The 57,671-nt window shown below is 30.7% G+C and carries 55 protein-coding genes and 2 pseudogenes (2 of these 57 cut by a window edge); 22 read left to right on the top strand and 35 right to left on the bottom strand.

From position 1 onward, the window contains the following. The 6 genes and pseudogenes from dnaA to NOVO_08240 form a co-directional block, all read right to left on the bottom strand. Positions 1-134 carry the beginning of a Chromosomal replication initiator protein DnaA gene (gene dnaA, locus NOVO_08270; GenBank protein ID AIL65980.1) on the bottom strand. The gene continues 1,267 nt to the left of window position 1, outside the view, so 134 of the gene's 1,401 nt are visible here — the first part of the coding sequence; its start codon is at positions 132-134; its stop codon lies beyond the left edge, outside the window. 2 nt (positions 135-136) lie between these two features. Then, complete coding sequence (locus NOVO_08265) at positions 137-586, bottom strand: Rhodanese-related sulfurtransferase (protein AIL65979.1); 450 nt, start codon at positions 584-586, stop codon at positions 137-139. Positions 587-1,092: 506 nt separating this feature from the next. Next, positions 1,093-1,967: pseudogene (locus NOVO_08260) on the bottom strand (Transposase_31; disrupted). An 82-nt stretch (positions 1,968-2,049) separates the two neighbouring features. Then, positions 2,050-2,949, bottom strand: a complete 900-nt coding sequence (murB, locus tag NOVO_08250; protein ID AIL65978.1) for a UDP-N-acetylenolpyruvoylglucosamine reductase — start codon at positions 2,947-2,949, stop codon at positions 2,050-2,052. Further along, complete coding sequence (ftsI, locus tag NOVO_08245) at positions 2,949-4,766, bottom strand: Peptidoglycan synthase FtsI precursor (GenBank protein ID AIL65977.1); 1,818 nt, start codon at positions 4,764-4,766, stop codon at positions 2,949-2,951. The genes murB and ftsI overlap by 1 nt, the downstream gene beginning before the upstream one ends. Further along, positions 4,759-5,271: a hypothetical protein gene (locus tag NOVO_08240; protein ID AIL65976.1), complete on the bottom strand. Its 513-nt coding sequence runs from the start codon at positions 5,269-5,271 to the stop codon at positions 4,759-4,761. Before NOVO_08240 ends, ftsI begins: the two co-directional genes overlap by 8 nt. Before the next feature lie 390 nt (positions 5,272-5,661). Here NOVO_08240 and flgI point away from each other — a divergent pair, with 390 nt between their 5' ends. From flgI to NOVO_08210, 6 genes are read left to right on the top strand one after another with little or no spacing between them, the layout of a single operon-like run. Beyond that, on the top strand, positions 5,662-6,771 hold the full coding sequence (flgI, locus tag NOVO_08235) for a Flagellar P-ring protein precursor (protein AIL65975.1): 1,110 nt from the start codon (positions 5,662-5,664) through the stop codon (positions 6,769-6,771). A gap of 52 nt (positions 6,772-6,823) precedes the next feature. Beyond that, positions 6,824-7,150 carry a Rod binding protein gene (locus NOVO_08230; protein ID AIL65974.1) on the top strand — a complete coding sequence of 109 codons (327 nt, stop codon included), beginning with the start codon at positions 6,824-6,826 and terminating at the stop codon, positions 7,148-7,150. Then, positions 7,143-7,601, top strand: coding sequence for a hypothetical protein (locus NOVO_08225; protein ID AIL65973.1), 459 nt, complete (start codon positions 7,143-7,145; stop codon positions 7,599-7,601). Before NOVO_08230 ends, NOVO_08225 begins: the two co-directional genes overlap by 8 nt. A gap of 8 nt (positions 7,602-7,609) precedes the next feature. Continuing rightward, complete coding sequence (flgK, locus tag NOVO_08220; GenBank protein AIL65972.1) at positions 7,610-10,459, top strand: Flagellar hook-associated protein 1; 2,850 nt, start codon at positions 7,610-7,612, stop codon at positions 10,457-10,459. Positions 10,460-10,491: 32 nt separating this feature from the next. Next, entirely contained in the window at positions 10,492-11,406 is a 915-nt protein-coding gene (locus NOVO_08215) for a flagellar hook-associated protein FlgL (protein AIL65971.1), read from the top strand. A 38-nt stretch (positions 11,407-11,444) separates the two neighbouring features. Further along, a complete protein-coding gene (locus tag NOVO_08210) occupies positions 11,445-11,948 on the top strand; it encodes a flagellar assembly protein FliW (GenBank protein AIL65970.1) in 504 nt (167 codons plus the stop codon). Positions 11,949-11,961: 13 nt separating this feature from the next. Here NOVO_08210 and NOVO_08205 read toward each other — a convergent pair whose 3' ends face one another. Then, positions 11,962-12,624 carry a hypothetical protein gene (locus tag NOVO_08205; GenBank protein ID AIL65969.1) on the bottom strand — a complete coding sequence of 221 codons (663 nt, stop codon included), beginning with the start codon at positions 12,622-12,624 and terminating at the stop codon, positions 11,962-11,964. A gap of 772 nt (positions 12,625-13,396) precedes the next feature. Between NOVO_08205 and groES the strand changes: the two genes are divergently transcribed. Continuing rightward, on the top strand, positions 13,397-13,696 hold the full coding sequence (groES, locus tag NOVO_08200; protein AIL65968.1) for a molecular chaperone GroES: 300 nt from the start codon (positions 13,397-13,399) through the stop codon (positions 13,694-13,696). A 29-nt stretch (positions 13,697-13,725) separates the two neighbouring features. Beyond that, positions 13,726-15,375 carry a molecular chaperone GroEL gene (gene groEL / locus NOVO_08195; GenBank protein ID AIL65967.1) on the top strand — a complete coding sequence of 550 codons (1,650 nt, stop codon included), beginning with the start codon at positions 13,726-13,728 and terminating at the stop codon, positions 15,373-15,375. Between the two features lie 181 nt (positions 15,376-15,556). Here the strand turns inward: groEL and NOVO_08190 are convergent, their stop codons facing one another. Continuing rightward, entirely contained in the window at positions 15,557-15,688 is a 132-nt protein-coding gene (locus NOVO_08190) for a hypothetical protein (GenBank protein ID AIL65966.1), read from the bottom strand. A 166-nt stretch (positions 15,689-15,854) separates the two neighbouring features. Here NOVO_08190 and NOVO_08185 point away from each other — a divergent pair, with 166 nt between their 5' ends. Then, positions 15,855-16,937 carry a hypothetical protein gene (locus NOVO_08185; GenBank protein ID AIL65965.1) on the top strand — a complete coding sequence of 361 codons (1,083 nt, stop codon included), beginning with the start codon at positions 15,855-15,857 and terminating at the stop codon, positions 16,935-16,937. A 90-nt stretch (positions 16,938-17,027) separates the two neighbouring features. Here NOVO_08185 and NOVO_08180 read toward each other — a convergent pair. From NOVO_08180 to ndhC, 23 genes and pseudogenes are all read right to left on the bottom strand, one after another. Beyond that, positions 17,028-17,935: pseudogene (locus NOVO_08180) on the bottom strand (Transposase IS116/IS110/IS902 family protein; disrupted). A gap of 861 nt (positions 17,936-18,796) precedes the next feature. Continuing rightward, positions 18,797-19,192: a preprotein translocase subunit YajC gene (locus NOVO_08170; protein AIL65964.1), complete on the bottom strand. Its 396-nt coding sequence runs from the start codon at positions 19,190-19,192 to the stop codon at positions 18,797-18,799. 64 nt (positions 19,193-19,256) lie between these two features. Beyond that, positions 19,257-19,526 (bottom strand): Flavinator of succinate dehydrogenase, encoded by a 270-nt coding sequence (locus NOVO_08165; protein AIL65963.2) that lies wholly within the window; start codon positions 19,524-19,526, stop codon positions 19,257-19,259. Beyond that, a complete protein-coding gene (gene rpsT, locus NOVO_08160; GenBank protein ID AIL65962.1) occupies positions 19,526-19,789 on the bottom strand; it encodes a Ribosomal protein S20 in 264 nt (87 codons plus the stop codon). The genes NOVO_08165 and rpsT overlap by 1 nt, the downstream gene beginning before the upstream one ends. A 100-nt stretch (positions 19,790-19,889) precedes the next feature. Next, on the bottom strand, positions 19,890-22,190 hold the full coding sequence (gene tme / locus NOVO_08155; protein ID AIL65961.1) for an NADP-dependent malic enzyme: 2,301 nt from the start codon (positions 22,188-22,190) through the stop codon (positions 19,890-19,892). Positions 22,191-22,302: 112 nt separating this feature from the next. Beyond that, positions 22,303-24,000: a Ribonuclease J 1 gene (locus NOVO_08150; GenBank protein AIL65960.1), complete on the bottom strand. Its 1,698-nt coding sequence runs from the start codon at positions 23,998-24,000 to the stop codon at positions 22,303-22,305. Between the two features lie 3 nt (positions 24,001-24,003). After that, on the bottom strand, positions 24,004-24,777 hold the full coding sequence (gene coaX / locus NOVO_08145; protein ID AIL65959.1) for a Type III pantothenate kinase: 774 nt from the start codon (positions 24,775-24,777) through the stop codon (positions 24,004-24,006). Between the two features lie 18 nt (positions 24,778-24,795). Continuing rightward, positions 24,796-25,581, bottom strand: coding sequence for a Bifunctional protein BirA (gene birA / locus NOVO_08140; protein ID AIL65958.1), 786 nt, complete (start codon positions 25,579-25,581; stop codon positions 24,796-24,798). Further along, a complete protein-coding gene (gene nuoN / locus NOVO_08135) occupies positions 25,578-27,050 on the bottom strand; it encodes an NADH-quinone oxidoreductase subunit N (GenBank protein ID AIL65957.1) in 1,473 nt (490 codons plus the stop codon). The genes birA and nuoN overlap by 4 nt, the downstream gene beginning before the upstream one ends. Before the next feature lie 11 nt (positions 27,051-27,061). Further along, positions 27,062-28,528, bottom strand: coding sequence for an NADH-quinone oxidoreductase subunit M (gene nuoM / locus NOVO_08130; GenBank protein ID AIL65956.1), 1,467 nt, complete (start codon positions 28,526-28,528; stop codon positions 27,062-27,064). 7 nt (positions 28,529-28,535) lie between these two features. Next, entirely contained in the window at positions 28,536-30,464 is a 1,929-nt protein-coding gene (nuoL, locus tag NOVO_08125; GenBank protein AIL65955.1) for an NADH-quinone oxidoreductase subunit L, read from the bottom strand. A gap of 3 nt (positions 30,465-30,467) precedes the next feature. Then, entirely contained in the window at positions 30,468-30,815 is a 348-nt protein-coding gene (gene nuoK / locus NOVO_08120; GenBank protein ID AIL65954.1) for an NADH-quinone oxidoreductase subunit K, read from the bottom strand. After that, a complete protein-coding gene (gene nuoJ, locus NOVO_08115) occupies positions 30,796-31,440 on the bottom strand; it encodes an NADH-quinone oxidoreductase subunit J (protein ID AIL65953.1) in 645 nt (214 codons plus the stop codon). The genes nuoK and nuoJ overlap by 20 nt, the downstream gene beginning before the upstream one ends. A gap of 64 nt (positions 31,441-31,504) precedes the next feature. Continuing rightward, entirely contained in the window at positions 31,505-31,993 is a 489-nt protein-coding gene (nuoI, locus tag NOVO_08110; GenBank protein AIL65952.1) for an NADH-quinone oxidoreductase subunit I, read from the bottom strand. 21 nt (positions 31,994-32,014) lie between these two features. Beyond that, positions 32,015-33,016, bottom strand: a complete 1,002-nt coding sequence (nuoH, locus tag NOVO_08105; GenBank protein ID AIL65951.1) for an NADH-quinone oxidoreductase subunit H — start codon at positions 33,014-33,016, stop codon at positions 32,015-32,017. Then, a complete protein-coding gene (nqo3, locus tag NOVO_08100; GenBank protein ID AIL65950.1) occupies positions 33,016-35,061 on the bottom strand; it encodes an NADH-quinone oxidoreductase chain 3 in 2,046 nt (681 codons plus the stop codon). Before nqo3 ends, nuoH begins: the two co-directional genes overlap by 1 nt. Then, positions 35,049-36,311, bottom strand: coding sequence for an NADH-quinone oxidoreductase subunit F (nqo1, locus tag NOVO_08095; protein ID AIL65949.1), 1,263 nt, complete (start codon positions 36,309-36,311; stop codon positions 35,049-35,051). Before nqo1 ends, nqo3 begins: the two co-directional genes overlap by 13 nt. Then, a complete protein-coding gene (locus NOVO_08090; GenBank protein ID AIL65948.1) occupies positions 36,298-37,104 on the bottom strand; it encodes a hypothetical protein in 807 nt (268 codons plus the stop codon). Before NOVO_08090 ends, nqo1 begins: the two co-directional genes overlap by 14 nt. Then, positions 37,076-37,675, bottom strand: a complete 600-nt coding sequence (nqo2, locus tag NOVO_08085; protein ID AIL65947.1) for an NADH-quinone oxidoreductase chain 2 — start codon at positions 37,673-37,675, stop codon at positions 37,076-37,078. The genes NOVO_08090 and nqo2 overlap by 29 nt, the downstream gene beginning before the upstream one ends. A 38-nt stretch (positions 37,676-37,713) precedes the next feature. After that, a complete protein-coding gene (gene nuoD / locus NOVO_08080) occupies positions 37,714-38,892 on the bottom strand; it encodes an NADH-quinone oxidoreductase subunit D (protein ID AIL65946.1) in 1,179 nt (392 codons plus the stop codon). Positions 38,893-38,924: 32 nt separating this feature from the next. Beyond that, positions 38,925-39,524, bottom strand: coding sequence for an NADH-quinone oxidoreductase subunit C 1 (gene nqo5, locus NOVO_08075; GenBank protein ID AIL65945.1), 600 nt, complete (start codon positions 39,522-39,524; stop codon positions 38,925-38,927). 5 nt (positions 39,525-39,529) lie between these two features. Continuing rightward, a complete protein-coding gene (nuoB, locus tag NOVO_08070; GenBank protein AIL65944.1) occupies positions 39,530-40,069 on the bottom strand; it encodes an NADH-quinone oxidoreductase subunit B in 540 nt (179 codons plus the stop codon). Further along, positions 40,060-40,449: an NAD(P)H-quinone oxidoreductase subunit 3 gene (gene ndhC / locus NOVO_08065; GenBank protein AIL65943.1), complete on the bottom strand. Its 390-nt coding sequence runs from the start codon at positions 40,447-40,449 to the stop codon at positions 40,060-40,062. Before ndhC ends, nuoB begins: the two co-directional genes overlap by 10 nt. An 82-nt stretch (positions 40,450-40,531) precedes the next feature. Here ndhC and lpxB point away from each other — a divergent pair, with 82 nt between their 5' ends. From lpxB to NOVO_08045, 4 genes are all read left to right on the top strand, one after another. After that, the gene (lpxB, locus tag NOVO_08060; GenBank protein AIL65942.1) at positions 40,532-41,701 is read left to right on the top strand and encodes a Lipid-A-disaccharide synthase; all 1,170 of its coding nucleotides are present in this window, start codon (positions 40,532-40,534) and stop codon (positions 41,699-41,701) included. 81 nt (positions 41,702-41,782) lie between these two features. Continuing rightward, positions 41,783-42,601 carry a hypothetical protein gene (locus tag NOVO_08055; GenBank protein AIL65941.1) on the top strand — a complete coding sequence of 273 codons (819 nt, stop codon included), beginning with the start codon at positions 41,783-41,785 and terminating at the stop codon, positions 42,599-42,601. Positions 42,602-42,768: 167 nt separating this feature from the next. Continuing rightward, positions 42,769-42,993, top strand: coding sequence for a Cold shock protein (gene cspE, locus NOVO_08050; GenBank protein ID AIL65940.1), 225 nt, complete (start codon positions 42,769-42,771; stop codon positions 42,991-42,993). A gap of 264 nt (positions 42,994-43,257) precedes the next feature. Continuing rightward, positions 43,258-45,879, top strand: coding sequence for a hypothetical protein (locus NOVO_08045; protein AIL65939.2), 2,622 nt, complete (start codon positions 43,258-43,260; stop codon positions 45,877-45,879). Between the two features lie 330 nt (positions 45,880-46,209). Here NOVO_08045 and ctaG read toward each other — a convergent pair whose 3' ends face one another. The 3 genes from ctaG to ccmE all read right to left on the bottom strand — a co-directional run bounded on the left by ctaG (position 46,210) and on the right by ccmE (position 48,471). Further along, on the bottom strand, positions 46,210-46,725 hold the full coding sequence (gene ctaG, locus NOVO_08040) for a Cytochrome C oxidase assembly protein CtaG (GenBank protein AIL65938.1): 516 nt from the start codon (positions 46,723-46,725) through the stop codon (positions 46,210-46,212). A 263-nt stretch (positions 46,726-46,988) separates the two neighbouring features. Further along, complete coding sequence (gene ctaB / locus NOVO_08035; protein ID AIL65937.1) at positions 46,989-47,930, bottom strand: Protoheme IX farnesyltransferase; 942 nt, start codon at positions 47,928-47,930, stop codon at positions 46,989-46,991. Between the two features lie 121 nt (positions 47,931-48,051). Next, on the bottom strand, positions 48,052-48,471 hold the full coding sequence (ccmE, locus tag NOVO_08030) for a Cytochrome C biogenesis protein CcmE (GenBank protein ID AIL65936.1): 420 nt from the start codon (positions 48,469-48,471) through the stop codon (positions 48,052-48,054). Between the two features lie 277 nt (positions 48,472-48,748). Between ccmE and qorA the strand changes: the two genes are divergently transcribed. The 8 genes from qorA (at position 48,749) to NOVO_07985 (ending at position 56,621) form a co-directional block, all read left to right on the top strand. Further along, positions 48,749-49,720, top strand: coding sequence for a Quinone oxidoreductase 1 (gene qorA / locus NOVO_08020; protein ID AIL65935.1), 972 nt, complete (start codon positions 48,749-48,751; stop codon positions 49,718-49,720). Positions 49,721-49,746: 26 nt separating this feature from the next. Further along, positions 49,747-51,816 carry a Methyl-accepting chemotaxis protein gene (gene mcpB / locus NOVO_08015; protein ID AIL65934.1) on the top strand — a complete coding sequence of 690 codons (2,070 nt, stop codon included), beginning with the start codon at positions 49,747-49,749 and terminating at the stop codon, positions 51,814-51,816. A gap of 537 nt (positions 51,817-52,353) precedes the next feature. Continuing rightward, a complete protein-coding gene (gene ribD / locus NOVO_08010; protein AIL65933.1) occupies positions 52,354-53,454 on the top strand; it encodes a Riboflavin biosynthesis protein RibD in 1,101 nt (366 codons plus the stop codon). A gap of 9 nt (positions 53,455-53,463) precedes the next feature. Continuing rightward, positions 53,464-54,072, top strand: coding sequence for a Riboflavin synthase alpha chain (gene ribE / locus NOVO_08005; GenBank protein ID AIL65932.1), 609 nt, complete (start codon positions 53,464-53,466; stop codon positions 54,070-54,072). After that, the gene (gene ribBA / locus NOVO_08000) at positions 54,065-55,285 is read left to right on the top strand and encodes a Riboflavin biosynthesis protein ribBA (protein AIL65931.1); all 1,221 of its coding nucleotides are present in this window, start codon (positions 54,065-54,067) and stop codon (positions 55,283-55,285) included. Before ribE ends, ribBA begins: the two co-directional genes overlap by 8 nt. Then, on the top strand, positions 55,275-55,715 hold the full coding sequence (gene ribH / locus NOVO_07995; GenBank protein AIL65930.1) for a 6,7-dimethyl-8-ribityllumazine synthase: 441 nt from the start codon (positions 55,275-55,277) through the stop codon (positions 55,713-55,715). The genes ribBA and ribH overlap by 11 nt, the downstream gene beginning before the upstream one ends. Positions 55,716-55,719: 4 nt before the next feature. Then, entirely contained in the window at positions 55,720-56,121 is a 402-nt protein-coding gene (locus NOVO_07990) for a Riboflavin kinase (protein AIL65929.1), read from the top strand. 80 nt (positions 56,122-56,201) lie between these two features. Further along, complete coding sequence (locus NOVO_07985) at positions 56,202-56,621, top strand: hypothetical protein (protein AIL65928.1); 420 nt, start codon at positions 56,202-56,204, stop codon at positions 56,619-56,621. A 1-nt stretch (position 56,622) separates the two neighbouring features. Here NOVO_07985 and NOVO_07980 read toward each other — a convergent pair whose 3' ends face one another. Further along, positions 56,623-56,937 (bottom strand): hypothetical protein, encoded by a 315-nt coding sequence (locus tag NOVO_07980; protein AIL65927.1) that lies wholly within the window; start codon positions 56,935-56,937, stop codon positions 56,623-56,625. Positions 56,938-57,192: 255 nt separating this feature from the next. Here NOVO_07980 and pyrE point away from each other — a divergent pair, with 255 nt between their 5' ends. After that, positions 57,193-57,671, top strand: partial view of an Orotate phosphoribosyltransferase gene (pyrE, locus tag NOVO_07975; protein AIL65926.1) — the 5' portion only. 109 nt of this gene lie beyond the right edge of the window; 479 of the gene's 588 nt are visible here — the first part of the coding sequence; the start codon lies at positions 57,193-57,195; its stop codon lies off the right edge, out of view.

Below are 57,671 nucleotides of genomic sequence, written 5' to 3'. Positions count from 1 at the left end.
AAATCTAGCTTGCCTAACCAGCTTTTAAAAATAGCTTCTCCATATTTTGACTTTAAATTATCACGTATAGCAAACCATGTATCTATTGCATTCGCCGATTCTGTATTATATATAACCGCACTGGCAGTTTTCATTACTAGCTCCGTTTCCATGGTAATTGTTGTTCTTTCCATCCTTGAATATTATTATCTCCTGCCTTCTCTATACCTTCAAATCCACCAAGAATGTTATAACATTTCTTATAGCCAAAAGACATAGCAGCAACAGCGGCCTCTAATGATCTTCCCCCAGATTTACATATAAATATAATAGGCGTATTATAATCACTATCCAAGCATTGTAATTCTTTTATAAAATTTTCATTACATTTCATACTTGGAGCAATTCTCCACGAAATTTTATATGTTTCTTTATCTAAAGAGCTTAACTCAGGGTACCCTATTATGTCCCATTCCAATTTCGTTCTGACGTCTATTAATATAGATTTTTTTTCTTTACGCAACATATTCCATGCAAAAATAGAAGATATATTATGCACTTCCGAATCATTACAAGTTTTGTTATCAGAACAAATATGACTAGACATAAAATAATTTTTTTAAAATAGAAAATATTAGTACTCTAATAAAATGCATCAATATTGATAGAGAGTAAACTATCTTTTTTATTATATATGTCGAATAAATTAGTTGACATAATTATCATGTAATTATCACCTTATACTCCAATAGTTATTACTTATTGTTAAATAAAATGATTTATACTTGAATTAAACTAAATTAATAGGAAAAAATAAAATATTTCATCTTTGACTGTCACATAAATTACCTATTAAATGTTATAGCAAATTATATCCTTTAAATTGGGAATCAATTAATTTAAGCGGAAAATTACATAAAAAAGCACTATGAGACTGTTCACAAAGTATTTACACTGGGAAATAGTCCTTTAGTTTAATATATTTTCTGATTTGATGATGCAGTCCTTCGATAATATTAATGGTATATGGTAAATTAATAACCTATTATTTTTTTATTTTAACCTACTTCTTGCAACGCTACCATTATATACATCATTTTCTTTGCTTTCTTATTATATCTTATTGTACAAAGAACTAAGTTCCTCAAGAGAAAGACCTGTTACTTTAGAGATAAGGTTTCTATCAACTTTTTCTTTCAGCATATTAAGAGCAACCAAGTGCATACCCTGTTCTATACCCTGTTGGAACCAAGTTTCCGCTAAACTAGCCATTCTTTTCTCCTTATCTTCTGGAAATGTTTCTTCTATAAAATCTCTAACTACTTTCTGTTCCTCTACTACCATACTAACATATATTAATAATTTTTGCAAGTTACTACTCTCTTCTTGATCAAGCAGTATTGCTTCTTCTCTTATGTTTTTGAGCATGCGTACAGGATCGTATATATTCTTTAAAGCATATTCTAAAAGGCCAGTATTGATAAACTTCTTAAGCTCACTATCACTGGCTTTTGTTAAATCTATAATATTACAAGGGTTCAGCAACATCTCCTTTGCTAATTCTAAATCTTCTTTGTTAAATAGTTCTATAAGTGTTTTAGGAGCTCTATAAGACCTTCGACCGTGATAGATAACCAAAGGATAAATAACTGGTAAAGTATTATGGCTCTCAAGATGATCCTCCATAATCCTAACTAGGATTTTAACATTCTAAAAGGCATATGCTTATCTATCGAGGATTGATGCTCGAGTAATAGATATATATAACCTGCCCTATCTCCAAAATCAGCTTGATACAGAGTATCTAGTTGATATTTTTTCATATCTTCATCTATATAAGTCTCTTTACAAGCTTTTAAACTATTTAGATTCACTATTTGCTTAATATGCTCAGGCAGTCTTCTACTAAGAAGACCTTTAGCATTATTAATATTAGCCATCATAGAACGGAAATAATAATCGTGAGGTTGATTGTTATTATCTAACATAGAGATATCCTATACTCATTTACCGTACAGCTTTACACTATCTTAAGAGTCAAGCACAAAATTTAGATTAAAAGAAGGAGTGTTATTTTTCATACCTACCAATAACTTTTACCTCCCATTCTAAATCTATATTAGTTATATTTTTTACTCTCTGCTTAACTTCATTACCAAGATTTTCTATATCTAGGGCTGTAGCATTATTATCGTTTATAATAAAATTACAATGCTTATCAGATACCACTGCACCACCAACACGTAAGTTACGGCACCCCGCCTGATCAATTAACTCCCAAGCCTTCAAAGGCAAAGGATTGACAAAAGTACTTCCAGAAGTTTTATTACGAATTGGCTGAGTTTCTGCTCTGTTTTTACTAATATTATCCATGTCACTAGCTATTTCTTGTTTATCACCTTTAATTATTTTAAAAATAGCTTTAGTAAATATCCAGTTTTTAGGTACGCTATTTCCTCTATATATAAATCCTATATCTTTATTAGATAAGGTATGTTCTATACCATTTACATCAACAGCTTCTGCTTTTTCTAACATCATAGATATATCCCTTCCATACGCGCCAGCATTCATAGCAATAGCACCACCAATAGTACCAGGTATACCTATTAAAAATTCAAGCCCAGCTAACCCTTCTTCTCTACAAAAAAGTGCTACATTATAATCTAGTGCGCCAGCACCCACGTGTAATTGACTATTTTCTATACTAATATTCGCAAAATTTCTTCCTAATTTTATTACAACACCTTCAATACCACCATCACGTATTAGAAGATTTGAGGCAAGTCCAAGCACTGTTATAGGTATAGATTGAGGCTTATGTTTTAAAAAATGTTTTAAATCATCTATATCTTCTGGTTTAAAAAATATATCGCAAGCACCTCCAACACCAAACCACGTGCTCTTACCTAAAACAAAATTTTCTCTATATATTCCTCGCACTTCTGGTAAGACATCTATTAATTTCATTATGTTATTTTACCTATATCATATAAATTTTGTACTGCGAGTAATATATCTTTTACTACTGGCGCAGCTGCGCGTGCTCCCCCTCCCCCATGCTCAACTAATACTGCACAAGCATATTTAGGTTGTTCTATAGGAGCATATCCAGCAAATAAACCATGATTTCTATTGAACCATGCTACATTTAATTTACTTAAATCATCATTAGCATATCTTTTGGATATTACCTGAGACGTACCAGTTTTCCCAGCCATTCTTTGATTCTCATTTAAAATACGATGCGAATACGCAACACCTATCGGAAAATTTACTACCGCCTCCATACCTTTACGTACTATTGTTAAATTTTTTGGATCAATATCTAAATTACCAAATGAATTAGGTATTACTTCCTGATTATTTATATTATTAATCAAATAGGGCCTAACTTCCTTGCCACTAGCAATACGAGCTACCATTACAGCTAATTGTAATATGGTAGTTGAAACAAATCCCTGCCCTACTGCACTATTTAATGTATCTCCTAGCTGCCAATCTTTTTTGTATTTCTTTTTCTTCCATTTACGATTAGGAATAATCCCTACAAATTCATTGGGTAATTCTATACCAGTTTTTGTGCCTAGTCCAAGCTTATAAGCCATCTGAGAAATTTTTTCAATCCCTATACGCCTAGCTATAGCCCAAAAATAACAGTTACATGACCCAGCTATTGCACTCAGCATATTTACATCACCATGTCCGCCATCTTTCCAGCAATGAAATTTTCTTTCCCCAAGCATGGTATAACCAGGACAATTAACAAACATCTCTGAAGATATACCCTCTTCTAAAGCAGCCAAAGCTACTACTAATTTAAATATAGATCCAGGTGGATATTGTACAGATATAGCTTTATTAATTAATGGAAAATAAGGATCATTAATTAATCCATCCCAATAATTAGAGGATAGTCCTTGAGTAAAATGATTTGGATCAAAACTAGGGGTAGAAGCCATAGCTAATATTCCTCCTGTATTAATATCCATCAAGACAGCTATTGCACCTTTAGAATCTAACTTACTAGCTACAATTTCTTGCAACCTTACATCTATTGTCAAATTAATGTCTTGACCAGATTTAGATTCTTCTCTAGAAAGTTCACGTATTCTAACACCATATGCATTCACCTCCATACGTTTTACACCAAGTTCCCCCGAAAGTTCAGAATTCATAGTTAACTCTATGCCTGTCTTACCAACTTTAATATCTGGATGATTAAGCAGCGCATTAACCGCAACTTCTTTTTCTGATGGAGCACCAGTATAACCTACCAAGTGCGCAAATAGAGATTTATAATTATAAAAACGTACTGTACCTACATCTACATACACATTTGGTAATTCAATTGCATGTACTTCAAGCTTAACCACTTCTTCCCAAGTAAGTAGATTTTGTAATAATATCGGAGTATTATTTCTCGCCTGTTTAATTTTTTTTAACAATTGTTCGTAACCACTGCGATCAATTTTTAATATATCACTTATTTTTTGTACAATTGAGATATAGTCAACCCCATATTCTTTATCTAAAATAACCCTATAATGATTTTTGTTCACCGCAATTGGCACACCAAAACTATCAAGAATATTACCACGCAGTGCGGGTATCAAAAAAAATTTAATACGATTACTTTCAGATAAAGTCTTATATTGGTCATTTTTTATTACTTGTAAATAATACAACCTACCAGCAAGTAAAGAAAAGAGCCCAGCCCCGCCTATCCCCATTATAAATGAGCGCCTCGAAAATAGCTTTGCTTTATTAGATTCATCTTTATTCATTTATTCTGGTCTTTGGTAATAAAGTGGACATACTATTAAACAATATATGAAATATAGGATAAACAAAACTAATAAATAACCACTGAAACAATAAATGTCGGTTTATTACAAATTCACCTACAGTTAATGAAACTAATATCGTTTTGAGTAAAATAAATACAAAACTAAACATACTAAATACTAACCATATAACTATAAAAGGCTGGGTAATAAATAACTTACGCTGAGATAATATTAAATATTGTACTATAATATAGCAAATAGTTGTAACACCAATCACTGTCCCATATAAACTATCATGTAATACACCTATAATAATTAAAACAAACGGAGAAAATATTTTAGGATAGTAAATAATCCAATAAAAAATCACAATTACATCCATAAACACTATATGAATGTAAGTACTTGGCAATTCTAATGGAATCACAGCAATCAATAATGTCGTAATCACTACTAATGAAGGAAAAATATACCTCTTCTTTAATATATTTATATAATTCATACAAACCAATATATTCCTTAAATAATTATAATAATACCATGAAAAAAACTATAACAAAAATATTTGAACTTGCATACTTAGTTGCTCTCTTGGTCACCATATGATACCTTTTTTGGTATTCCAGCTTACCTTTTTCATTCCCATATACCATAAAATTGCTAAAAATCATCAATATGCATTTTATTCAGTATAATTAGTATAATTTTTATAATTAATAAACAGTTTTTTAACTGTAGTTTTATACTGTTGCTATATTACATAATGTATATCTATATATACAAATAAATACATTATTAACTATTTTTATAAATTAATAAATCCTAATTTGGCACGAAATATGCGTAGTATAAAATTATGAAAAAAAATATAATATTATTACTTATAAATATCATGTTAACTTTGAGTTTGTATTTATTACCTATACCAACTTATGCTGTTACTACGCGTATTAAAGATATAGTATATGTAGAAGGCGTAAGAGATAATATATTGGTAGGATATGGCTTAGTAGTTGGATTAAGTGGTACAGGCGATAATCTAAATAGCTCTGTTTTTACTCAAAAAGGACTCGTAGATTTTCTAGAAAAACTAGGTGTTAATATTAAAGGTATGGGAAATTTAAAGCCCAAAAATGTCGCAGCAGTTACAGTAACCTCAATACTGCCGCCCTTTGCACGCCATGGCAACCGTATTGATGTTTCCGTAAGTGCTCTCGGTGATGCCAAAAGTTTACAAGGTGGCACATTACTCGCTACTCCTTTACTTGGAGCAGATGGAGAAGTTTATGCAGTTTCACAAGGTCAAGTTTCTCTAGGAGGGTTTGTTGCAGATGCCACTACTCCCGGCGGAGGAAGAAATACTATCACTAAAAATACAGTTACTAATGGATTTATTCCAAATGGAGCTATAGTTGAAAAAGAAGTTAATTTTGAATTTAATAGTATGTCCTCAATTAAACTTGCATTAAAAAACCCTGACATTTCAACTGCTACCGATATTGCCACCACCATCAATCAATCTATGCAATCAAATATAGCAAAAACTCTTGATCCTGGCACGGTAGAACTTTTAATACCAAATATTTATCGGCAGAATGTAATGGGATTATTATCACAAATTGAAAAGCTCCAAATTATCCCTGATTACCCGGCAAAAATATTAATAGATGGTTCTTCGGGAACTATAGTTATGGGTGAAAATGTACGTATTAGTCCTGTGGCTATCTCTCAAGGTAATTTAGTGGTTGTTATTCAACAGAAACCTGATGTTTCGCAGCCGCCGCCTTTTGCGCCTCCAAGCGCTCAAACAGTGGTAGTAACCGATACAACAATAGATGTTAAGCAAACAGGGAAAGGGCTAGCTGTGCTAGAAGAAGGTAGTACCTTGCAGGAAGTAGTAGATGGCTTAAACGCTTTAGGAGTTGGGCCACGCGATTTAATAACTATTTTAGGAAATATTAAGGCAGCAGGAGCGCTGCAAGCGAGTATAGAAACTAGGTAAAATTATCCAGATGGGTAATTTTTGCCTATTAAAATTTAACAGGTAATACATTATGGATACAACTATAAATTATAACTATATTCCTAATGAAACAAATAAGCGCATATTAGAGCATACTAATAAGCTACATACCGCTAATCAAAATAATAAAATAGAACAAGTCGCTAAAGAGTTTGAAATGGTGTTTTTAGCAGCGTTAATTAAACCTGTTGTTGAACAAGCAAAAGATCCTTTTCTTGGAGATAGTAGTGCAGGTAAAATATACCAAGATTTATTAGTTGATAAATATAGTGAAATAATCGCTGAATCTACTCCTTTAGGCATTAAAGAAAAAGTAGAAGATCTTCTTAAGTTACAGGAGGCATACACCCATGAATAATTCTTTTACAAGCATCCATACCCTAGATAACATAGTTATAGAATTAATAAGTATAAGTAAGAAATTAGTTAAACTTTTAAAAAAAGAAAATGAATTGCTTGAAGATTTTACATTTAAATCAATAGCAAGATTACAACACGAAAAAACAGAGTTAATGACATTGTTTGAGCAATATAAATCGTCCTTACTAAAATATGACAAGGAAGAAATATTAGACAAAAAATTATTAAAAAAACTTAAAAATATTAATACAATATTACAAAAATTAATGTCAGAAAATAAGGAAAAATTGTCATATTCTCTATCAATTAATTATAAAGTTTCAGAATTAATTAAAAATATTATTCTTATAAATACAAATAGACAAGCCACTTATGATAAAAGTGGCTGTTACAATAATAAAATATTTGAAATATCACCTATTTCTTTTATAGAAAAAAATTCAATATAGGAGTTATTATGTCTTCTACTCTAATTAATAGTTCTCTTGCTAGTATTGATACGGCAAAAAAATCTCTAGAAGTCATTTCAAATAATATAGCCAATGTTAATACCAAAAATTATTCGAAACGCTCTGTCAAGCAAGAAGCTTTAATTATATCTAATAACGTCCAAGGAGTAAAAATCTCTGGTATTACTAGAGATATTGATCAACTGTTAATGGATAGTGTAAGAGATGAAGGTTCATCTTTAGCTAGTTTAAAAACTCTTAATCAATATTATGAGCAAATCCAACTTATGGTTGGAAAGCCTGATCAAGAAAATACGCTAACTGCTACAATGAATCAATTTTTTTCGGCATTAAGCTCGTTAACCACTTCACCTAATCAAACTTCGTTACATTTAACTGTTGTACAACAGGGTGAAACTTTTGCTAATAACCTTTCTAGTTTAGCACAGAATTTACAAGAATTACGCCATACAGCAGATAAAGAAATTTATAATAGCGTAAATAGTATTAATAATATATTAAAAGAGTTGGCTCACTGTAATGATGCTTTAAATAATTTAAATAATATAGGTGCTGACAATACCAGCATTCTAGAACAGAGAGATACGTTACTTAGAAATCTAGCAGAACATTTAGATATTTATACCTATTACAATAAGTCTGGAGCGGTAGCCGTAAATGCGGCAGAAGGTAAAGCTCTTTTAGATATTTCTTCTTATAGCCTTAATTATAGCCCCACTATTGCAAAGGAAGCTTTTATAAATAATAATATCATGAGCCCTGTGACCATAACCGCAACTGACTCTAACGGTAATAGACAGAAAAACTCAGAACCAGTAATTTTAGTGTCAAGCGGTTATGGTGAATTAGGTGGTCAAGCTAGTACTGTTGAAACTAGTATTAAATCTGGTAAAATAAAATCCTTATTAGAAATGCGTGACACTATAATACCAAAATTCTTGGATGAATTAGATAATCTAGCTTATGTTTTTGCTCAAGAATATAATAAAATCCATAATGATGGTAGCAGTTTTAAAGCAGCTAAAGAACTTACAGGCACAAGACCCCTCACATTAAATGAAACCCATAAATGGGATGGAGAGGTGATGATAGGCTTAGTCAATAATGAAGGCCTACCTTTAGAAAAAGCTGATACTACACCTCTAAAACCACTTACCCTTAATTTATCTCATATAAGAAGTGATACAATAGATGGAGAAATTTCTTCTAAAACTATCATCGAAGAAATTAACCAATATTTTTACCACAAACAGATCAATAATCGATTAGAATTAGGTAATTTGGATGATATAAAAATGGTTGCCTATAATAACCTTAGTACAACTCCTAATGGTCAGTTTACATTTGATTTTGAATTAGACAACAACAGCCAACTTGACTCTAGTTTTAAAGTGTTAGCAGTTACAGTAACTGATCCTGGATGTGCAGGACTTACAAGCACTTTACCAGGATATTCTTTAATAAATGCAGGGGATATAAAACGTACTTCTCATCCAATTACAGTAGATTTTGCTGGAGGCGCAGGAGGACCTTATACTATAAATGTAGCACTGGAAGTACAAGATGCAAATGGAAACTCTTCGGTGGCAAATGTAAGCTTTATTATAGATGATACTCCAGCAAACCCTGATATTGAAAACTCTAGATACGTTGCAAGTAATGTTTTATCTGGTTCTGCTCAAATTATACCAGCCGGCACCACACAAGGTTTTGCTTATGCAACTTTAGTAGATAGTGAAGGTAATGAAATTACAGATAATAACATGCCTGGTTTTTTACAAATTAAAACCCTGGGTGCTGGATACCACTTATCTATTAGTGAATTAACAAGCCAAGAATTAGGTATAATCCAAGGCACTCGTACTAATTTCGCAAGTAATAAGGGTTTTTCTGGTTTCTTTGAACTTAATGATTTTTTTATACGTAACCCAGAAATGAATAAAAATAATAACCACTCTGCTGTTCATAACAGCGCTATTAATCTTGCTATTCGTAAGGATATTATTAAGACTCCAGATTTATTATCTGTGGGCAGATTAATACCAACTCCTGCTAGAATGGAAACACAACTTCAAGGTTATGAAAAAGCAGAAGCAACTTTAATTTTTAATGGTAACCCTGCTATTAATGATACTATCACAATTAATGGACAAACTTTTACCTTTGATACCATAAGCTCAAATAACACTATTGAAGTAGGAGCCACTTTAGCTGATACTTTAAATAATATCACTCAAATATTAAATGCTGAAAATATTTATACTGCAGGTACTGTAAATAATGCTGTTTATGAACAAGAGGGAAACAATACATTACGTATTACTTTTAAATCAGCTGGAGAAATTGGCAATAGCTTCATGATTTCAGCAAATTTTGCTACAATTACAGCCAGTCTTAATAATGAAACATCTAGTAACATGCCTATTGGTACTTTACTAGGAGGTAGTAATATCAACCAAGTAGTAGAGGTTATACCTTGGACCTATCAATTAAGTGTAAGTACTAACCAAACTATAGCAGAGTTATCAGAGTTAAAAAATAATCGTATAAATTTTTTACCAGCTGGTAACTTAACTAGTACCACAGTAAATTTTAGTACATATATTGAAAATATTATTACTGTGAATTCGAGCTATGCTGCAAAGAATACAAATAATCTAAAAAATGAAGAAATATCTTATAAAGGTTATTTAAATAAGCTTTTATCAGGTAGTGGTGTAAACTTAGATGAACAACTAGCAGATACTATAAAACAGGTAAAAGTTTATAATGCCTCATCAATGATGATTAAGCTATCACAGGAGCTGGATAGTTATTTACTTAATCTTCTTAGATAATTCTTATTATTTTAAATAAAGGAGTATAAATTATGAGCACAGATTCTATAGGTTCAAATTTTGTAATGCAAAATATGATTCAAAATTTTATTAACCTGCAAAATGATTATACAGAAAAACAATTAGCTGTCAGTAGTACTAAGCACTCTAATAATTATGCGCAATTGTCAGATAAAGAACAAGCTAATATATTCATGGAATTACAAACTAACATAAGCAAATTATCAGATTATACCAATAATAATGGCACTATCATGAAAAAACTTAATACCATGCATAAGGCTTTAAGTAATATAGAAAAGATTGCACAAAATACTAAAGCATTATTAACGCAAAGAGAAAGTGTTAATGCACCAGCTATGCATCTTGAACAAGACATTAGATCCAATTTAGCATTAATTAGAGATAATTTGAATATTTCACTTGGAAATGAACACTTATTTGCCGGAGGTAGCACTAACACTACTGCTGTAGGAGACATAATTAACATTTCCAATATTATTGGTGATAAGATTTCAGCTAATTATTACATTGGAGATAATTTTACTCTTAATATACAAGCTAGTGATTCCTTAAATATTGAATATGGCGTTAAAGCAAATGATCAAGCATTTCAAACTTTAATAGGTGCCCTCCATACTGCTATTAAAGGTGATCAAGAAGATGATATAGCTACCAGACACCAAGCCAGTGATATGCTTGACCAGGCAACTCTAGATATAAACAATCTAGTTTCCACACTTGGCAATCAAATGAAAAATTTGGAAAATATAGAAAAAACCAATAAAGATCTAACTTTCTATTACAATAAAGTTATCAATGATATGGTTTATACAGATATACCTTCTACTATGATTGAAATTAATAATGATATAGCAGCTTTAACCTCAAGTTATAGCTTACTAAATAAATCTTCTCATTTATCTCTTGTAGACTATTTAAAGTAAATATCTAGGCGAGTTAAATTATTTGGAGTATAAAAATTATGAAATGTCCTGCATCTATCATCGAAGATACTAATACTATTCATGAAATGTTAGGAAATAATATAAAATTTATCCAGAGTAGATTCGGTATTATTAAAATCAATTTAGATAAGACTATATTATTTCCAACGGGATTACCTGGTATTATCGACAAAAAATTCTGTTTAGCACACTTACCTAACAAAAAATTTGAACCATTTAAAGTACTACAATCTATTGAAAATGAAAAATTAGCATTTATTGTCTATCCTTTAGATAACCTAGAATTAATTGATCATAATGATATTATAGCATGCTCTAAACTCCTTTCTATTGAAATAGAAAATATGGTAATATGTTTAATCACTTCTATATATTATAATAGTAACTCTACTACTCCTAAAATCACAGTAAATTTACGAGCACCTATAATCATAGATTTGCATAAATACTTAGCTGTACAACATATATTTTCCCATGAAAAATATAATATACAACATGAATTACTATTTACGCCTAATTAATATTAAATTATAATTAGGATATTATACATTGATCTTTTGCTTGCCCATTACGCTCTTCTATCAATCTCCGAACATGGCTAGTTTGTAAATCTTTTTCCTTAGTTATTCCAATATTTAAATTATTTGCTATATTTTGAGCAACATTTAAAACAGGTTCTATTATACCTAAAGAATCTTTATATTGTTTTTCCAACACAGGATCATAAACACAGCCATTAGCAATTTTTGAAGCAACTGCATATCCGCCTAGAGCTCCCATTAAGCCAACTAATGGTAATGCATAAATGGATCCCAGCCCTTCACCAGTTACCGTAACTATTGCACCAATTATACTAAATGCTTCTGTAATTATAGTTCCAGTCATAGTAAATAATTTTTCTATACCTTGTTGAAAGATCATAGCTGCAATTGAGCCACCTATCATAGTTAAAGATATATGTCTATTACGCTCTGCAACATTAAAAATATTGATAGCCGCATAATGGAGGTAATCACGATACTTCTCTCCAATTGGTAAAAAGAATATTGTATCTATCATATCATGGACAAAATTTCGTAATGGTGATGGTATATTTTTATAGGTTTTTATAACTTTTTTTCTAAAGTTTTCGTGCTCTATATTTTTCCATTCTTTAACGCCTTCTTCAAACTTCATATTATTGTTGCTATTTTTCATAATACTATCCTATTCTTCAAATTAAAATACTATAGTTTCTTGATTTCAATTAGCATATGCGTTCTTCTCCACTAACCTAATACAAAGTAGGTTTCGCTCATCATTCCTATCTGCTAAGGAAGCTACAAAAACTATACAATAATTTTAAAATTGCTCTATAAATTTACAATATGTATTTTTTATTATTGTATAAAATTTATAGTAAAATTCTATATGCTATAGTCAATTGATTTGAATCTGGGACTCGGTGATAGCTGTGGCAATTTAAATATTGCTTTGTTGTTCGTTGCCTACAATAGTATTTCTACGCTTTCTGCCTCACGCCTCGTATTATTTTAAATTGCCTTTGCTATAGCTCAAAGCTTTGCTACTATTTGTAGGCTTAGCTTATCGCTCCTCATCAAATACAACTTAATTTACTATATATATACAAACAAGGTTTATGAGGTTTTATTTTTTATAGATAGCTAAAATTAGATACTCAGTAATATATGAATATAAGAATACTAAACAAAAAAATTATTACCCCCAAAGATAGGTATCTACTTTATCCTAATTTGATTTTATTACCTTGATTAGAAATTTTTTCTCTAAAAATTCAGATTTTTGTATGATAATAATAAAAATTGTTGTAAACAATCTTGACAGTTCACATCTACGTACTTATATAGTTTCTGTCTCGGAAAATAAAAAGCTTAAGCTTTAAGTATATTTTATAGTTGAGAATAAACGACTTAATAGTCACAATATTTAATAAAGATTGGAGGGTTAAATGGTGTCATTCAAGCCACTCGGTGACCGTGTTGCAGTAAAAGTTACCGAACAAGAAGAAAAAACTGTTGGTGGTATTATCATCCCAGATACTGCTAAAGAAAAACCAATGCAAGCTGAAGTTGTAGCAGTTGGGCCTGGAACTCGTGATGATTCCGGTAAAATACATCCTTTAGATGTTAAAGTAGGTGATATAATAATTTTTGGAAAATGGGCGGGTACAGAAGTAAAGATTGACGGTACAAACCTACTTATTATGAAAGAATCAGATATTATGGGTATCGTAGATTCTAAAAAATAATTTTAAAACTATAAGAAAGGAGCTTTGATATGGCTACAGCCAAACAAGTTGAATATAGTACAAAAGCACGTGAGTTGATGCTACAAGGGGTAGACGTAGTAGCTGATACTGTAAAAGTTACATTAGGTCCACGTGGTCGTAATGTTGTAATTGAAAAATCTTTTGGTGCACCTGAAATTACTAAAGATGGTGTAAAAGTTGCAAAATCTATTGATCTAAGCAATAAATTACAAAATCTAGGCGCTCAGTTTATTAAATCTGTGGCTAGCAAAACAGCTGATATAGCTGGTGATGGTACTACTACAGCTACTGTACTTGCGCAAGCTATTGCTAAAGAAGGTAATAAATATGTAGCAGCTGGTATGAATCCTATGGATTTAAAGCGTGGTATTGATATAGCTGTTGCAGCTGTTATTGAAGAAGTACAAAAGAAAAGTAAAAAAATCTCTTCACAAGAAGAAATAGCACAAGTCGGAACTATCTCTGCAAATGGTGATAAGGAAGTTGGTGTTAAAATAGCAGAAGCTATGAAAAAAGTTGGTAATGAAGGAGTTATCACTGTTGAAGAAAATAAAAGCTTAGGATTTGATGTAGAATTTACAGATGGTATGGATTTTGATCGTGGTTATCTTTCTCCATATTTTGTAACTAATGCTGAAAAAATGATTGTAGAGCTTGATAATCCTTATATTTTATTATTTGATAAGAAACTTTCTGGTTTACAACAAATGTTGCCTTTACTTGAAGCTGTAGTACAATCTGGACGTCCTTTACTTATTATAGCTGAAGATGTAGAAGGTGAAGCTCTTGCTACTTTAGTTGTAAATAAATTAAGAGGCGGTTTAAAAGTTGCAGCTGTTAAAGCTCCTGGCTTTGGTGATCGTCGTAAAGCGATGTTAGAAGACATAGCTATTTTAACTGGAGGTCAAGTTATTAGTGATGAGCTAGGCATAAAATTAGAGAGTGTAACCTTAAATATGCTTGGGAAAGCTAAACGCATCTCAATTTCAAAAGAAAATACCACGATCGTTGATGGTGCTGGTAATAAAGTTGATATTGATGCTCGTTGCAGTCAAATCAAAGCTCATATCGAGGAAACTTCTTCTGATTATGATAAAGAAAAATTACAAGAGCGTCTTGCTAAATTAGCTGGTGGTGTTGCAGTATTAAAAGTTGGCGGAGCTACTGAAGTTGAAGTAAAAGAACGTAAAGATCGTGTTGATGATGCTTTAAATGCAACAAGAGCTGCTGTACAAGAAGGTATTGTACCAGGTGGTGGTATAACTTTATTCTATGCTGCACGAGTGCTTGAAACATTAAAAGCAGATAATGATGATATTAAAGCTGGTATCAATATTGTAAAACGTGCTTTACAAGCTCCTCTACGTCAAATTGTTCATAATTCTGGTATTGATGGTGCTATTGTAGTTGGTAAACTTACAGAAAGCAAAGATGATAAATTTGGTTTTGATGCACAAAAACTAGAATATGTAGACATGATTAAAACTGGCATTATTGACCCTACAAAGGTTGTACGCACAGCTTTACAAGATGCAGCTTCTGTTGCTTCTTTATTAATTACAACTGAAGCATTAATTGCTGATAAACCAGATGAAGGCGGTAACAAACCTGCTGCTGGTGGAATGGGTGGTGCTCCAATGGGTGATATGGATTTTTAATCTTACCTCTTCATATAAAAAGTACTCTCTTTTTAAGAGAGTACTTTTTCATTTGTAGCTAACCTTATAATTCTTTGATTTTTTACTATGTTTTTATAGAATAAATACTAATCCATATATTGATTTGAATTAGCGTAAGACAAAGAAATAGTGTAAAAAATCAAAAATATTATCAAAGTGATTAAGAGAATTTCTGATCCATCGTCGATTTATTTAATTTAAATATTTTACAAGCTTCTTGTTTGACTATGCCTGCTTGAATAAATTCTACTACTTTTTTACGTAAATCTTTACTATAGGGACTTGTAGACATATTGCTTTCCTGAATAGTTTAAAAATCTGAGCTATCCCACAAAAAAATTATCGATCTCTGATTTTTCCTTAGATTTCTTGTAATAATTATTTTCATTTCTTTTTACTTTTAATTATTTCTTGACTTTATTTAATATTTATCAATTAATTAATAAATATAGTAAAAAATGATTACAAAAGATTTAGAAAATGAAATTTTAGAGTTAGAAGAAATAGAATATGAAGCAAACGTATTAAAGTTATTAACATTTAAATCAATCAATCAGGTTTCTTTATGTTCTGGTGTAGTAGATTTATTACTTTCACATACTTATTCAGAAATTGAGAGTTCGTCTCTTAGAGAAATTTATAATAATGCATACAATATTTCTCTAATTATTAAAGATATTTTGGATAGCCTCAGTATTAAATATGCTTTAGATGCAACTAATTTAAAATTGATTATATTAGGAAATAGTAAATATCAAATTTATTCAGGATATGAAGATTACAAGGGGATTTTAACCTCCACTCTTTCAGACTCAAAAGCAGAAATTTCAACATTTATTCATGAAATTGCCCATGCATTTTTTGATTTAATGTTTGAAAATGATAGCAATCCCTTTTCTATAGATAACTATGAAATTCAAAACATATATCATAAAGCCTTTAAAGATTTTTTAGTAAATATTGCTCATGATTTTCTTAGGATAAACTTATCTGAATCCGAAATTTATAATAATCATGTATATGATATTGCTCAATATTTAAAACAAAATAGCCTGCTAGATATTTTTGAGTTATGTTTAACGTATAAATATTATAAATTTTTTCCAAACAAGGAAGATGTTAATATTGCTTATAATAAATATCTAAACCACTCTACAAACTCCGAGCTTAACGTTGGAAATATGATTGAGCATTTATATGAATATGCTAAAACAAATTTAAACCGAAGCTTTTCTGAAGATGAGCTCATACTTTTGGGAAGAGTTGTAGATTTAATAGTAAACAGAGATATTGAAGACTATGATAGAGAATTAATTGTGAGATATCCTGAATTAAAAGTGCTTCAAATAAATTCTGAAGTCATGGAATATTTTCGCCCACTTGAAGAATTTTGGATAACGTATATAACTCCGGAAGTAGAAAAATTGAGAGATGTACATAATGCTGAGTGCTTTAATATATGCCAAATGGAAGCTGATAACTATCCAACCTGCAGTAACAATACTGGCTACATAATAAATTGTATTGATTGGAATTATTAACCTATCCATGATTTTTTATAAATATAGTCAATGGTGTTGAATAAAAAAAGCTCAGAAAGTAATTAGCCCCTTAAGTTGCCTGTAAGTTTGAGCATTGATAATGACTAACAGCTTGCGCATACAGGCAGTAATGGCTAGTTTGCTTGATTTACCTTTTGCTTTTAATCTAGAGAAAATTCTCTAATAGTTTGATTAAATCTGATAGCAGCAAGAGTTGCCATGTATAAAGCAGATCGTACAATTTTTCTACCACCTGTAATAGATCTTTTTCCTTTAAACATACCGCTATCTCTATTGATCGGAGCTAAACCAGCTAATTTGGCAATTTGATATTTATTTAACTTACCAAGTTCAGGTAAAGAGCTAATCAAAATAGCTGCCGTAACTTTACCTATGCCTTTATTTTTGGTGATAAGTTCTCTAATTTTGCTAAGATCTATATCATTTTTGAACAATGATTCTATATCTTGCTCTATCTCTTTTATATTTTCTTTTAGATAAGATAGGTGCTTTTTAATATTATTAGCAACACTAGTAGCAGGCTGCTTTTCAAGCCTATTATTTTCTGCAGCAATGATCTTCACCAGCTCTTCTCTTCTTTTGACTAAGCCAGCAAGCTCTAGTTGAGAGTTTGTTTTACTTTCAGTTAGTCTAGGAGAACAAGCTAGAGCATATTCAGCCATAACTTTTGCATCAAGATTATCAGTTTTAGCTAATATTCCTTTAGCTCTGGCAAAAGATCTAATTTTATATGCTTATACTAAAGAGGTAGGAAATTGATATTTAAATAAAGCAGCTAATATCATTTTTTCGTATCCACCAGAAGGTTCTAAAATTATAGAAAATATGTTATCTTTGATTAAAGAGAGCTCCTTTATTATAATCTTAATACCATCTTGATTATTAGCAAAGCGTTTAATTTTTTTAGTCTGGCTATGATATAGATCAAGAAAGTGCTTAGAAATATCAATAGCTATTGCAATGTTATTATTGTTCATGCTAAAATCTCCCTTATATGCGATCATTACGAAGATCAATCAATGGTTCGAAATTGCATTAAGCTGAAGGTGGTCAGACTATAGAACGAGCATAAAAGCTCTGCTTTTTAAACGACCATATCCTAAAGCAATCCAGTTACTGATCGATCAGTAACTGGATTATCATACTCCTTTATAGCATATCTATTTTATATACTATACTTCTTTCTGACTATCTGATCTTACATTACTTCAACATATAAGTTTTTTCAGTTGGATTAGCATATACGAATGATGAGCAAAACCTACTTTTGTTAGGTTAGCTAAGAGTGACGCATATGCTACTTCAAATCAAAAAACTATACCACTTTTCTTATCAGAAATTACTTTACCTATCTTTGACCAACCTTTTTCTTTTGTGATTGATAAATCAATCCCACTTTCATCTACATATACTATTTTACCTTTACTCCCGCCTCGTGGTTTCTCATCAACGGTACCTTCTCTGGTATGTCTAGAACACCATCTACTTACGCTAGCTGCACTAACTCTAAAAATTTCTGCCGCTGATTTTTGAGTGTTACCTGATTTTATTGAGATATTACTCTTTCTAGTAAATCTTTACTGTAAGCTTTTAGAGGCATTGCTTTTCATATTTTGTAATTAAATTGAGTTTTATAATAGATACTATTCCTTAATACAAGTTAATTCACTATAATTCATTAAAAAACTATATACACAGCAGCTTAATTTAATATGTTATATAACATTTAATTTATCTCTAATAAAAATATTATAGAAAATGAGAAAAATAATAAGAATTTTTTCCTTGAGATAAAATAGCTATTAGCCTTAATATATTAAGGCTAATATTTCATCAACTTATGAATTATTTTGTTGCTCTTCTTTGAGTTCTTTAATTTTTTCCTTTAATACCTTAGTATCTTTTTCGCGATCTAAAATTTCACTGATAGCTGATTTTATAAATTTAATTTTAATTTCAGGAGCAACTTCTATATATACTATCTTATCTTCTATTTTTGATACATGCCCGACAATGCCGCCAGTAGTCACCACCTTTTCACCTTTTTTCAATGAATCAAGCATAGATACGTGCTCTTTCTGCTTTTTGACTTGAGGACGTATTAAGATAAAATAGAAAATACAGAAAATTAAAATAAACGGTAGTAAGCTTGATAAATTACTTTGCTGTAATATATTCGAAGCTGATATTTGATTAGCTTCCTCAGCTATAGCACATGATATAAATGATAACATTTTTACTCCTCTATCCCTAAATTCCTTGCTATACTAATTTCTACAAAATTACCTATATACCTAATTAGATATAAGGTCTTTTTCTTGTTTGAAATTCTATTAATAAATGCAAAATTTTATTATTTTCTAACCTTAATGGCACTTTTTGACGCCCTATTATCCAATTAAAAATATCACTATCATCTTCAGATAATAACTCGTCATATTCAATAATACCATAACTATCTAATGAACCAATATTACGGGATGCAAAGCCACCCAATAATAAATCCATCTCTTTACACCCTCTATGCTTGCTTCTATATAGAAGCTTTTTCTTAATGTTTTGATCCATTAAGCTATAGCTTTAACTTGCTTTGATAATTTACTAATTCTTCTAGAGGCTGTATTTAAACTTAAAATTCCTTTAGTTACTCCACGCATAATTTCAGACTGAGCTTTAATAAATAAATCATGAGCTACATCTTTATTACCATCAGTAATAGCAGTTTCAACCTTCTTTATAAAAGTATGTATTTTACTTTTACGAGCACGATTAATTTTTATTCTTTTCTCGCTATGACGCATAGCTTTCTTAGCTGATTGATGATTTGGCATTTAAAACCTTCCTTAAAAACCTTTTAAATAAAGCATAACAAATAACTATTAAATCAATTTTTGTCAATAGACTAAAATCTCTATTTAATAGTTTTTTACATTAGTCAGAAAATTTATATTTTTTATTTTCATCCTCATTAATAGCGGCAATGGCAGCAAATGCAGCCAAATTTAAAATATCTGATACAGTTGATCCCATAGGTATAATTTGTACCGAATATTCTAAACCTGTTAATATAGGACCTAGCATTGCCCCTCCACCTAATTCTTGTAATAACTTCGATGATATATTAGCAGAATGTAAAGCAGGCATAATTAGTATATTTGCAGGTTTAGTTAACCTAGAAAACGGATATAACTTTAACAATTCAGGATTAAGGGCAACATCAACAGACATTTCACCATCATATTCAAAATCTAAATCCATTTTATCCAAAATTTCTACAGCATCCCTGACTCGTTTAGCACGTTCTTTTAATGGATTACCAAAATTTGAGAATGAAAGCAATGCTACCCTTGGCTCATGTCCCATACGACGGGCCATAGCTGCAGTTTGTACCGCTATATGCGCCAATTCTTCTGCTGTTGGAATTTCATTTACAGTTGTATCTGATATAAAAATTGTCCTACCTTGAGCCACCATAACCGAAACAGCAAAAACCATAGATTTAGCCTTTGTTGCAATAATTTTTGATACCTCTTCAAGAGATGTGGTATAACCTCTGGTTAAACCAGTAATTAAGGCATCACCATCACCACATGCAAGCATACAGGCAGCAAAAATGTTACGATCATTCTTAACTAGACGCATACAATCTCTATGCAAATAACCTTTCCTTTGCAATTTTTTATACATAAAATCTGTATAATAATTAACTTTATCACAGTTTGCTGCATTCTTTATTTCAATACCTTCAAGACTAATATTAGCGGCTATATTGACTAAAGCCTCACGTATACGTCTTTCACGCCCTATTAATATAGGTGTGCCATAACCATTATCACGCCATAAAAGCGCTGCTCTAATTATTTGCTCTTCTTCACCTTCTGCAAAAATAATCCTTTTTTTATTATTACTTACCCTGTCATAAATCATATTCATACTATTAGCAGTAGGATTAAGCCTTGCACCTAACTCTCTTTTATAACTCATCATATCTTGAATGGGTAATCTAGCTACCCCACTATCCATAGCAGCTTGAGCCACTGCTGGGGGTACAGTTGTAATTAATCTTGTATCGAAAGGCACCGGAATTATATACTCAGGACCATATAGCATCTTTTTACCTGAATATGCAGCAAATACTTCATCTGGTACATGCTCTCTCGCAAGAGCTGCTATACTCTCAGCAGCTGCAATTTTCATAGATTCGTTAATGGTAGAAGCTCTAACATCTAATGCTCCCCTAAATATATAAGGGAAACCCATAACATTATTAATTTGATTATTATAATCAGAGCGACCTGTAGCAATGATAGCATCACTACGTACCTCTTTTATCTCTTCAGGAGTAATTTCAGGATCGGGATTAGCCATAGCAAAAATAATAGGTTTATCATTCATACTTCTAACCATATCTTGAGTAACCGCACCTTTTACAGATAATCCTATAAATACATCAGCACCTTTCAATGCTTCTCCTAAAGTACGCACCTCAGTTTTAACTGCATGTGCCGATTTCCATTGATTCATACCATCTGTTCTGCCCTCATATACTACACCTTTCGTATCACATAAAATAATATTATCGTGAGGCACACCATAAGCTTTAATAAGCTCTATACATGCAATACCTGCAGCACCAGCTCCATTTACTACGATTTGTATTTCCTGAAATTCCCTACCAGTCAAATGTACAGCGTTCATTAATCCTGCTAGAGTAATAATAGCCGTACCATGTTGATCATCATGAAATACAGGTATATCCATTAACTCACGCAATTTATCTTCTATAATAAAGCACTCTGGCGCTTTTATATCTTCTAAATTAATTCCTCCCCAACTTGGAGATAAATAACGTATAGCATTCACAAATTGCTCAGGATCAGTAGTATCAACTTCTATGTCAATAGAATCAATATCAGCAAATCTTTTAAATAATACAGCTTTTCCTTCCATAACTGGTTTAGAGGCAAGTGCACCCAAATTTCCTAACCCCAGTACAGCTGTTCCATTAGAAATAACCGCCACAAAATTGCCCTTTGCAGTATAATCATATGCCTTAGTAGGATCATTTTTAATTTCAATGCATGGAACTGCAACACCTGGAGAATATGCCAAAGATAAATCACGCTGAGTAATTAACGGTTTTATAGGTGATATAGATATCTTGCCAGGCTTACCATTAGAATGAAAATCTAATGCTTCTTTATTGGTAATAGGGTTAGTTTCTCTGCTCATAATCGGCTCTTAATTCTAGTTTAATATTATTTATATTTAGTATTTTAATAATAAAAATCATGTAGTATTTATACCTATCAACCTAATCACAATCACTCCTTTAACCTAAATTTTATATACATTTTTCTATATATATTTCAATTGGAGGCTTTTTTCCAACTTCCCTTCTAATAAATGTTCTAATTACTTCTCTTATTTTATTAGTTAATAATTCTTTATTTAGTATATGCTTTTTCTTAACTTTTATAGTATTAACATTAGTATTTTTACTATAATCCTCCAAAACATATTCAATCTCTTCAGAAATTTCTAATAACAAATCCTTATCTTCATTACTATCCAATAAACCTGGTGCTGTAACAATTGGCCTTGCCATCAAATTACCATATTGATCTACTAAAATTACAACTACGATTACACCATCTTTTTGTATTTTACGACGCATTTGCATTATCGGTGAGTTAATTGGTAATAAGTAATTACCATCTATAGCAAGATATCCGGCCTGTACTTTAGCTACTTTCTCCGCAATATTCGGTGCTAATTTTATTACATCACCATTTTCTACTTGTATAGACTGCTTTACTCCCCAAATTTTAGCTAGTTTAGCATGTTCATGCATATGCATTAATTCACCATGCACTGGAATAGCAATTTGTGGCCTAATTAATTCATACATACGTTTTAATTCATCACATGCTGGATGTCCAGATACATGCACAAAATGATCTTTTTCAGTTAATACTTCCACCCCTGCTTTGACAAATTGATTAAATAATTTAAAAATCTTTTTTTCGTTCCCTGGAATAATTTTAGAAGAAAAAATGATAGTATCACCTACAGAAAATTTAATATGAGGATGTGTATTAAAAGCAATTTTATTGGTGGCCGCAAGAGGTTCACCCTGACACCCTGTACATAATACTAATAATTTGTGACGAGGGTATTTACCAATATCTTTTTCTTCAAGAGGTGGTTCTATATCATTGAGATATCCGCTTTCCATCGCAATCTTAATGACTCTCTTTAAGCTTGTACCTGCAATCACTACTTTACGTCTACTCGCCTCTGCCGCTTTTATAATCGTTTCAATTCTCGCTACATTTGAGGCAAAAGTTGTAACAGCTACTAAATTTTTACATTTAGCTATTAAATCAGTAAGACTATCTCTTAAATCTCCTTCAGACCCAGATATTCCTGGATTAAAAACATTCGTAGAATCACCAATTAAAGCTAAAATCCCATCTTCTCCATACTGTTTTAGTAAATTCTCATCGTTTACTTGCCCTATTAAAGGCTGATGATCAAACTTCCAATCACCTGTATGAAATATATTACCTAATGCTGTACGTATTACAATAGCTTGCATTTCCGGAGCAGAATGCGTTAAAGGCACTAATTCAAGAGTAAATGGGGATATATTAATTTTACCACCACATTCTACTTCATGAATTTTTATCTCATCTCTAAACTTCACTCCAATTAATTTAGTACGAAGAAAATTAGCTGTAAACTTAGTGGCAAATATAGGACACCTCAGTTCGTCCCATAAATATTGTATCCCTCCAAGATGGTCTTCATGTATATGGGTTAATACTATCCCTAATAAATCTTTCTTATGCTTTACTATAAAACTTATATCAGGCGTAATCATATCAATACCAGGTAAAGTATCATCAGCAAACCCTGCACCCATATCTATCATTAGCCATTTACCTTGGTAAAAATACAAATTTAAATTTAATCCAATTTCTCCAGAGCCACCTAAAGGTACAAATAATAGGTCATTTTTATAATTATTTAAGTCCATACGCTATTTACTCTTATTCATATAATATATATACATTAGACCATACATTGTTAAGTCTGGTTCTAAATATTCTAATTTCATTATGGAATTCTTAAACAAAGAAGCCATTCCTCCAGTTGCAATTATTTTTAATTCTTGAGTATATTCTTGCTCAATTTTATTAATTATCTTTTCAATTAAACCTACATATCCCCAATAAATACCAGATTGCATTGCTACTACAGTTGTATTACCTATAACTTTCTCAGGTGTTTCAATAGAAATTTTTGGAAGCTTTGCTGTTTCTAAACTTAAAGAATTAGAAATTAACTCAACACCTGGCGCAATTACCACTCCTACATAATTACCAACATCATCAATAACCTGAAAAGTGGTAGCAGTACCAAAATCAATAATTATTATATCACCACCAAAATTTTTATATCCAGCTACAGCATTTGCAATAAGGTCAGCCCCGACTTCATGAGGTTTTTCCTGCGTTAATTTTATATTTAGATTCAGACTATTACCATGCACTATTAATGGCTTGCACCTAAAATAATCCTTACATAAATTTTTTAAATCAAATAATAAGTTAGGAACAACAGTAGCAATAATTACACTATTAATCTGATTATAATCTAATTTCGTAATAGATAACATTTGTATTATAAACACCATATATTCATCCGAAGTCTTACCACGTACTGTAGCCATACGCCACTTACCAACCATCTCTTCTTGATCAAATACAGCAAATACTATATTAGTATTTCCAACATCTATTGCTAATAACAAAGCTAATTTCCTCCATTTTTATACGCAATAATCTAATGCGCCATATAATACTTCACCTGATGACACAAAACATTCTTGACCACCAGCTAATATTAATCTTATACATCCATTATCAGTTAATTTATCAAATATACCAGAAACCCTATCCTGCCCTATAGATACAGTAATCACCTTACCAAATTCCATAGAATTTTCTAACCACTTATGCCCTATTTTATTAAAACCATCCTTTCTCCAGACGGAAATCCAATATAAAAAGTTTTTCATTACTTGATCAAGTAATGTATGTAATTCACATACTATATTTTCTGCCTGAAGGCTTGTAGCATCATAATTCGGATTAATATTAGGTGGATACTCAGAAACATTAATACCTATTCCTATAATTAAAAAATCTAGTATATTATTATTTACTTTAGTACCCGATTCTAAAAGAATCCCAGCACATTTTTTGCCATTCAGAAATATATCATTTGGCCATTTATATTTAACTTGATCGTCTACAGATATAAAACTTTTAATAGCATCTCCTACGGCAAGCGCAACTACATAAGAAAGTTGAGAAGCATATTGAGCCTCAATCATAGGTTTAAGCAACATAGACAAATATAAATTTCCTTGAGGAGAATGCCAATACCTACCAACTTTACCTTTACCAGATGTTTGAGATTTTGCCCATATTACAAATTCTCCATCTACATCTGCCTCTATTAGACGCCTAGCTTCAGCACTAGTACTATCTATTTCATCAAAAATAAGAAGATTATAATGTTTATACCATTGGCTTACAGATTGATATATCATAAGATCAATGCTCTTGTAATATCCAAAGTAACTAGTAATAAAGGTTTAGCTATTAAAAAAAACAATATATTAAACAGTATAATTAAAAATATAATAAACATACCCTCAGGTAAAAATTCTCTATATGTATATCCATTTGGTACTTCAAAATACATTATTTTTACTATACGTAAATAATAATATGCTGATATTACACTAGTAACAGCTGCTATTATAGCAAGTAAATAATAACCTTCTTTAATAACCGCTGTAAAAATATAAAACTTTGCAAAAAAACCTGCTATAGGAGGTATACCAGCCTGTGAAAACATCAACACTAGTAAAGAAAAAGCTAGTAATGGATTTTTAGACGCAAGACCAGACCATTCCTTAATATTTTCCTGCACTATACCTTCTTTTCTTAAATATACGATACATGCAAATACTCCTAAATTCATAACTACATAAATTATTAAATACATTAAAGAAGAGTGTATTCCATTAATATTAGCTAATGAGATACCTAATAATATATAACCTATGTGACTTATAGAGCTATATGCAAATAACCTTTTTATATTATGTTGATACAGAGCACCAAGCGTCCCTATAATCATCGAAGCAATAGCAAAAAACATTAAAATCTGTTGCCAATATTCTACCCATATTGCACATACTTTGACTAAAAATTTTATTAAAAATAAAGCCGAAGCTAACTTAGGTACAGTTGCAAAAAATGTAGTAACAATTATAGGAGCACCTTCATATACATCTGGAGCCCACATATGAAAAGGCACAGCAGCAATTTTAAAAGCTAAACCTATGGTAATCAAAATTACCCCTATTAATATCCCTATAGGAATATTAGTTTCTCCTGTATTGATTAAATATAATTTTGATAATGTAGTAAAGTTAGTATTCCCACTAAATCCATAAATTAATGATATACCATATAACAATAATCCAGAGGCAAGAGCACCTAGTATAAAATATTTAATACCAGCTTCAACAGAACTTTCTTGGTCCCTATTAAAAGCAGCTAATACATATAGACATAAACTTTGTAATTCTATACCCAAATACATTATTAGCAAATCATTAGCAGATAGCATAATCATCATACCAATAATTGAAAATACAACTATCACTGAAAATTCATATTTATCAGTCATAAATTTTCCAGCTTGATGCTGATTGAGATAAATCACAAAAAAGATAATAGAGGATATCAATATTAAACCTTTAGAAAATGCTACATATAAATCAGACATAAACATTTTATCAAAAGCTATAACCGAACTATGATAAAAAGATGATCGTAGACATAGTAAAGCGGCTAATATAGCGAGTATTATTAAAGTTGCTTGCCATTTTGTATTTTTAATATTTTTTCTAAAAAGAGAAATTAATAAACATCCTACAGAAGTAATAATCATTATCAATTCTGGTACAATTGGCTTAATAAATCCATTAAATATCAATTGATACATTTTAAAACCCACTAATATAAATTCTTTATCAAATAAATCACTGAGCTACCCAGCATAGAAGTAATCACTTTAGGATAAACACCAATTATTAATATCAATATTAATAATGGCGTAAGTATCAATATTTCTTTACAATTTATATCCACCAAACTACGTACTTCCTGATTAGCTATCTCACCTAATATAACTCTTTTATATAGCCATAACATATAGGCAGCACCTAATATTATGCCAAGGGCTGCAAGTACTGCAGATAATTTATCTACCTCATATACGCTAAGCATAACTAAAAATTCACCAATAAATCCACTAGTTCCTGGTAACCCTATAGAAGCCATTGTAAAAAACATAAGAAAGGTAGCATACACTGGCATTCGTATTGCCACACCACCAAATTTACTAATTTCCTTAGTATGCATTCTATCATAAAGCATACCTACACATAAAAATAAAGCTGATGATATTAAACCATGGCTTATCATTTGAACTATTGCTCCTTCTATGCCTTTTTGTTCAAAAGTAAAAATTCCCATAGTAACAAAACCCATATGAGCAATTGATGAATATGCTATAAGCTTTTTCATATCTTGCTGCATTAATGCTACCAAAGAAGCATAAATAATTGCTATATAGCTTAAAATAAATACATAATAAGCAAAATATTTGCTAGCTTCAGTAAATAATGGTAGAGAAAATCTTAATAAACCATATCCCCCTATTTTCAATAATATACCAGCTAGTATAACTGAACCAGCAGTAGGTGCTTGCACATGGGCATCTGGCAGCCATGTATGAAATGGCCACATAGGAATTTTAATAGCAAATGCTATGAAAAAAGCAACCCATAACCATTGCTGCACTATAAACGGTAAAGTAGAAGTAAGTTTAGTTAATTTTAAAACACTAAAACTGCCAAATTCAGTGTATAAATAAATAATAGCCACAAGAAGTAACACTGAGCCAAACATTGTGTAAAGAAAAAATTTAAACGTAGCATAAATTTTATTCTCTCCACCCCAAATACCTATAATTAAAAACATCGGGATAAGCATCACTTCAAAAAAGATAAAAAATAGCATTAAATCAAGTGCACAAAATACCCCAATTACCGAACACTCTAATAATAGAAAGGCTATTAAATATTCTTTCACTCTAGATTTTATAGAATTTATACTGCTTAATATACAAATAGGTATAAGGATAGTAGTTAATAATACAAAGAAAAAAGAAATCCCATCAATCCCAATATGATAATATAAATTAAGTGCTCTTATCCATATTGCGTTGGTTTCAAATTGGAGGCCACTAATTTTATGATTAAAACCAGAAAATAATAATATATTTAAACATAGGGTAACTATAGATGTTACCATAGCTATTATATAAGATAATTTATTCGTTATTCCTCTTAACAAAAATAATAGAACAGCACCTAATAAAGGCAAAAAAATAATTACTGATAATAATTCGTTTTTCATAATTTTATTAATTTATTATATTAAATATATACCAACTAGTTAACACCATCACGGCACCGAGCATTATATATGCATAATGATATAAATATCCAGTTTGCATTTTAGTAACTTTTGTAGATAATAAATTTATAATTTTAACTACACCATTTGGGCCTAAACCATCTATAATCACATTATCAATTTTTTTCCACAATACCACACTTAAGCAACGTATAGGTTTAATAACTATATATTCATATATCTCATCCCAATAATATTTGTAATAAGATAAATTATATAAAGGAGAAATAGTAGATTTAGTAATATCAGGTAGTACCTTAAATACTACATAATATATAACAGCTATAACTATACCTAATATACCTACACCCATGGGCATAAACTTATATAAAACAGGTATATGATGTGAATGACTGTGGAATATTTCTATAGCACCATGCCAAAATTTATTTGTATTGTCCACTATATGCAACTTTTCACCAATTATACCCGAAAAAATAGCTCCAAGAGATAATATAAATAAAGGTATTGTCATAAATAACGGAGATTCATGTACTCTTTTCCAAACAGTTGGTTCATTCTTAAATTTACCATGAAATACTTTTATTAATAAACGCCAAGAATAAAAAGCTGTGCAAAAAGCTGCACTAATGCCTATCCAATAAGCAAATCTTCCACTTTCACTTGGAGATAAATATGCCGCCTCTATTATCATATCTTTAGAATAATAACCCGCAAATGGATAAATTCCTGCTAAAGCTAAGGAACCAATCCACATCATTAGATAAGTAAATGGAATTTTACGCCAAATACCTCCCATTTTATTAATGTCTTGTTCACCAGACATAGCATGTATTACACTACCAGCTCCCAGAAACAATAAAGCTTTAAAAAACGCATGAGTAGCTAAATGAAACAGAGCTACATTATATGCGGAAACACCACACGCAAAAAACATATAACCTAATTGACTACATGTTGAGTATGCTATAATTTTTTTAATATCGTTTTGAGTTAAAGCAATAGTAGCCGCAAAAATACAAGTTAAAGCACCTATAACGGTAATTATATACAATACTATAGGAGCATATTGAAATAACCAAGAGCATCTAACTAGTAAAAATACCCCCGCAGTTACCATAGTTGCCGCATGTATAAGAGCAGATACAGGGGTAGGTCCTTCCATGGCATCTGGTAGCCATATATGCAAGCCTAGCTGCGCTGATTTACCCATACACCCTATGAACAACAACATACAACTTATTTCAATCGCAGAAATATTATAACCTAATATATTAAAAGTCTTATAGCTATATTCATTAACTAATTTAAAAATTTGATCAAATTGTAAAGAATTAAATATCAAATATATAGAAAAAATACCTAATATAAACCCAAAATCTCCAACTCTATTTACTATAAAAGCCTTCATAGCAGCTAAATTTGCACTATTTTTTTGATACCAAAACCCTATCAATAAATAGGAGCATAATCCTACTCCTTCCCATCCTAAAAACAATTGTAAAAAATTATCAGAGGTAACTAACATCAACATAAAGAAGGTAAACAAAGATAAATACGACATAAATCGTGGTTTATGTTGATCATCATGCATATAACCCACAGAATATACGTGCACTAAAAAAGAAACCACTGTCACTACCACTAGCATCACAGCTGTTAATGCATCTACTTTTAAAGCCCAATTTACAACTAGTTCATTAATCTCTATCCATCTTAAAAGCTCTACTGTATTATAATTATATCCTTTTATAATTATATTATAAAAAATTATTAAAGATAAAAACGATGATATTGCCATCCCAATGCAAGTTAGAAATTGAGCTAATGCCGCATTAACCCTTTGCATAAATAGGCCAGATATCACTGACGTAATTAAAGGAATAAAGACTAAGAAAACTATTTCATTTTTCATCTGTTATCCTTTCAATTTATTAATATTTTCTACCGCAATAGTTTTACGATTTCTATAATATAATACTACTATAGCAAGTCCTATTGCTGATTCTGCTGCTGCAATTGTCAATACAAATAAACTAAAAATCTGTCCAGTAAGATCTTTTAAATATACAGAAAAAGCTACAAAGTTTATATTTATTGCGAGTAGCATGAGTTCTATAGACAATAAAATAGTAATAACATTTTTACGATTTAAAAATATTCCAGATATGCCTAGGACAAAAATAATAGCAGCAACAATTAAATAATGCGTTGCCCCTATTGTTAAAAACTGCATTATATAAATATTATTTTCCAGATTCATCATTTCCACCTATACCTGTACCAAGCTTAATTTTTACTAACTCGATTGAATCACTACGCTTACGCGATATTTGCTGCATAATATTTTGCTTACGTATACCATGTTTATAACGTAAAGTTAATACTATGCAACTTATCATTGCTATAAATAAAATAAGCCCCGCAATTTGAAAAGGATAAAAATAATTAGTATATAAAATTTTACCAATAGCATGAGTATTACTTATTTGAGATAAATCCGGTATAGGAAATGCAATATTATTGACCCCTTGCATATTATATACAGACTGCATTATGACTAAATATAAATCAACAAATATTATTAGAGAAACTAATATTACAAATGGTAAATGCTTTAAAAAACCCTTGCGTAATTCTACAATATCTATATCAAGCATCATAATCACAAATAAAAATAATACAGCTACAGCACCTACATATACAATTACAAGCACCATTGCTATAAATTCTGCACCTACTAAAATAAATAACCCAGAAGCAGCAAAAAAACTTACAATAAGAGATAACACTGAATGCACTGGGTTACGCATTGAAATTACCATAATCGCTGCTACAATTGTAACTATGGAAAAAGCATAAAACAACAGTCCTGTAATAATTTGGTACATTTTTATATCAATCCAATATCATATTTCACAAATAATTCCTAAAACAATAATCAATATTTTAATTTTATCTATAATCATAATCTGCTTTTATATCCGCCGCAATAGCTTCTTCCCAAATCTCACCATTCGCTAACAGCTTATCTTTATTATATAATAGTTCTTCATGAGTCTCTGTAGCAAATTCAAAATTGGGTCCCTCAACTATCGCATCAACAGGACATGATTCTTGACATAATCCACAATAAATACATTTTGTCATATCAATATCATACTTAGTAGTACGACGACTTCCATCTTCTCTAGATTCTGCTTCAATGGTAATAGCTTGCGCAGGACATACAGCTTCACATAATTTACAAGCTATACACCTTTCTTCACCATTAGGATACCTTCTTAAAGCATGCTCTCCCCTAAATCTTGGACTAATTGCCCCCTTCTCATAAGGGTAATTTATAGTAACCTTAGGTTTGAACAAATATTTAAATGTCAATAACATGCCAGAAATAATTTCATATAAAAACATATTTCTTGCTAATTTATCTCCAAATATCACTAAATCCTCCAACTTTAATTCTTATTTGGGTAATTCATCCAAATACACCAATACACCTGAAACTAACACTACCCACATCAGTGATATTGGTAAAAATAATTTCCAACCTATTCTCATTAGTTGATCATACCTATACCTAGGAAGAGTAGCTCTAATCCATAAAAAACAAAATAACCAAAATGCAACTTTTAATACAAACCAGACAACTCCAGGCACACATTGTAAAAATTCAATATTAAATGGTGGCAACCATCCACCCATAAATAAAATTGTAATCATAGCACTTGCAAGCACCATATTAGCATATTCACCAAGGAAAAACATTGCAAATGTCATTGAAGAATATTCAACATTATAACCGGCTACAAGCTCTGATTCAGCTTCCGGCAAATCAAATGGATGCCTGTTAGTTTCTGCTAAACAAGAAATAAAAAATATAATCATCATTGGAAACAGCAATAGCTGTATATACCATTTCATATTTTGCTGAGCCATAACTATTTCTGTAATATTCAAAGATCCAGTTGTCACAAGCACTGTGATTAAGATTAAACCAATAGATACTTCATAAGAAATCATTTGCGCCGAAGAACGTATAGCTCCTAAAAATGCATATTGTGAATTACTTGCCCAACCAGCAATAATAATTCCATACACGCTCAAAGAAGATATTGCTAATAAATATAATATCCCTACATTAATATTAGCTACTTCCATTTTTATATTTACAGGTATCACCGCCCACGCACCCAAGCTTAACGTAAATGTTATCATAGGAGCTAACATAAACATTACCTTATCAGCTTTAATAGGTAATATAACCTCTTTGAACATTAATTTTATAGCATCGGCCCATGGCTGCAATAAACCAAATACCCCAACTACGTTCGGACCTTTACGCATTTGCATCAAACCAATAACCCGCCTTTCAGCATAAGTCAAATATGCAACGCATATTAATAATGGTACTATAACTAAAATAATTTTAATTAGAATATTAATTAAAAACATTACATGTTCCATTAGGCTGCCTTCTCATCCTTTAAAATTGTACTACATTCAGCCATAGTTTTTGAAGCTCTGCTAATTACATCTGTCATATAATAATTATTTATTACATTTTCAAAAGGCAAGCTAAGCAATTCACCAGCTTTACCAAATTTTGTCCATTTTGTAGGTGTAATCTTGTCTATTTCATAGATATACGGAATAACTTTTGCTATTCTATTCCTTAACTCTTCAATGGATTCATAAGATAAACTTTTATTCAAATATTTAGATAATTCTTTTATAATCTTCCAATCTTCTTTAGCATCACCAGGAGGAAATACCGCTTGTTTAGTACGTTGCAGGCGCCCTTCTAAATTAATATACGTACCGCTTTTCTCAGTATAAGCTGCTCCAGGGAAAATTACATCAGCCCTATGAGCCCCCTTATCTCCATGGTGCCCCTGATATATCACAAAACTATTACCTAACTTAGACATATCTATCTCATCAGCACCAAGCAAATATACTATCTTAATCTCATCTCTAGAAGTAGCCCCCAAGATTTCTCCTAAATTTTTTCCACTCTCCTTGGGGACAAAACCAATATCTAGAGCCCCTACTCTTGATGCAGCTCTTTGTAAAACATTAAATCCATTCCAATCATCCCTTACAAAACCTAATTTTTCTGCTAATTCACTCACTAGCGCAAGAATAGCTTCTGCATCAGGACGAGTCATTACTCCTGTTCCTAAAATTAACATTGGATTCTTAGCATCAAGTATCTTTCTTACAAATTCATGTTTTTGATCAAGTAATTCTCTTAAAATATCAACATTATCTCCTAAATTTTGTACAGGATATGTTAAATCATTTCTAGGCCCTATAGAAGCTATGGTAAAACCTCCTGCCCTATATCTCTTCCTCAAACGTGCATTTATAATTGATGCTTCATATCTTGGATTGGTACCGATTAATAAGCACAAATCAGCTTCCTCTATACCAGCTATAGTGGTATTAAATAAATAAGAAACTCGCTCAGAAGTATTAGCTATACTACCATCTTGCCTACACTCTATATTATTGCAATCTAAAGAATCCATTAAATCTTTTAAAGCCATCATAGATTCTAAATCAGCTAAATCTCCTGCGATAGCAGCAATTTTATCTCCTCTCGTTTGCGATAACTTTGAAGCTACAGCAGTTAAAGCTTCATACCAACTTACAGTGTGTAACTTACCATCCTTACGTAACATAGGGCGATCCAATCTTTGCACTCTTAAACCATCATATGCAAATCTTGTTTTATCAGAAATCCACTCTTCATTAATATCTTCATGTAATCTTGGTAAAATCCTCATAACCGTTGTTCCACGCGAATCAACTCTAATATTACTACCCACCGCATCAAGCACATCTATAGATTCAGTTTTTGTTAATTCCCAACTGCGTGCTTGAAATGCATAAGGCCTTGATGTTAAAGCCCCTACAGGACAAAGGTCTATAATATTACCAGAAAGCTCAGAAGTTAAAGATTTTTCTACATATGTAGTAACTTCCATATGTTCACCACGTCCTATAGTACCTAATTCTTCTATACCCGCAACTTCATTTAAAAATCGTACACATCTGGTACAATGTATACATCTAGTCATATATGTCTTTATTAAAGGACCCATATATTTTTCTTTTACAGCCCTTTTTTCTTCAAAAAAACGACTAACTCCCCTACCATAAGACATCGCCTGATCTTGTAAATCACATTCTCCTCCTTGGTCGCAAATAGGGCAATCAAGAGGATGATTTATAAGCAAAAATTCCATTACCCCTTCACGCGCTTTTTTTACCATAGGGGTATCTGTATGAATTACCATATTTTCAGAAACTGGCATAGCGCAAGAAGCTATAGGTTTAGAAGATTTTTCCATTTCCACTAAACACATTCTACAATTACCCGCAATAGATAATCTATCATGATAGCAAAATCTAGGTATAGATACTCCGGCAATTTCACAAGCTTGTAATACTGTTAAACCTTCATCTACTTCAATTTCTTTTCCATCAATAGTTAGTTTTGGCACCTTATTCTCTCCTCTATTTCACTTCTGAAATGTCTTACTAGTCCCTGTATAGGCCAAGCCGCAGCATCTCCTAATGCACAAATAGTATGGCCTTCAATTTGCTTTGTGACTTGCTCAAGCAAGTCAATATCTTCTATTTTAGCATTACCTTTAACTAACCTCATCATCATACGCCACATCCAGCCAGTACCTTCTCTACAAGGAGTACACTGCCCACATGATTCATGCATATAAAATTTACTTAATCTAGCAATAGCATAAATTATATCCGTAGATTTATTCATAACAATTATAGATGCAGTCCCAAGCCCAGACTTGACTTCTCTTAAACTATCAAAATCCATTAATACTGTATCACAAACAGATTTAGGTATCATTGGAACAGATGCCCCACCTGGAATAACTGCCAATAAATTATCCCATCCACCTTGCACCCCACCAGCATGATTTTCTATTAATTCCTTTAATGTTATTCCCATTTCTTCTTCTACATTACATGGTTTATTTACATGGCCAGATATAGAAAAAATCTTTGTTCCAGTATTGTTTGGGCGACCAAGACTTGCAAACCAATCAGCACCCCTTCTTAAAATTGTAGGTACAACTGAAATTGACTCAACATTATTAATAGTGGTAGGACAACCATATAATCCTACACCAGCAGGAAATGGAGGTTTCAAGCGTGGCATACCAACTTTTCCTTCCAAACTTTGCAATAAAGCCGTTTCCTCACCACAAATATACGCACCCGCTCCTCGATGCAAATAAACGTTTAAATCATAACCAGAACCGCAGGCATTTACACCTAATAACCCATCTGCATAAGCTTGATCTATCGCTATCTGCAAATGAGAAGCTTCATTATAAAATTCTCCACGTACATATATATAGCAGCTCGTAGCTCCTATTGCAAAACTAGCTATTAAGCATCCTTCTAATAATTTATGAGGCTCATTTCGTAAAATTTCTCTATCCTTGCAGGCACCAGGTTCACTTTCATCGGCATTCACAACTAAATAGGCTGGTTTATTTGACTGCTTAGGCATAAACGACCATTTCAGTCCAGTAGAAAACCCTGCACCACCTCTACCTCGTAAACCAGATTTTTTAACCTCTTCAATAATCCATTCACGTCCTTTACTAAGAATTTCCTTAGTATTATTCCAATCACCACGCTTTTTAGCATCTTCTATGCTAAAACTGTCTAAACCATAAAGGTTAGTAAATATTCTATCTTTATTTTGTAACATATTTAGTAAAATAATCTTGGTTAATAAATTCTGATGGTAATTCTACAGTAATAATACCCGAAGAATAAGGACCCACCTCATATGGATTAAACTGTAACATAATACCCTTTGCAGTTACATAAAATGACTGTGTATCAAAATTTTTTATTACATCACTAGAAGCAAAATCTACCTGCATTTCTGGATTATAAAAGCTTCTCGAATCTTTTTTGAGAATATTTAATAAATAATCATTTATTTTCTTTTGGTTGTTTACATTCACTAAATCTTCTAACAAAACTTTATCACCTGTTTTAACATTAAAATTTAATGTATTAACACCATACATACCATGCGCACCACCTGTATCCTCTGTGTAATAAAACTCTATTGATACTATAGGACTACGTAAAGACATTATCTTATACTTTAAGGTATATTCCCCAAAACTATAATCATCTTGACATCCGAATTCCTCAGCAAATTTTTTCAAATATTCATTAATCTCAGTAGCAACATTATAATCACCATTCACAATTTCTGGATAATGTATATCAGCTTTACATACACATTCATCATTTTCCGTATGATAAAGATCATTATAACCCTCTGCTCGAGTCATTACACATTTTTCTTTACTTGGCTTACTCACTATATCACCTTTCTGAGCAATTTGATCTTTTATATGCAATACTACCGCATCTGCTTTGACATCATTTGTCTGGCTATAAACATTTTTTAAACCACATATAAAAATTATAACAACTAAAAATAAAGATCTGATATTATTTTTCATTATTATCCCCCTGAACATTAGAGTTATCCTCAAAAGGTTCTGAAGATCTCCTTCCTATCTGAGATCCTTTATGAACCACTTCACCATTCTTAAGCTTATCCAGTATTTCTATTATACTTCCCCCATCTAAATCTTCATAATAATCATCATTAATCTGTATTACAGGCGCATTCACACAGGCACCTAAGCATTCTACTTCTTTCAAAGTAAATAACCCATCCTCAGTAGTTTCTTCCTGAGCAATTGATAAATGTTTCTTACATATATTCATTATATTTTCAGCACCACGCAACCAACAAGGTGTAGTACCACAGATTTGTACCAAATATTTACCTACAGGTTTTAGATTAAACATAGTATAAAAATTTGCCACTTCATAAACTTTCATTTCTGACATACCAAGCAGATGTGCAATATAATTCATAGACGACTTAGAAACCCAACCTTCCTGACGCTGAGCTAAATCTAATAGTGGCAATACAGCACTAGCTTTCCTATCTTTTGGATATTTATTCATTATACGTTGAGCTAGTTCTAAGTTCTCAGACGTAAATTGAAATAATTCTATTGTATCCTGATTATGATGCATAACTTCACGCAATCCTATATACTATCCTTTTAAACACTTTATCTATCTATCTCGCCAAATACTATATCTAAACTTCCAATAATAGTTACAATATCAGCAAGTAAATGACCTTTTGACATAAAATCCATTCCCTGTAAATGAGCAAATCCAGGTGCTCTAATTCTACAGCGATGAGGCTTATTGGTGCCATCAGATACTAAATACACTCCAAATTCTCCCTTAGGAGCCTCTACTGCTGCATAATATTCTCCCGCCGCCACATGATAGCCTTCTGTATATAATTTAAAATGGTGAATTAAGGCCTCCATAGATCTCTTCATTTCCGCTCTTGGCGGAGGTACAATCTTTCTATCCGAAGTACGAACAGGCCCCAAAGACATTTTATCTAAACATTGCTTAATTAGATTTACAGATTGATACATTTCTTCAATTCTAATTAAATAACGATCATAACAATCTCCATTCTTACCTACAGGTACAGAAAATTCTAATTGATCATATATTTCATAAGGCCTATTCCTACGTAAATCCCAAGCTACACCCGATCCTCTCAGCATAGGCCCTGTAAACCCCCAGTCCATTGCTTGCTCCATGGTAACTTTACCTATATCTACCAACCTTTGCTTCCATATACGATTTTCCGTTAATAACTCCTCTATATGCATAATTTTTTTAGGAAAATCTTCTATAAATTTTGCTATATCATCTAATAAGTCAGGTGTAATATCTTGAGCCACCCCTCCAGGACGAAAATAATTAGAATGCATGCGAGCACCTGAAGCACGCTCATAGAACCCCATCATTATCTCACGATCTTCAAACATCCACAACATAGGAGTAGTAGCCCCTACATCCAAAGCCTGCGTAGCTATATTTAAAGTGTGATTCAATAAACGAGTTAATTCACTAAATAATACTCTAATATATTGAGCACGTATTGGAATTTCACACCCCAATAGTTTTTCAATTGCAAGAGCAAATGCATGCTCCTGATTCATTGGAGATACATAATCTAAACGATCAAAATAAGGTAAAGCCTGAATATAAGTTTTATGTTCAATTAATTTTTCAGTACCACGATGTAGCAAACCTATATGTGGATCAGCACGCTCAATCAACTCTCCATCCATTTCAAGAATAAGACGCATAACTCCATGCGCAGCAGGATGCTGAGGACCAAAATTTAACGTTAAATTCTTTAAATTAACTTCTTTCATTTTCTTAAAACTCTAATTGCATTCATACAAAGTTATTTAGTAGCTTTTTCATCACCTGGCAATACATATTCTCCCTTTTCCCAAGGACTCAAAAAATCAAATCTTCTATATTCTTGCATTAACTTTACTGGCTCATATACAACCTTCTTTTGTTCAAGATCATATCTTAACTCTACATAACCAGTTAAAGGGAAGTCCTTACGCAGCGGATGACCCTCAAAGCCATAATCTGTCAAAATACGCCTTAAATCAGGATGTTTTTCAAACCTAATTCCATACATATCCCAAACTTCTCTCTCAAACCAATTAGCTACACTAAATAAATCAGTGACAGATTCTATACTCTCCCTATCCTCAAGCATTACTTTAATAACTATTCTTATATTATAATGAACACTTAACAAATTATATATTACCTCAAAACGCTTCTCTCGTGCTGGATAATCAATTCCACAAACATCTAAAAGTATTTTAAACTTACCTTCAGGATTATCCCTTAGCATTAACAATACTTCTTTTATATATTCTTTTTCAATATTCAACATTATGAAATCATTATTGACCTCTCCACTTGTGAATGCATCTTTTGGTAGCCAAGTAATTAATGATTTTAAATAATTTTCTAATTCCATATAATCTAACGCCTTATTTTACCCGTACGCTTTATTTTTTTTTGCAATTGTAAAACACCGTACATTAATGCCTCAGAGGTTGGAGGACAACCAGGTACATATACATCCACTGGTACTATACGATCACACCCCCTGATCACTGAATATGAATAATGATAATAACCTCCACCATTGGCACAACTTCCCATTGAAATAACATATCTTGGTTCTGCCATCTGGTCATAAACCCTACGCAGCGCTGGCGCCATTTTATTACATAAAGTACCCGCTACAATCATTACATCTGATTGTCTAGGGCTAGGCCTAAATAACAAACCAAATCTATCCATATCGTAACGACTTGCTGCAGCTTGCATCATTTCCACAGCACAACAAGCGAGTCCAAAAGTCATTGGCCATAGTGAGCCTGTTCTTGCCCAATTTACTAACTGATCAAGCTTTGCCATTACAAAACCTCGATTACTAAGTTCACTAGTAACAGTAGTTAATATCTGTTCTTGTTCTAATATGCCAAGACTACTATTCATGCCTGATTCTATTCCCATTCTAAAGCACCTTTTTTCCATTCATAAATAAAACCTATAGTTAACATAACTAGAAAGATTATCATGGACCAAAAACCAAATATACCTATTTTACCCAAAGATATAGCCCAAGGAAATAAAAAAGCTATTTCTAAATCAAATATAATAAAAATTATTGCTACCAAATAAAATCTAACATCAAATTTTTTACGCGCATCGCTAAATGCATCAAACCCACATTCATATGCTGATAGTTTATTAGCATCCGGCTTATTAACAGCTAATAAATGAGGTATTACTACTATAATTACTGATAATACTGCAGCCACAATCAAAAAGACTAAAACAGGAAAATAAGCGGATATTTCAGTTGAAATTATAGAATTATTGGTCATTATCATTTATATACCTTTTTTTATAATAACATAATATTATTATTAATAAACAAACTATACCGTTTAAACTAAATATGCAAAACAAATTATGCAAAATTTTAATCTTAAAGTATTTTTAATTGCAGGTGAAGCGTCTGGTGATAACTTAGGTGCAAAATTAATGCAAGCTCTAAATTATTATTCTACTGTACCTATAGAATTTTATGGCATTGGCGGAAATAATATGGAAAAAGCTGGCCTTAATTCGTTCTTTCCTATGCAAGAATTATCACTAATTGGCTTTTTTGAAATATTGCCTAATATTAGACGAATTATTAAACGTATAAATGAAACTGTGCAATATATAAAATATATCAAACCTGACATAGTCATTACTATAGATTCTCCAGGCTTTTGCACAAATGTTGTACAAAAGCTACAAAAAGAGGATATAAAATTTGTTCATTATGTAGCTCCATCCGTATGGGCATATAAACCAAGCAGGGCTGTTAAATTTGCTAAACTATATAATCACTTACTTGCACTTTTACCTTTTGAACCCCCTTATTTTGAAAAAGTAGGATTACCATGTAGTTTTGTAGGACATCCAATTATTGAAGATTTTGATAAGCCAGAGAATCATAGTCATATTTTCAAAACAAAGTATAATATCCATATCAAAGATAAATTATTATGTATAATGCCAGGGAGCAGAATTAGTGAACTAAGTAGATTATTACCCATATTTTGCAAAACTGCCAAAATTTTAATTAATAGCCAAACTGTATCAAAAATAATTATTATTACTCTGCCCCATTTAATAAATAAAGTACAAAATATTGTAAACAGCGCAAATTTAAATACTATTATTGTTGCAAATGAAGAAGAAAAAAAAGCAGCCCTATACTCTTCAAATATAGCTTTAGTCAAATCAGGCACAAGTACGTTAGAAGTCGCTATGTCTAAATTACCCATGATAGTAGCTTATAAAGTCAATCCACTCTCTGCATTATTACTTAAGATACTTATAAAAATACCCTATGTAACATTAATCAATATACTCGCAAATAAACAAATTATACCTGAATTTCTACAAAATAAATGTACTCCAAAAATACTATCTAATGCATTACAAACTTTATTGCATGATAGTCAAATGAGGCAAACTCAAATTAATGCCTCTTCAGAAGCAATAAATTCTCTTAAGCCAAATAATACTCTCCTACCTAGCCATAAAGCAGCCCTTGTTATTTTAAAGATATTAAAATTAAAAAATTAATATAATTCTCAAGCGATTAACTATAAATTAACACTTAACTACTAAAGTTAGTAAATATATTAATAATATAGGAGGCGAAATATGGTTAATTCTCACCCTGTAGTTTCGATTAAAGAATTCAGATCAGAACAATGGAAAAAATCTGTTAGTTCTTTAAAAAAAGAAATCAGGCCAATATATGAATCCATTATTAAAGCATTAATTGAAAATCAAACCTTAACTCATTACCAGCACAGAACTATCTTAGGTAAAAAAATACCTGGAATTAGAATTGTACACCTTGAGGATAAAACTCCAGATATAGTTTTTGGAAAAAGTAGTACTGCTTTTTTAAGAAGATATCTACCTACAGACCTTATGCAAGAATTAGGAATATTAAACTTTGATTCAACACAAATTGATATATTTGCTAATATTTACGCTGGCATAATTGACACAAGGATTAATAGTAAGCAAGCATATCAAGTAGCTAATAATAGAAGAAAGTATGGATTGGATATTATAAACGAAGAAAAACTAGCTAAAACTGTAGCGAGTAAAATTATTAACGAACATTATGATAAAGTAGAAAATTTATCTTATACTAAATTATTTAACTTAGGCAAACAAATAGCGTCTCCTAAACAAATTTCTCTAATAGAACCATATATAGACCAAAAACATACCCAAGCCCTAATAGAACAAAAAATTAATACTATAATTACAAAATTTGGTAGTGCTATGACCCAAAAACGCCTATCTTCTTCCCAAGAGTTAAGATTAAATCAATCAATTAGTAATGACGTTTTAAATTTAGTACATATAAAAACTAATGATGAATATATCACACCTTCTACATCGAGCAAATTCTCTTCAACTATTAAGAATAATATAAGTAAATCTAGCCAAATAGGTAGATAAAAAAGATATATAATAAATTGAGTATCTTTAAATATATCTAAAAAATTATTTTAAATGACACTCAATTTATTATAAAGTATCATTATATTAATACTAGCTATAGACACATCTTAAGTTCTTGCACCTAGTATTTTAATTAACTTCTGCTATTCAAGGGAGACGACATTATGGCCACTGGTACTGTAAAATGGTTTAGTCACATCAAAGCTTTTGGATTTATCGAACCCGATCAAAAGAGTAACGATGCAAATGGTAAAGATATATTTGTCCACGCTAAAGCTTTACAGGCATCAGGTATTAACACTCTCAAACAGGGAGATCGTATTTCGTATGAACTTGCCAATGAAAGAGGCAAAACTGCAGCTGTACAACTTAAAATTTTATCAGAATAAACATTTATACCAAGATCTTTGATCATAATATTTTATATTTTCTAGATCTTGGTATCTATTAACTATCATATTTATCTCTCAAAGCTTATATATTAATATCATGGATTAACCAAAATTAATATATTAAAGACATTATCTTTCTTCCTTTTAATATATTTATTTACCTAAATATATTTCTTAAAAAAAATTAATAATTTTTATTGTGATAAAGCTAAAAATATGTTAATAAATATTAACTGTTTATATTTCGTGAGGTATGATAAAATGTTAAATGATCCAAAAGTTTTAATAGAAAATGTTAATCAATTCCAACTTTCTCTTGTAGAAACGCTCGATACTGCTAAGAAACTTAATAATACAATTGCAGATGCCTATAAATTAACATCAAATGCATATAGAGCAGACTTGCCAAAATCTCAACAATTAGCATCTAAACTACTGGAAACATTAAATAGTTACTCAGATTTTATTCAGAACAATGAAGTCTGCTCGAACTCTTCAAAAGAAGTAAATATTGAGCTATCGCATATTGAAGAGCAGCTTAATAAATTATTATCTATATTGGAAAGCAATCCTCTTTTTTCAAAAAATGAAGTTGAAACTACGCTTTCTAAAGTAAATACCCTTGCTTCTAAAGAAGAAATCAAAAATGAATTCTCAAATGTAGTTAAGTTAATTCAAGAACTTGCTCAAAATCATGATAACTCTTCAAGTGATATTAAAGATATTATCACTAAAATTACTACCCTTGCTTCTAAAGAAGAAATCAAAAATGAATTCTCAAATGTAGTTAAGTTAATTCAAGAACTTGCCCAAAATCATGATAACTCTTCAAGTGATATTAAAGATATTATCACTAAAATTACTACCCTTGCTTCTAAAGAAGAAATCAAAAATGAATTCTCAAATGTAGTTAAGTTAATTCAAGAACTTGTCCAAAATCATGATAACTCTTCAAGTGATATTAAAGATATTATCACCAAAATTACTACCCTTGCTTCTAAAGAAGAAATCAAAAATGAATTCTCAAATGTAGTTAAGTTAATTCAAGAACTTGCCCAAAATCATGATAACTCTTCAAGTGATATTAAAGATATTATCACTAAAATTACTACCCTTGCTTCTAAAGAAGAAATCAAAAATGAATTCTCAAATGTAGTTAAGTTAATTCAAGAACTTGCTCAAAATCATGATAACTCTTCAAGTGATATTAAAGATATTATCACTAAAATTACTACCCTTGCTTCTAAAGAAGAAATCAAAAATGAATTCTCAAATGTAGTTAAGTTAATTCAAGAACTTGCTCAAAATCATGATAACTCTTCAAGTGATATTAAAGATATTATCACTAAAATTACTACCCTTGCTTCTAAAGAAGAAATCAAAAATGAATTCTCAAATGTAGTTAAGTTAATTCAAGAACTTGCCCAAAATCATGATAACTCTTCAAGTGATATTAAAGATATTATCACTAAAATTACTACCCTTGCTTCTAAAGAAGAAATCAAAAATGAATTCTCAAATGTAGTTAAGTTAATTCAAGAACTTGTCCAAAATCATGATAACTCTTCAAGTGATATTAAAGATATTATCACTAAAATTACTACCCTTGCTTCTAAAGAAGAAATCAAAAATGAATTCTCAAATGTAGTTAAGTTAATTCAAGAACTTGCTCAAAATCATGATAACTCTTCAAGTGATATTAAAGATATTATCACTAAAATTACTACCCTTGCTTCTAAAGAAGAAATCAAAAATGAATTCTCAAATGTAGTTAAGTTAATTCAAGAACTTGCCCAAAATCATGATAACTCTTCAAGTGATATTAAAGATATTATCACTAAAATTACTACCCTTGCTTCTAAAGAAGAAATCAAAAATGAATTCTCAAATGTAGTTAAGTTAATTCAAGAACTTGCCCAAAATCATGATAACTCTTCAAGTGATATTAAAGATATTATCACCAAAATTACTACCCTTGCTTCTAAAGAAGAAATCAAAAATGAATTCTCAAATGTAGTTAAGTTAATTCAAGAACTTGCTCAAAATCATGATAACTCTTCAAGTGATATTAAAACTATACTTAATCACTTCCAGAAATTTACAGCTGAAAAATTTAGTAATTTAGAAAAACTATTAGATAATATTTTACAACATGAAAACATCAATACTAAGATAATTCTAAACCATATTGAAAATTCAACACAGAAATCAGATGAAGTAAATCATGAACATTATCTAGATATACAAGACCAGATCACCTACTATGCCAATAAAAATGAAAAAGCACTAGAAAATATATATAAAGTTTTGATGAGTTTTGCAGAAAAGCAAATGAGTTCCGAAGAAAAACAAATGAGCTTGGAACTTAAAATAGAAGAAACAATGCATAATTCTCAAGACATGTTTGTTGCTATTACCAATATAGCAGAACATCTTTCTAAGGAAATAATAAATAATCACTATGAAACAACTCAAAAACTAAAAAACCATATAGATAATCCTCCTATCAATAAAACTACAGCAATACCATCTCCTGGTCCTTCCCTTGCAGCAGAGCCAATTGCTCCACAAGAGAGCTATCTATCCGTAGCAAAGAAATACGGGGTATTTAGCATTGATATTCATAATTCTTATGATAGCAAATTTAAATTATCAAATTTCATCTCTGGAAAAGATAAAATTAAACCTATATGGATGCATGCAGGTTCTAGTAATCATAATCATTTATTTACCAAAGTTGTAAATTGTGGTCATTCTAATAAGAATACAGATCTCGAAATATGCTATGATAATGACATTACAACATTATCTAATAAATTTGCTCATTTTAAAATAGAAGCTATAGGTAAAATTCTACCTACTGATATTATTATACAACATTAACAGTTTATTGTTATACTGCAGTAATTTAAATATTTCTTGCTATTTAGACTAGAAAAAACGAGTTGAAGTGTACAAAGAATATAAAAACTAGGGACGACAACATCCCTAGAGTTCTTAGCACCTAATTTTGTAAAGAGCCTGTTTTTATAGGCTTTCGAGCGAAAATTATAGTTTGATTTGCAACAATATCGTTTATATGGTAAAAATCAAGCTATCATTTGCAGACAAAAAAATTAAAAAGGATTTATAACAATTAGGTGCTAAGAAACCTAATACAAGGTAAAAGGCTATAACTATCTAATTTGTTATAATATCAAAATATATTATAAATTATTGTTTAAAAAAGGTATAAGAAAGAGTAATAGCAGTAACATCTTCTAGATAAGGATCTTTTTCAATCTCAGGATCAATATAGAAAGATACAGGCATTAATATCTCCTGTCCTGGAAGTAATAATTGTTGCTCAAAGCAAAAACATTGTATTTTATTAAAATAGGCACCAGCTTTATGGGGAGTAACATTATATATAGCCATACCGGTTATAGGCTTATTAGATAAATTTTTTGCCATATAAAAAACTAAAGTATTTTCACCAGTCTTCACTGCCACTTCATATTGCTTAGGCTTAAATATCCAAGGCAAATCTTTATCTACATTAGCATCAAATCTTACTTTAATCGTTTTAGTGCCTATCACATGAGTAGGTTGCGTATTAATTTTGGCTGTTCCCGCAAACCCAGTAAGTTTACAAAATAAGCTATAAATAGGTACCGAAGCATAAGTAAGCATCAACATCCCAGCTACTAGCATAAGTAATGACAAAGCTAGTTTACCATTTGAGTTCATAATTAGGTAATACTAAATTTAATTATAGAAATATAGAATAATAGTATTATCAGGCACAATAATATAGCTAACGTAACACAATTTTTATATTTCTTTTGCTTATGTAAATTATTGATTGGCATTTTTTATATTCCCTTATCATTAATTGGTAAATATAGCTTTTTAGCTTGTTAGTTGGTAAGTTGTCGTTCCTTGTCTTATGTACTATTTGTACAATTCACCTCATCTCTTCTAGCCTAAATAACAAGTTAATTTTCTATAGGTTAGTACTGATAATACACGCCTTCTATTATCATTGTAAAAAATATCATAAATAAGTATAATATTGAAAATCCAAAAGTTTTTTTAGCATAATAATAACTATTATCACTATATGACATAACTACATAATATAAAAATAGTATATTAAGCAATATAGCTACTATTAAATATGTGAAATGAGTAAACCATATAGCAGGTAATAAAGATGCTATACTTAATATAACTGTATATATTATAATTTGTCTTTTAGTGATTAATTCTCCATGCGTGACTGGCAACATCGGCACTTTTGCTTTTTTATAATCGTCTGCTTTATATAATGCTAAAGACCAGAAATGAGGTGGAGTCCAAAAAAATATAATCATAAATAATATAAATGACTCTACAGATACATTACTAGTCACCGCTGCCCATCCAATCATTGGTGGAATAGCACCTGCTGCACCGCCAATTACAATATTTTGTACTGTGCGACGTTTTAAATACATAGTATATACTAAAACATAAAATAAAATCGCTATCGTTAATAAAAAGGCTGATAATAAATTTACTGCAATAGCCATTATTAAGATAGAGAATGCAGCTAATAATATACCAAACTGTAATGCATCATCAGGATGTATAATACCACGTGGTATTGGCCGATTCTTCGTGCGCTCCATAATCATATCTATATCACGGTCATACCACATATTAATAGCTCCGGCAGCCCCAGATCCAAGAGCTATACATAAAATTGTAACTAATGCTATTAATGGATGTATACTACCAGGAGCTAAAAATAAACCTGCAGCTCCAGTAAAAACTACTAAGGACATTACACGTGGTTTTAGTAAAACAAAATAATCCCTAACCTGGGACTCAACTTTATGCTCAGTACTAGATAAATATGCAGAATTTGGGTATAGTTTATCATTGGTTAAAGCCATTTGATTTGGCAACATTATTATTACTCATTAAGATTAAATTTTTTAAACTACATTAAAAATGTAAAATACTCAACAAAGAATAATTATAACATATATTAGTATAAGGCTATATATTGTTAATGGTCCCATATATAATTTACTTAATATCTTGTAATTTACCTAACTCCTTAGGAACATAATTTTCATCATGCTTTGTTAATAATTCACTTGCTTCAAATATACCATTTACTTGTAATTTGCCCTTGGCAACTATTCCCTGCCCTACCCTAAATAATTTAGGTAATATACCTTTATAATGTACTATCACATTTTTTTTATTATCAGTAATAGTAAATATATGTTCGGTGCTACCGTTATAATGTTTAATACTACCCTCAACTACTAGCCCTCCCAGCCTTATTACTTTATTCTCTACCGATTCATAATTTTTTATCTCACTAGGGGTAAAGAAAAAAGTAATATTATCTTTTAACTGAAATAATATTATAGCAACTCCTAGAATAATTGATAAAATAGAGACACCAATAGTAAAAATACGCTGTTTTATATAATTCATACATTTACTGCCTATTCTTTGAACCAGCTTTTTTTAACAAGATAACCTTATTAAACTCTTTTTCCTTATTTTCTAACTCTTTCCATGCTGTTATTCCTAATGAAGCCATTATAATAAACCATAATAGATAGGCACTTAGTATGTAATAAAAATACTCACTCATAATAAATTAGACAACTGTTAACAATATTTTAAGGTAAAGATTGTATTAATATTCTTATGAATATAATAGACTATATTCATATAATAACTTATTATATATAACAATGTAATATTTATGGCAAAAGCTATTATAATTGAAAATACAGGTTCTCCTAGTGTTTTAAAATTCAAAACAATCAAGGATACTAAGCCTCCAAAGGGTATGGTTCTCATAAAACATACTGCTATAGGTATAAACTTTATTGATGTATATTATCGGAATGGTTCTTATTCTCTACCTAAGCTACCTGCTATCTTAGGTTTTGAAGCATGCGGTTATGTAGAAGAAATAGGAGAAGGCGTAGAAGGTATAACAATAGGAGAGCGCTATGCATATGCGACTGCACCAATGGGATCTTATTGTGATACTCGTATTATAGATCCTCAATATTTAATTGCAGTTCCTGAAGGTATATCCGACGAACAAGCTTCTTCCACATTATTTAAAGGACTTACTGCCCACTATCTATTGCGCAGAACATTTTTTGTAAAACCTGACGATAAAATCTTAATCCATGCAGCTGCCGGAGGGGTTGGCCAATTATTATGTAGTTGGGCGCGATTCTTACGTGCTACAGTAATAGGCACAGTTGGCTCTGAAGAAAAAGTAGAAACAGCCCTAAAAAATGGGTGCCACCATGTAATTAATTACAATACTACTGATTTTGCTAAAGAAGTTAATAATATTACAGAAGGGCAAGGAGTAGCCGTAGTTTATGATTCTATAGGTAAAAATACCTTGCTTAAATCTATAGAATGTTTAAGCAATTTCGGCCTACTTGTGAGCTTTGGACAGTCCTCAGGTATGCCAGATCCTATAGATTTGTCTGTGTTAAGCCCAAAATCTCTTTTTATTACAAGACCTTCACTTTTTAACTATAAATCTGATAGAATGGAGCTAATATTAAGTGCAAATGAAATTTTTGAATTATTAAAAAGAAATATATTGGCTTGTAATATAAACAAATATAACTTTGATAACGTTATACAAGCTCATCAAGATTTAGAAGAACGAAAAACTCAAGGTTCTTCTGTGCTTATAGTATAAGTATAATTTGATATGAGACTTAAACAGTGACAAATAATAAGATAAGGCAGTCAAAGTTTTCCGTAACCATCTCTAAACAATTAACTGTCAATATAATTTTGTTTATTATTGTTATTACATTATCTACATATTTTTTACTTAAACATACTAATGAAGAACTAAAACTTTTTAATGAAGAATTACAAGGATTAGGTACCAATCATAGGTTACTGCAACTATTAATTGATTTAACTGAACATTCTATCTTAAAACTCCAATATGATTATGGTACGCAAGATACAAAAGAGGAATTAGACCAGAAAACATCTGAAATCGAAACAAAAATTTCTGCTTTATTTAATGAATATGCAAAGTTAAACCCTTCCACACCCAAACTTGGCGATACAGTAAAAGAACAATGGCATAAGATAATAAATGATAAATTCGATAACATTAATGATTATGAAAAGCTTTATATTCCTTTATTAAAAGAAATTAAAGAAGCAATAAATTACGTAGGTCTTTCTTCAAAGTTAACTTTAAATACTGAAATAAATTTATACTATTTAAGCTATGCAATTTTATATACTATACCCTACAATTTTGAATTATCTACTCTTATCACCCATAATATGTATCCTCTATATATACAAAAGACACCTTTAGATAGCGCACATAAACAAAAACTTATTATTAACACCAATTTTTTGGAAAAGCTCAGTCATAAGGTATATAAAGAATTAAATACAGTAATGTATAATGATTTGTCCCCCGAAGTAAGAGATAATCTTTCTAAGGATATGATAAAATATCATAATGCATTAAGTGTTTTTCTTAAATATACTAACCAAAGTTTAACTGATACAAGTAATATAAAAGCTGAAGTATTTTTAATGTCATATTATGATGTTAAGCAAGCCTCATATAACTTATATATAGCTAGTATATCTGCTTTACAAGAACTACTATCAAATAAGCTCAAATCAAGAAAACAAATCTTTTTCAGAATATTATTTAGCAATATAGCTATACTTATTTTTGGTATAATTAGTTACCAAGTAATTAAATATAATATTATTAAACCTATGAGTAATTTACATCATGTAATGTTAAATTTAGCTGATAATAACTTAAACACCTATGTTCCCTACCAAAACAAATATAATGAAATTGGAGACATGGCAAGAGCTTTAGAATTATTTAAACAAACTGCTATTAAAGTTGAACAAATGGCCTCTACTCAATATAAGGAGAGTGTAGAAAAAGAAAAACGTAATCAACTACTTAAAGAACAAATTAATAATTTTGATCATAGAGTATCAAAGATTTTAGAAATATTTAGTTTTGCTATTTCAAAACTTATAGAAAAAGTTAATACTGTTTCTAATTCAGCCAATATTTCTAGTCAAAATGCAAATGAAGTAGATCATATCTCGAAGACTGTAATACAAAATGTTTCAATAGTAGAATCTTCTACTGATTATTTAATTTCCTTAATTTCAGAAATGTCAAATCATATTGGTAGTTCTAATACAACGGTTCATACTGCAGTAAAAAGCTCAAATGAAGCAGATAATATTATTAAAAAATTGGAAGAAAATGGTAGAAAAATTGGTAATGTAGTCAATATTATATATAGTATTACTCATAAAATAAATTTGTTAGCTCTTAATGCTACCATTGAGTCAGCTAAGGCTGGTAAAAGTGGTAAAGGTTTTGCTGTTGTAGCATCAGAAGTCAAAAATCTTGCAAAACAAGCCTCTCAATCTACCGATGAAATTGCAGGTTATATTAGAGAAATTCAACTTATTAGTACTGAAGTAATTAATACTTTGGAATATATATCAAATGCCATCAATGACATAAAACAAGTATATGCTAGCCTCACTGATAATCTAGATCATCAAAATTCTGCGACAACTGATATTGCACATATTATGCAACTTGCTTCTGGTGATGTACAAAAACTAGGGAATAATATAGAAGTCTTAAATAATACTGCTAATGATACTAATCATTGTTCTAAAGAATTATTAGAAGTTTTACAAGATTTAATAAATCAATCTGCCCAATTAAAAACTGAAATTATAGATTTTTTAGCTAGCATGAGACATTAATTTATATAATTAATTAATATACCCTAGTTGTATAGTTTTTCTCAAATACGAATATAGTAAATTATTTTTATCACATATTACACTTGATATTTAATATTTTTTGTTATACAATGTAACATTATCTTCAGGGCAGAGTACAATTCTCTACCGGCGGTATTTTACAGTTGTTTAATAAACTTACTTGTAAAGAGCCCGCGAGCTTTACTAGGGTTTCTTAGTATAGCAGATCTGGTCTAAGCCAGAGCCGACGGTCATAGTCCGGATGGAAGAAGAGAATAATAATAAAAGAATGTTTTTAATATAAAAATAGTAACCATATTAATAATTTTTGTGATTTAAATTCAATTTGAGCGCAGGTAATATATTCTAATAGAATTATATCATACATAAATACCAAGCTATATCGTTAGCTCAAATTATAATGTTATTATTACACATTTATTAAGTATATTACTTTTACATAAACCGATAATATTCCTCTATATATTTTTCCTTGTCCTTGAGAATGTAATTAAATAATTTTCTTACAGGAACAACATGACTCATCATAGAAAAAAAATGTTACAAGCTTTAAAATTAGCTAGATATGGTAACATTACAACTTCTCCAAATCCTATGGTTGGATGTATTATTGAAAATCATGGTCAAATAGTTGGAGAGGGATGGCATAAATTTTCTGGCGAAGATCATGCTGAAATCATTGCATTAAGGCAAGCTGGACATCTAGCCAAAGGTGCAACAATGTATATTAATTTAGAACCATGTAACTATTTTGGCCTCACACCTCCCTGTACTCACTCCATTATCAAGGCAGCAATTAAAAAGGTATATGTAGCAATTAAAGATCCCAACCCGTTAGTAGCAGGTAAAGGACTTGATCTATTAACGCAAGCAGGGATTGAAATAGAGGTAGGTTTATGCTCAGAAGAGGCAACTAAACTTAATAAAATATATCTTCATTATATAACTCAAAAGAGACCTTATATTATATGTAAATGGGCGATGTCATTAAACGGCAAAATCACCACAGGCTATGGTGAAGAAAAATGGATAAGCTGCTCCAAAGCCCGCGAACATACACATAATATACGCAAAAGCTGTGATGCAATATTAATAGGTTCAAACACTGCTTTAATTGATAATCCTAAACTTACCTATCGTAATAAAGAACCTATAGATAGACATCCAACTAGGATAATTTTAGATACTAAAGGTAAACTACCTCTTAGTTTAAATATTTTTGATCCAGCATTGCCAGGAAAAACTATTTTAGTTACAACTAATTTATGTAATCAAAATTACTTAAAATCCCTAACACAAAATAATATTGAAACCCTAATTGCAGAAACAAACCATTTAAACCAAATCTCATTACCAAATTTACTTGATCAATTAGGTGCTTTAAAAATATCGAGCCTACTAGTCGAAGGAGGCGCAGAAGTACATACTAGCTTTATTAATGCAGGATTAGCGAATGAGGCATTAATATATGTAACACCTAAAATTATCAACCATCCACATGCTCTTAATTTTATAAATAATAAATTCATTTTGGAATCTTCTATAGATTTCAATTTTACTTCCATCAAACAAATCAAAAACGATTTGCTTTTAACTGCTGAATTTACCAATCAATAGGAGTAATTTATGTTTTCAGGGATTGTTGAAGCTACTGGACTCATTACTAACATAATAAAAAATAATACTGATATTACCATGTCAATATCTTCAACCTTAAGCCAAGAACTTAAAAGGGGTGATAGTATAGCAGTGAATGGATGCTGCCTAACTGTGATTAATATAGATCAGAATTCTTTTAGCGTACAAATTATTAAGGAAACGATTGATAAAACTAACTTGAAATATTTAAATATTAATTCTCTAGTGAATTTAGAGCAATCGATTACCTTGAATCAGCGTATAGGTGGGCATTTTGTCCAAGGGCATATAACTAATGTAGCAAAAATTACCTCTATTAAGCAAATGGGAGATTCTAAGCTAGTATATTTTAACTACCCAAAAGAACTTACTCCTTACATAATACATAAAGGTTATATTACTATAGATGGCATGAGCATTACCGTTATAGATATAACTGACAGTTTATTTTCAGTTGCTTTCATACCTTATACTATTTCTCATACTATTGTTAATTTATACACTTTAGGTACGTTAGTGAATTTAGAGATTGATATTATTGGCAAATATATTGAGAAATTTATTAACCATATTAAAATAGGTACACAGAATGGATAAAATAGAACATGCACTCAATAGCTTGTCTAAAGGGCAAATGATTATTATTACCGATGATGAGAAAAGAGAAAATGAAGGAGATTTAGTAGTTGCAGCTGAAAAAATTACTCCTGAATCCATAACCTCTATGGCTCATAATGGTGGAGGCTTAATATGTTTATCTATGACTCAAGCCAAGCTAACCGCTCTTGGTATACCTCTGATGGTGCCTATAACAAAGAACAAAGATCAAAAAAAAACTGCCTTTACCATCAGTATCGATGCGGCTCAAGGCATAACCACAGGTATTTCAGCTGCTGACCGAGCCAAGACCATACAAATTGCCATAGATGATAATAGTACAGCAGGTGATATTATAATGCCTGGTCATATTTTCCCCTTGCAAGCTCAAGAGGGGGGAGTTCTCGAAAGGCGCGGCCACACAGAAGCAAGTATAGATTTAGCTATAATGGCTGGGCTTAATCCTTCAGCAGTTATATGTGAAATAATGGGCCAAGATGGCAATATGCTAAGGGGTAAAAAACTTCAGGAATTTGCAGCAAATTTTGATTTACCAATCATTGCAATAGAAGAAATTGTTAATGTAAGACAAAAAGAGCTTCGTGGTTACGGCATTTCGTCTATTTCTCCAACTATTAATTTACCTACTACCTATGGGATATTTCAGTCTTTTTCATTTACAACAATAGATGATGATAAAGAACATTGTATATTAATGAAAAATATACATAAAACAAAATTTCCTCTGGTACGCATTCATTCTGAATGCCTCACAGGAGATGTTTTTAAATCTTTAAGATGTGACTGCTCTTCACAACTACATTTTTCTTTAGCTCAAATTCAAAAAGAAGATAGTGGGATAATAATATATTTGCGCCAAGAAGGCAGAGGTATAGGATTAATCAATAAACTACGAACTTATGCTTTACAACAACATGGTTTTAATACTGTCACTGCTAACCAGGCCATAGATTGCCCTGTAGATAACCGCGATTATAGTGCTGCTCAAAATATCTTAAAATATTTAAAGATAAAATCTCTCCGACTAATGACTAATAATCCTGAAAAATTAAACTCCTGTAGCCAAATATGGAAAAATAATAATTTGGTCCGGGTCCCCCTTTCTTCTACAATCAACCCTTATAATAGGCACTACTTATCAACCAAAATCAATCAACTTAATCATTTAATGGTATTAGAAGATGAGTATTAAAATTGCAATAATAGTAAGTAAATTTAATTTAACTATAACAAGAAAACTATATCAATCTACAGTCAAAACCTTGAAATCTTTAGATCTCAAAGATAATCAAATAAATACTATATGGGTTCCAGGAGCTATAGAAATTCCAATTACCGCTAAATACTTAGCTTTAACAAAACAATACCAAGCTATCATATGTCTTGGCGTTGTAATAAAGGGCGAAACAAGCCATTTTGAATATGTATGTTCGCAGGTCAGTTATGGATGTCAAAAGCTTGCCTTAGAATATACAATCCCTATTATCTTTGGCATTTTAACTACCTATAATATCGAGCAAGCTTTAGCACGAGTTCGAGGGAAAAAAAATAAAGGTGTGGAGTTAGCAAAAACAGCATTAGAAATGATTAATGTGATACATAAAATCAAAGATATGCCGTAAAATTATGATATCTAAAAAAATCTTGATTAAAGGTAAATCTTTTAAAGGTAATCAGCTGGGACGTAAAATAGGCTTTCCTACCATCAATCTATTACCTCCTCCAAATATAATTCTGCCTAAATTTGGCGTGTACGCAGCTAAAACACATCTTAATAACAAAGTTTATAGGAGTATAATAAATATAGGTATTAGACCTTCAATTAATTTAGGTACAGAAAAAATAATAGTTGAATCTCATATTTTTGGCGAAGTAGAACAAGATTTATACGATATTTTGATTAGTGTAGAGTTATTCCACTTCATTAGAGAAGAAAAGAAATTTGATAATTTAGAAGAATTAAAAACTCAAATTGCTAAAGATTGCTCTTATGTAAAAACTTTATTTCATAGTTTTTACAACCTATAGTTGTGTAAATTTATTGACTATCAACCATAAGTATTTTACCATTTATAGTATGTATTCCTATCTAACTTCGAAGTAATATAATGATTTTAGTCTTTTTCATTGCTATATTTTTATACATACTTATAAATAACTTTTATAACCAAAAAGTATTATTATTCAAATATTCTACTACTATTATCGTTATGCTTTATACAGTATATGAAATAGAGTTTTTAACTACTAATCTTGACTTAAGTAAAAGTGAAAATATAAATTGTCTAAGATATAAACATAAAACCTTATATAAATTACTTTCTCAATTAAAGAATATAAACTTTACCCACACAAAAAAATTAGATGAGATAATCAATCTTTTAAAAAATACCATTGATATTTATTTTGTTAACAGCCAATCTTTACAATTTAAGTTCAAATATAAAGGATATTTTCGTAATTATATAAATAAATTAAATAAATTAAAAAATATATTAAAATTCTATAATAATCTATATTTAGACTAGATTAAAGCCCTAAACACTGTAAAAATTCCCTTAAATTTGCAATTTTAGGAGAACAAACTCTTGAAACTTCAACCAACATTTTTAAATTTTCTGTTATAAAATTTTCTATTTTACCCAAAAGACCAGATTCACTAAGACCTTTCAAAGCATAATAAGTTGCGGTTATGGCAGGAATACAAATAATTAAATACCATCGTGATAAAATACCTAATACAAACGGAGAAAAATTTTTAAACTGAGCACTATTAAAAAAGGCATCTATACGTTTAAAAAGCTCAATCAAATATGCAATCACGGTTACCTCTTTATAATTCATAATAGTATATTCAGATTACTATAAAATAAGTTCTGAGTCCAAAGCAATTTATATTATCATAGAAATTTTTAAAAAAATAATGACTTTCAATCAATTTCGTGTTAGATTGCCACGCGTTATAACAAATTAAGTTGTATTTGAGACGAAGAGCGATAAGCTAAGCCTACAATTAGGAGGAGAGCTTTGAGCTAACTGCGTTCGCAAGTTCAAATCAATTTACTATAGAACTAATAAATATTTACACATATTAATATAATGGATCAACAAGCAATTATTAAAGAATTTGAAGACGCACAGGCTATACTTAGAGGACATTTTATTTTATCTTCAGGTTTACATAGCGATACATATCTTCAATGTGCTCGTGTATTAATGAATGCAAGTAGAGCTGAAAGGTTGTGTAACGCCCTTGCAAAAAAAATCGTTAACTCTTTATCTAATATAAATTTTGACATTATAGTATCTCCAGCTATGGGAGGGGTAATAGTTGGCTATGAAATGGGTAGACAACTTAATATACCGTCAGTTTTTTGTGAGAGAGCAAATGGTGTATTTGCCTTAAGGAGAGGCTTTAATATACCGAATAACGCTAATGTTCTGATAGTAGAAGATGTTCTAACAACTGGTAAATCCTCCAAAGAAGCGTTTACATGTGTAGAAGAAAACGGCGGAAAAGTAGTAGCAATAGCTTCACTTATAGATAGAAGTAATGCTCCTCTTAACCTTGAGGTACC

The organism is Rickettsiales bacterium Ac37b (assembly GCA_000746585.2).
Lineage (GTDB): Bacteria > Pseudomonadota > Alphaproteobacteria > Rickettsiales > Arcanibacteraceae > Ac37b.
This window is presented reverse-complemented; position numbering and strand designations above follow the sequence as displayed.

Excerpts from the sequence above, each read along its gene's own strand:
- NOVO_08265 (AIL65979.1), bottom strand. The coding sequence starts at position 586 with ATGTCTAGTCATATTTGTTCTGATAACAAAACTTGTAATGATTCGGAA.
- murB (AIL65978.1), bottom strand. The coding sequence starts at position 2,949 with ATGAAATTAATAGATGTCTTACCAGAAGTGCGAGGAATATATAGAGAA.
- ftsI (AIL65977.1), bottom strand. The coding sequence starts at position 4,766 with ATGAATAAAGATGAATCTAATAAAGCAAAGCTATTTTCGAGGCGCTCA.
- NOVO_08240 (AIL65976.1), bottom strand. The coding sequence starts at position 5,271 with ATGAATTATATAAATATATTAAAGAAGAGGTATATTTTTCCTTCATTA.
- flgI (AIL65975.1), top strand. The coding sequence starts at position 5,662 with ATGTTAACTTTGAGTTTGTATTTATTACCTATACCAACTTATGCTGTT.
- NOVO_08230 (AIL65974.1), top strand. The coding sequence starts at position 6,824 with ATGGATACAACTATAAATTATAACTATATTCCTAATGAAACAAATAAG.
- NOVO_08225 (AIL65973.1), top strand. The coding sequence starts at position 7,143 with ATGAATAATTCTTTTACAAGCATCCATACCCTAGATAACATAGTTATA.
- flgK (AIL65972.1), top strand. The coding sequence starts at position 7,610 with ATGTCTTCTACTCTAATTAATAGTTCTCTTGCTAGTATTGATACGGCA.
- NOVO_08215 (AIL65971.1), top strand. The coding sequence starts at position 10,492 with ATGAGCACAGATTCTATAGGTTCAAATTTTGTAATGCAAAATATGATT.
- NOVO_08210 (AIL65970.1), top strand. The coding sequence starts at position 11,445 with ATGAAATGTCCTGCATCTATCATCGAAGATACTAATACTATTCATGAA.
- NOVO_08205 (AIL65969.1), bottom strand. The coding sequence starts at position 12,624 with ATGAAAAATAGCAACAATAATATGAAGTTTGAAGAAGGCGTTAAAGAA.
- groES (AIL65968.1), top strand. The coding sequence starts at position 13,397 with ATGGTGTCATTCAAGCCACTCGGTGACCGTGTTGCAGTAAAAGTTACC.
- groEL (AIL65967.1), top strand. The coding sequence starts at position 13,726 with ATGGCTACAGCCAAACAAGTTGAATATAGTACAAAAGCACGTGAGTTG.
- NOVO_08190 (AIL65966.1), bottom strand. The coding sequence starts at position 15,688 with ATGTCTACAAGTCCCTATAGTAAAGATTTACGTAAAAAAGTAGTAGAA.
- NOVO_08185 (AIL65965.1), top strand. The coding sequence starts at position 15,855 with ATGATTACAAAAGATTTAGAAAATGAAATTTTAGAGTTAGAAGAAATA.
- NOVO_08170 (AIL65964.1), bottom strand. The coding sequence starts at position 19,192 with ATGTTATCATTTATATCATGTGCTATAGCTGAGGAAGCTAATCAAATA.
- NOVO_08165 (AIL65963.2), bottom strand. The coding sequence starts at position 19,526 with ATGGATCAAAACATTAAGAAAAAGCTTCTATATAGAAGCAAGCATAGA.
- rpsT (AIL65962.1), bottom strand. The coding sequence starts at position 19,789 with ATGCCAAATCATCAATCAGCTAAGAAAGCTATGCGTCATAGCGAGAAA.
- tme (AIL65961.1), bottom strand. The coding sequence starts at position 22,190 with ATGAGCAGAGAAACTAACCCTATTACCAATAAAGAAGCATTAGATTTT.
- NOVO_08150 (AIL65960.1), bottom strand. The coding sequence starts at position 24,000 with ATGGACTTAAATAATTATAAAAATGACCTATTATTTGTACCTTTAGGT.
- birA (AIL65958.1), bottom strand. The coding sequence starts at position 25,581 with ATGATATATCAATCTGTAAGCCAATGGTATAAACATTATAATCTTCTT.
- nuoN (AIL65957.1), bottom strand. The coding sequence starts at position 27,050 with ATGTATCAATTGATATTTAATGGATTTATTAAGCCAATTGTACCAGAA.
- nuoM (AIL65956.1), bottom strand. The coding sequence starts at position 28,528 with ATGAAAAACGAATTATTATCAGTAATTATTTTTTTGCCTTTATTAGGT.
- nuoL (AIL65955.1), bottom strand. The coding sequence starts at position 30,464 with ATGAAAAATGAAATAGTTTTCTTAGTCTTTATTCCTTTAATTACGTCA.
- nuoK (AIL65954.1), bottom strand. The coding sequence starts at position 30,815 with ATGATGAATCTGGAAAATAATATTTATATAATGCAGTTTTTAACAATA.
- nuoJ (AIL65953.1), bottom strand. The coding sequence starts at position 31,440 with ATGTACCAAATTATTACAGGACTGTTGTTTTATGCTTTTTCCATAGTT.
- nuoH (AIL65951.1), bottom strand. The coding sequence starts at position 33,016 with ATGGAACATGTAATGTTTTTAATTAATATTCTAATTAAAATTATTTTA.
- nqo1 (AIL65949.1), bottom strand. The coding sequence starts at position 36,311 with ATGTTACAAAATAAAGATAGAATATTTACTAACCTTTATGGTTTAGAC.
- NOVO_08090 (AIL65948.1), bottom strand. The coding sequence starts at position 37,104 with ATGTTCAGGGGGATAATAATGAAAAATAATATCAGATCTTTATTTTTA.
- nqo2 (AIL65947.1), bottom strand. The coding sequence starts at position 37,675 with ATGCATCATAATCAGGATACAATAGAATTATTTCAATTTACGTCTGAG.
- nuoD (AIL65946.1), bottom strand. The coding sequence starts at position 38,892 with ATGAAAGAAGTTAATTTAAAGAATTTAACGTTAAATTTTGGTCCTCAG.
- nqo5 (AIL65945.1), bottom strand. The coding sequence starts at position 39,524 with ATGGAATTAGAAAATTATTTAAAATCATTAATTACTTGGCTACCAAAA.
- nuoB (AIL65944.1), bottom strand. The coding sequence starts at position 40,069 with ATGGGAATAGAATCAGGCATGAATAGTAGTCTTGGCATATTAGAACAA.
- ndhC (AIL65943.1), bottom strand. The coding sequence starts at position 40,449 with ATGATAATGACCAATAATTCTATAATTTCAACTGAAATATCCGCTTAT.
- lpxB (AIL65942.1), top strand. The coding sequence starts at position 40,532 with ATGCAAAATTTTAATCTTAAAGTATTTTTAATTGCAGGTGAAGCGTCT.
- NOVO_08055 (AIL65941.1), top strand. The coding sequence starts at position 41,783 with ATGGTTAATTCTCACCCTGTAGTTTCGATTAAAGAATTCAGATCAGAA.
- cspE (AIL65940.1), top strand. The coding sequence starts at position 42,769 with ATGGCCACTGGTACTGTAAAATGGTTTAGTCACATCAAAGCTTTTGGA.
- NOVO_08045 (AIL65939.2), top strand. The coding sequence starts at position 43,258 with ATGTTAAATGATCCAAAAGTTTTAATAGAAAATGTTAATCAATTCCAA.
- ctaG (AIL65938.1), bottom strand. The coding sequence starts at position 46,725 with ATGAACTCAAATGGTAAACTAGCTTTGTCATTACTTATGCTAGTAGCT.
- ctaB (AIL65937.1), bottom strand. The coding sequence starts at position 47,930 with ATGTTGCCAAATCAAATGGCTTTAACCAATGATAAACTATACCCAAAT.
- ccmE (AIL65936.1), bottom strand. The coding sequence starts at position 48,471 with ATGAATTATATAAAACAGCGTATTTTTACTATTGGTGTCTCTATTTTA.
- qorA (AIL65935.1), top strand. The coding sequence starts at position 48,749 with ATGGCAAAAGCTATTATAATTGAAAATACAGGTTCTCCTAGTGTTTTA.
- ribD (AIL65933.1), top strand. The coding sequence starts at position 52,354 with ATGACTCATCATAGAAAAAAAATGTTACAAGCTTTAAAATTAGCTAGA.
- ribE (AIL65932.1), top strand. The coding sequence starts at position 53,464 with ATGTTTTCAGGGATTGTTGAAGCTACTGGACTCATTACTAACATAATA.
- ribBA (AIL65931.1), top strand. The coding sequence starts at position 54,065 with ATGGATAAAATAGAACATGCACTCAATAGCTTGTCTAAAGGGCAAATG.
- ribH (AIL65930.1), top strand. The coding sequence starts at position 55,275 with ATGAGTATTAAAATTGCAATAATAGTAAGTAAATTTAATTTAACTATA.
- NOVO_07990 (AIL65929.1), top strand. The coding sequence starts at position 55,720 with ATGATATCTAAAAAAATCTTGATTAAAGGTAAATCTTTTAAAGGTAAT.
- NOVO_07985 (AIL65928.1), top strand. The coding sequence starts at position 56,202 with ATGATTTTAGTCTTTTTCATTGCTATATTTTTATACATACTTATAAAT.
- NOVO_07980 (AIL65927.1), bottom strand. The coding sequence starts at position 56,937 with ATGAATTATAAAGAGGTAACCGTGATTGCATATTTGATTGAGCTTTTT.